This window comes from Nocardia shimofusensis NBRC 100134, assembly GCF_001613125.1.
Lineage (GTDB): Bacteria > Actinomycetota > Actinomycetes > Mycobacteriales > Mycobacteriaceae > Nocardia > Nocardia shimofusensis.
This window is the reverse complement of the sequence record NZ_BDBT01000001.1, coordinates 341043-397852: the sequence shown is the minus strand read 5'-3', so window position 1 is coordinate 397852 and position 56810 is coordinate 341043. Positions and strand designations below refer to the sequence as shown.

The following is a 56810-nucleotide window of genomic DNA, read 5'->3' as shown; positions in this document are numbered from 1 at the left end:
GGTGACCCAGCTGGTGATGGTCGCGATCATGACCATGACCCCCGTCCACATGCTCGCCCATGGACACGGCACGGCCGCGGCCGGTGCGGTGATCGCGATTCATGTCGGTGCCATGTATCTGCCTTCCCCGGTGACGGGTTGGCTGGTCGATCGCCTCGGCCGGTTGCCGGTCGCGGGCGCCTCGGGGGTCACGCTGCTGGCAGCCGGTCTGCTGGCTGCCGCGGCGCCCGCCGACTCGGTGCCGCTGCTCGCGGTGGCGCTGGCGTTGCTCGGGCTGGGGTGGAACCTGGGCTTGGTGGCGGGCACGGCGGTGATCACCGATACGGTGCCGTTGGCCACCCGCGCCAGAACCCAAGGCGCGGTGGATGTTTCCATCGCGATCGCCGGTGCGACCGGCGGAATGGGGTCGGGTTTGATGGTCGCCGCGACGAGCTATCCGATGCTGGCGCTGGCCGGTGGTGTGCTCGCGCTGGTCGTCGTCCCCGCCGCGGCGCTGTCCGGACGCCGAAAGCCCTGAGCGGGCAGGACAGGGCATTCGGCGGCGCCGTCAGGACTGCTTTTCGGCGGTCTCGGCGAACATTTCCAGCACGGTGCTCCAGCCGCCGCCGCGCTCGACGATGGTCTCCTGGATGGCCTTGCCGTCGACGAGGCGGTCGAGGTGGCGGTGTTCGAGGGTGACGGCGGTCTGCTCGGGACCGTCGGCGGTGAAGCGGACTTCGATCTCGCTGGCCCGGGCGGGGGCGGGATCGTATTCCCAGTGCCCGTTGATCTGCCAGGTGACCACCAGCCGGTGCGGAGGTTCCCACACCAGAACCCGGCCCCAATCGCATTCGGTGCCGTCGACGCCGCGCTCGTACCAGCGTCCACCCTCGCGCGGTTCCAGGATCGCCTCGGCCATCTCGGTCTTGCCGATGTGATAGGCGCTGGGCCACCACGCGCCGAAGGATTCGGTGAAGAACGTGAATGCCCGCGCCGGGGTCATCGCGACGGTGGCCTTGCCGTGCAGGACGGGGAGTTGCGGAGTGGTGCTCATGGTCGATTCTCCTGTTCGGTGTCGCCGGCCGCCTTCTCGGCGGCCTTCTGAAAAGCGGTCAGGGCGTCGTCCCAGATCTGCTGGAAGTACGCCTGGATCGCGGCGAGCCCCTCCGGATTGATCCGGTAGATACGCCGCGTGCCCTGTGCGGTGGACACCACGAGCCCACCCTTTTTGAGGATTTGCAGATGCTGCGAGACGGCCTGGCGGGTGATCGGCAGCGATTCGGCGAGCTCACCGACCGACGAGGGCCGTCGGGCCAGGCGTTCGAAGATCGCCTTGCGGTTCGGATCGCCCAGGATCGCCAGATCCACATCTCTGAAAGCATCCACTTGCGTAAGTATGCGCTTTCAGACTCTGTCTCGCAAGGCCTCACGCCGACGAATCGCTGCCCTCGGCATGCGATCACACGACGAGGGCAGGGCGGTGTCCGGTCCGGTCAGGGTGGCTATCGGCCTGCGGGAGGGTGGGTTTCGTACATGCGGATGCCGACAGCGAGCGCGGAGACCGCGCTGACCATCGCTGCGGCCCACACCGCGGCGTGCAGACCGAGCAGGTCGGCGACGATGCCGCCGAGGATCGCGCCGACGGCGTAGCCGAGGTCGCGCCAGACGCGGTAGACCCCGACCGCGCGGCCGCGCCAGAGCGGGTGGGCGACATCACCGATCACCGCGAGCAGGGTCGGATAGACCATCGCCGTTCCGGCACCCAGTGCGATCGCGCCGATCGCCCATCCGGTGAAGCCGTTCGAGGCGGCGATCACGGCCAGGGCGGTGGCCTGGATGGTCATGCCCGCGACGATGAGGTATTTGCGTCCCCACCGGTCCGAGAGCGCCCCCGTGATCAGCTGCCCGGCGCCCCAGACACCGGGGTACAGGGCGAACAGCAGTCCGATCTGGCCGACGCCGAGGTCGGCGGTGGCGAACAACAGGGGGAACAGGCCCCAGGACAGGCCGAAGTTGAGGTTGTTGACCAGTCCGGCATGGCTGGCCGAGGACAGGGCCGGTTCGGTCAGGCTGGTCGCCACGGCGATCTGGCGGTCGCTGAGATCCGCGTGCAAGTGGTCGTGCAGACCGTCGGCGCGGCGGGTGTGCCCGGCGGCTTCCAGATGGGCGTGGCCGCGGGTTTCGCGGACGAAGATGCCCGAGATCGCCAGGGCCAGCGCGGTGTAGGCCAGGCCGAGCAGGAACGGCGCGGGGCGCAGGCCGAAGTGCTCGGCGAGGTAGCCCGCCAGCAGCGAGCTGATCGCCACCGCGCCGTAGCCCGCGGCCTCGTTGAGGCCCATGGCCAGCCCGCGCCGGGTGGGGCCGACGAGGTCGATCTTCATCACGACAGTGGTCGACCAGGTCAGGCCCTGGTTGATGCCGAGCAGCACGTTGGCCGCCACGACCCAGCCCCAGTTCGGCGCGACGATGAGCATCAGTGGCACCGGAACCGCGAACAGCCAGCCCACCAGCAGGACCGGTTTGCGGCCGTAGCGGTCGGAGAAGGTCCCGGCGAAGTAGTTGGCGATCGCCTTGGTGATCCCGAAGGCGGCGACGTAGGTGAAGATGAAGGTGAAGATGAAGGTGTAGCCGGTGAGCCCGAACTCGGACTCCGCCAGCAATGGCAGCACGGTCTGCTGCTGACCGACCATCCCGCCGACCAGGGCGTTGACGGCGACCAGAAGAGCGAACTGCGCGGCATTCTCCCGCAGCCCCAGGACCGGGGTCCGCGCGTTCGCGCGCACGCTCATGATCCGGCCCGCAGATCCTGGCCGAGCGCGGCGGCGTAGTCCGCGGGTGAGCCCTCCAGTACCCGGAGGCCGGTACGGCCGCCGCGTTCCAGGATGCTCGCCGCGGTCATGGCGCGCTCACCGTGTCCGCACATCACCGCCACGGGCCCGGCCGGAACATCGACCAGATGTCGATCGAGAGTGCCCAATTCGATATGGCGGGCGGCGGCAACGTGTCCGGCGGCGTACTCGCCGTGCTGACGGATGTCGAGCACGGTCGGCGCGGGGTGTGCGGCCAAGTGGCCGGCGTCGAGCAGATCCGTGGTTTCGACCGGCCCGTTCCAGGCCGCCATCCCGCCGTCGAGTTCTCCCGCCAGGGTGTCGAAGCCGACTTTCGCCGCCTCCCACACGATGTCGTCGCCATCCTGGCCTGCGTCGCGGACGACGATCAGCGGCCGGTCGGGGTCGGCCAGCCAGCCCAGCCAGGTCGCGAACACCGGACGCAGGGTGATCGCCAGCGCCCCGGAGATGTGCCCGGCCGCGTAGTCGGCAGCCTCGCGCACATCGACGACCTGGGCGCCGTCGGCGATCAGATCGGCCACCCGGTCGCCGGTCAGCGGCGTCAGGTCCGGGGTCGCGCCGAGGACGGCCGGGCCCTTGTGGTTGATCTCGCCCAACCGCAGGAAGTAGTCGGGAAAGGTGCCGAGCGAGGCGAGCAGGGCCTCGACGAAAGCGTCTTCGCCGTCGACCTGCAGCAGCGGGTTGGTGGCACGCTCCTTGCCGATGGTGCTGACCCGCTCGGTGCCGGTGGCCGCCGAGCAGAACGAACCCGCGCCGTGGGTCGGCCAGACCGGGGTGTCGTCAGGCAGTTCCATCAGCCGCCGCAACGAGTGGTACTGCGCCCGCGCGAGCGGGACCGTCTGGTCCGGGCCGACCAGATCGGTGCGGCCCGCGGTGCCCACCATCAGCGATCCGCCGGTGAACACACCTGTGAGGCGGCCGCCGTCCTTCAGGAGGTAGGACAGATGCTCCGGGGAGTGCCCCGGGGTGGTCAGCGCTTCGAGGACGAACCGGCCGATCGTGACGGTCTGCCCGTCGCCGAGCGTGGTGACGTCGAACCCGCGCGGGCCGACCTCGGGCGCGATGACGGTGGCCCCTTCGGTCTCGGACAGTTCCCGCACCCCGGAGATGAAGTCCGCGTGCAGATGGGTCTCCACCGCGTAGGCGATCTGCAGCCCGCGGCGCCGCGCTTCGGCTCGCACCTGGCGCACATCGCGCTCGGGATCGAGAACCAGCGCGCGACCGTCACCGAGATCGAGCAGATACGTGGAGTTACCCAATCCCTCGTCGACGACGGGGACCAGGGTGAAGTCGGTCGGCATCGCAGTACTCCTGGGTCGCGCGGGTGGGCGGGCAAGACGTTGTTCCGCTTTCCGGTTATTCCAATAAACCATGGAATACAGTAGAAGAGTATTCCATGGTTTTATGGAAGACAATGATCGGAGGAATCATGGGTGGTGATCGGCACGCCGCGAAGGCGGCCCTGTACGAGGCATTCGCCGCCAGCGGCAAGGCGCTGGCCAGCGCCAAGCGGCTCGAGCTGCTGGACCTGCTCGCCCAGGGCGAGCGGACCGTGGAATCCCTGGCCTCCGCCGCGGGCCTGAACCTCACGACGGCCTCGGCGCACCTGCAGACACTCAAGCAGGCCGGGTTCGTCGCCACCCGCCGCGAAGGCGTCCGGATCCACTACCGCCTGGCCGGGCAGGACGTGGCCCAGTTGTTCGCGTTGTTGCGCAAGGTTGCCGAAGCCCACCAGCCCGCCGTCGCGCCCGCCCGCGAGCACTATCTCGGCCCGGAGGCCGGGCAGGAGATGACGCGGGAGGAACTGCTCGCCCGCGCGGAATCCGGATCGGTCGTGGTGCTCGACGTGCGGCCCGCACCCGAATACGCCGCGGGCCATATCCCGGCCGCGGTCAACATCCCCGTCGACCAGCTCGCCGACCGGATCACCGAACTGCCCGACGACCACGAGATCGTCGTCTACTGCCGCGGCGAATACTGCGTGCTGGCCTACGACGCCGTGCGGATGCTCACCGACCACGGTCGACACGCGATCCGCCTGCACGACGGCATGCTCGAGTGGCGTCTGGCCGACCTGCCGCTCGCCACCGTCCCGGTCTGACACCGCGACTGCACGCACAGCGGGGTGGTCGGCCTCGACCGGCCGTGCTCAGCCGCTCAGCCGCACGGACCGGGCGTGGTCCGCCCCGGCCGGCCACGCGCGCTCACCCGTCCAGCGCCGCCGCCTTGTCCTCCAGCACCGTGCGTTGCGCCGCATTGCCGCACAGTCGCGCCGCCTCGAGGTATTCCGCTCGCGCTTGTTCGCCGCGTCCGGAGCGGGCGAGCAGTTCGCCGCGCACAGCGGGCACCAGGTGGGAGCCGGGCAGCTCGATACCTTCGATCAGTTCCAGCGCCGCCTCCGGCCCCGACAGCATCGCGACCGCGACCGCCCGGTTGAGCTCGAGGACCGGCCAGGGCGTGGCCCGCACGAGCGCGTCGTAGACGGCGACGATCCGCGCCCAATCGGTCTCCTCGACCGAGGCCGCCCGCGCGTGACAGGCCGCGATGTCGGCCTGCGCGGCATACGGCCCGAGCCCGCGCTGGCTGCTCGCCCGCTCCAGCGCGGCCAGGCCACGGCGGATCGCGGCCCGATCCCAGCGCGTGCGATCCTGGTCCTCCAGCAGCACCGGCCTGCCCTCGCCGTCCAGCCGGGCCGGGAAGCGCGCCGCCGTCAGTTCCATCAGCGCGAGCAGACCGAACACCTCGGGTTCGGGCGCGAGCCGGGACAGCACCCGGCCCAGACGCAGTGCCTCCCCGGCCAATTCGGTGCGCAGCCAGGCCTCGCCGCCCGACGCCGAGGAGCCCTCGGTGAAGATCAGGTAGATCACCTGCAGCACCGAACCCAGCCGCTCCCGCCGCTGCCGGGCATCGGGTACCTCGAACTGCACCCCGGCCGCCGTCAGCGCCTTCTTGGCCCGGGTGATGCGCGCCTGCACGGTGGACACCGGGACGAAGAACGATCGCGCGATCTCCTGGCTGGTGAGACCGCCGACCACCCGCAGCGTCATGGCGATCCGGGCCTCTTTGCCCAGAACGGGATGGCAGGCGACGAACATCAGCGCCAGCACGTCGTCGTCGATGTGCTCGGGATCGAAGAGTTCGTTCTCGACGGATTCGTCCAGATTCCTGGCCAGCTCGGCGTATTTGGCGTCCAGTGCGGCGCGCCGCCGGAAACCGTCGACGGCCCGGCGGCGGCCCACAGTCAGCAGCCACGAAATGGGTTCCCGCGGCACCCCGTCCACCGACCAGGAGACCAGCGCTTCGGCCAGGGCCTCCTGGGCCAGGTCCTCGGCGAGCTCGACGTCGCCGGTGTAGCGGGCGAGCCCGCCGACGATCCGGGCGGACTCGCCGCGCCATACCGCCTCGACAGTGCGGCGGACGGTCCCCGAGGTCACAGCTGGCCGGTCTCCTCGCGCCAGGCGCGCTCCTTGGCGATCCACTCGTTGTCCTGCGGGAACTCGTCGATCGTCGGGATGCGCCGGATCTCGACCTTGCTGCCCGCCTGGTTCGGCGCCCGCTTGGCCCACTCGATCGCCTCCTCCTTGGAGGCGACGTCGAGGATGTAGTAGCCGGTGAACAGTTCCTTGGTCTCGCCGTAGGGGCCGTCGGTGATCACCGGATCGTCGCCGGTGAAGTCGATGACCACGCCCTCGGCGGGATCGTCGAGCCCCTCGGCGGCGAGCAGGACGCCCGCCCGGATCAGTTCGTCGTTGTACCGGCCGACCTTGTCCAGCATCTCCTCGAACGGGGTCTCGGTCATCGCGGCGAGGGCGGCATCGGTCGGCCGCCAGATCAGCATGTACTTGCTCATGGTGTGCTCCTCGTATCGCGGGCCCCTCCGGCCCTCTCACCACAAGGTCGAACGGGGAGGCCGCCGGATCGACACGTCGCCGGAGATTTCTCCGGAGATTTCTCGGAACGCTGTCCGGTCCACCCTAGCCACGCGCCGGGTGCGGAAGGGGCGCGACGGCCGGGCGCGAGGCGTTGTCCGGGTGTTCACCGCGGTGTCGCCTGCGACTCGTCTACGGCGTTTAGCGTGCGCGAACAGCCCTAGTCAGGAGTGATCGTGAAGCCTCTTGCCCTGTTCGTCACCCACGACGGACGTTCGTCCCGGTCTCGGGTGACGTGCGAATACAAGTGCGCCAACGCCTGTTTCCACGAAGTTCCCAACACCTCCGCCAACGCCTACTTCGGCGACATCGTCGCCTCGCTGAACCGGCGCGGACTGCTCAAGGGCAGCGCGGCGGCCGTGCTGGCCGTGGGTGCTGCCAGTGCGCTGGCGGCCTGCGGCGACGACGAATCCGCGGGAGGCGGCGGGGCAGACGGCGAGACCGTCCCCGGCACCGGCTTCACCGCGGTCGCGCCGAACACCGAGGACGCTGTCGTCGTCCCCGAGGGCTACGAGCAGGGCGTCGTCATCCGCTGGGGCGATCCGGTGCTGCCCGACGCCCCGGCGTTCGACTTCGACAACCAGACCGCCGAGGCGCAGAGCAAGCAGTTCGGCTTCAACAACGACTTCGCCGCGCTGCTGCCGATCGAGGGCGAGGTGAACAGGTACCTGCTGGTGGTCAATCACGAGTACACCACCGGTCCGAACATGTTCCGCGGCTACAACCCCGACGCGCCCACCGACGAGCAGATCGCCGTCACGCTGATGGCGCACGGCCTGAGCGTCGTCGAGGTCGAGGGGGAATCCGGCTCCGGGGCGCTGAAGCCGGCGTTCGGCAAGTACAACCGCCGCATCACCGTGAAGAACGAATTCACCCTGGTGGGCCCGGCCGCGGGCAGCGACCTGGTGAAGACCTCCGCCGACCCGGCCGGCACCAAGGTGCTCGGCACGGTCAACAACTGCGCGGGCGGCGTGACCCCGTGGGGCACCGTGCTTTCCGGTGAAGAGAACTTCAACGGCTATTTCGCCAACGCCGACAAGGTGACCGGTGAGCGCCCTGCCGCGGCGCTGAAGCGCTACGGCTTCGCCGAGGGCGCCACCCTCAACAAGTGGGAGCGCGCCGACAAGCGTTTCGACCTGGCGCAGGAACCCAACGAGGCCAACCGGTTCGGCTATGTGGTCGAGGTCGATCCGTGGGATCCGAACTCGGTGCCGGTCAAGCACACCGCGATGGGCAGGCTCAAGCACGAGGGCGCCACCATCCACGTCACCGGCGACGGCACCGTGGTCTCCTACACCGGCGACGACGAGCGCTTCGACTACATGTACAAGTTCGTGTCCTCCCGCAAGATCCAGCCGGGCACCGGCGCCGCGAGCCGCCGCGCCAATATGACCATCCTGGACGCGGGCACCCTCTACGTCGCCCAGCTGACCGGCGACCACGCCGACAAGATCGACGGCTCCGGCGCCGTGCCCTCCGACCAGGGCTTCACCGGCAAGGGCCGGTGGATTCCCCTGCTCGAGACCGGCGCGGACGGCAAAGGCAAGTCGCTGGTCGAGGGCTTCACCGCCGAAGAGGTGGCGGTCTACACCCGGCTGGCGGCGGACAAGGCCGGCGCGACCAAGATGGACCGGCCGGAGGACTTCGAGGCCAACCCGGTGACCGGCAAGGTCTACGTCGCGCTGACCAACAACAGCAAGCGCGGCGAGGAGGGCAAAGCCGCCGCCGACGAAGCCAATCCGCGCAATTTGAACAAGAACGGTCAGGTCCTCGAGATCGACGACGACCACACGGGCACCGAGTTCACCTGGTCGCTGCTGCTGGTCTGCGGTGACCCGGCCGCCGCCGACACCTACTTCGGCGGTTTCGACAAGAGCAAGGTCAGCCCGATCTCCTGCCCGGACAACCTGGCCTTCGACCCGTACGGCAACCTGTGGATCTCCACCGACGGCAACGCGCTGAAGTCCAACGACGGGCTGTTCTCGGTCGTTCTGGACGGCCCGAACCGCGGTGAGACCAAGCAGTTCCTCACCGTGCCCAAGGCGGCCGAGACCTGCGGCCCGATCGTCACCGAGTCACGGGTGATCGTCTGCGTGCAGCATCCGGGCGAGGACGACGACGCGACCGCGGACAACCCGATCTCGCACTGGCCCGAGGGCGGCAGCGCGCAGCCGCGACCCGCGGTCGTGGCGGTGTGGCGTTCCGGCGGCGGCCGGATCGGCGCCTGATCGAGAGTTCGGCTGTCGCGGGCGCTCAGCTGCTGCCGAACAGCCCGCTCATGTTCGCGAACCGCGCGAAGTCACCCTGCGCGCCGCTGTAGATGTTGAGGTCGGTCGGGCCCGCGATGCCCGGCACCGAACCCCGGTCGGTGGTCTGCCAGAACGTCCACGCAGGCCACCCGCCGGGCACTTCCGGCGCCGGGTTGCCCCGGTAGTCGGCGATCCACAGCGGGTACCCGGTGAACTGATTCGTGTCGGCCATCGCGGTGCGCCAGAACGCCGGGTAGGTGTAGATGATCGGTATCCGGCCGGTCAGCGCGCGCACCGTGTTCAGATAGCGGTGCGTCCAGTCGATCAGTGCGTCGGGGGACAAACCGCCGGAGTGTTCCAGGTCGAGCACCGGCGGCAGATCCAACGGACCGTTCTGACCGAGGACCGTCGCCGCGTACATGACCGCCTGGGGTTCGGGCGGCAGTTCCGGGCGGGCGTAGTGATAGGTTCCGCGCGCCACGCCGGCGGCCCGCATGAGCAGCGAGTCCGGCACGAAATAGGGGTTGATGTAGTTCAGGCCCTCGGTCGCCTTCACCATGGCGAACAGGTGGCCCGCGCGGCGGACGGCGAACCAGTCGATGAGCCTGCCGTCGATGTGCTGCCAGGAGGAGACATCGGGTCCGGTGGGGGCCGCCGCCGCTTCGGGAGCGGGGACGGTAGCGGTGAGGATGCCACCCAGGGCGAGCGCGGACAGGACCAGTGCGCGGGTCGATCTCCGGGGAGGGGAGGCCATGCTCGTCGACGATAGCTGTCGGTTAGCTCTGTGGCCAGTGTTGCTGGTGTGTCGTCAGCTGCGAACCTCGATAGTCCATCAACGCGGCCGTCCACCCGCTCAGGCCGCCGGGCACCGGCCAGGCCATCGTCCGCTCGTGACCGTAGGCGAACCGGGCCATCCCCGCGTCCATCCGTTCGGTGGCGGCGCGCCTGGCCTCCTCGTCGCGCAACCCGGCCAGCACCTTGCGCTGGTGATCGACCGCGCCCAGGATCGCGTCGGTCTGTTTGGCTACGCTCCACCCGCGCGCCAGCACGATCGAGGCGGGTTCGCACCCCTCGGCCAGCGCGGCGACCGCCCGATCGTGACCGTCGAGAATCGCCCACCCGTCGAAACCCGAGACCTCCCACAGCAATACCGGCGCGAGCTCCCCGGCGCGGGCCCGCTGCCGCAACGGGGGCATCCACGGGGCGTCCGGATCGGTGAGCGGGCGCAGCGGTATGACGGCGGTGCAACCGCGCCGCCAGTCCAGATAGCCGCCCGGCCAGTCGCGCAGCAGTTCGCCTTTCCAGGTGCCCGGGGCCAGTCGCTCGCGATACTCCAGCAGCCAGCGGCCCGGGTGCAGCGGCGAGTTGTCCGCGCGCGCGAGCAGATCGGCGACATCCGATAGCCACTGTTTGTGCGAGGCCGGTCCGGCCTGCGGCGCGGGTGACAGCGGGGGAAGCGGCGATCGGAAACCGGTGCGGCGGAAGAGCTCCACCCCGGTGCGGGTCGCGTCGATGCGCCCGAGCAGGATGGCCAGGCCCTGCTGGCGCAACAGCATGCGATCCGCTCCGGCGACCTCCATGCGCAGCGGCGGGCGGCGTAGCGGGCCGGTGGCCGAGAGCACGATCGCGTCGTCGAGATCTTGTCGCTTCATCTGGGGTCAGCCGAGCCAGTCCAGAACGGAGGCGGCGGTCCAGGATTGCTGCATGCTGCCCAGCGGTTCGCCGGTGAACGGCTCGTAGTACTCGGCGAAGCTGCCGTCGGCGGCCTGGCGCAGCCCTTCGGCGCGCAGGGTGTGTGCCCGCTCGGCCCAGCCGCGGCGGGCGAACGCCCAGGAGAACAGCCAGCTCATCACCGGCCAGACCGGGCCGCGCCAGTACTCGCGGGACCGGAAGTCGCCCGAGACCGGCGAGGTGGACGGTGGCAACGCGTAGCGCAGATCCGGGTGTCCGCAGAACCTCGGGCCCTCGAACAACCGCAGCAGCGCCCGTTCGGTCGCGCGCGGCAGTCCGCCGCACAGCAGTGGCGCGAAGCCGGCCAGCGTCTCGGTGCTGATCGGGCGTTGCAGGCGCATGTCGTAATCGCGGGCGACGCCGCTGCGCGGGTCGGTGGTCGCGATGACGCCCGCCCGGAACCGCTCGGCCCAGGAGCGCAGGTCGCGCACGTCGGCGTGCGGCTGCCGGTGCTCCTCGCCGATGTCGGCCAGTACCTCGCAGGCCAGCGCGAAGATCGCGGTCACGAACACGTCCTGGACCGCGAAGCTCATGGTGGCGGCGAGTTGGTCGTCGTCGTAGCCGACCAGGCGCATCTGCTCGACCAGCCACAGGTAACGGTCGTATTCGCGGTCGGTGGGCCGTTGGGTGGGGTCGGCGACGACGAGCACGTCGGCGCGTTCGTAGGGCGGCAGGTCGCCGGGGATGACATTCTCGTAGGCACGGTCCCAGCGCGGCGAGTTGTCCATGCCCGATTCCCAGCCGTGATATAGCGTGATCCGGCCGACGCCCGCGGAGTCGCGTGCCTCGGCCAGCCAGCGGTGCCAGCGCACCAGATCCGGCCAGCGCCGGTTCAGGAACTCCTCGGCCACCGCCTTGGTGCTGCGCCCGTGCCTGCGGGAATGGTCCAGGACGCGCTGCACGGCGATCGCGTGCACCGGCGGCTGGGTGATGCCGGAGGTATCCGGGCTCTGGGGGGCGTGCGCGGCCAGCTGTCTGCACTCCCAGCGCGCCGGCCCGGGAAAGTAGCCGTCCTTGCCGTTGGCGAAGACGATGTGCGGGATCATTCCGTTCTTCCACTGCGCCGAGAGCAGGGTGTCCAGCTCGACGACCGCGCGTTCGACGCTCAACGGCGCCAGACCGACCGTTACGAAGGCGGCGTCCCAGCTCCACATGTGCGGATACAGGCGCGGCGCGGCGGTGGTCATGGTGCCCAGGTCGTTGCCACGCAGGAGATAGGCGGCTCGTGCCGCGAGTTGCGTGGGGGTGAACCCTGGATGTGCCATTTCCCTATTCTGGCTTGCCGGGCGCTTACTCGCCCGCTCTGCGGGGTATGTACGCCGTGCGGCGTGTGGGCGTTGTCCTTGCCCCGCTCCGCCCGGCGCCGGTGGTTACCCTGGGGCCCATGACGACCGCAGTCACGAGTCTGCCCAAGCCCGCCGCGTTGATCACCGGAGCCGGCCGCGGTCTCGGCGCCGCCATCGCCCGCGAACTCGCCCCCAGCCACGAGTTGCTGCTCGGCGCGCGCACGGCCGAGTCGCTGGCGCCGATCCTCGCGCAACTGCCGGAAGCGAGCGCCTTGCCGGTGGACCTCACCGATTACGACGCCGTCGCGGCCGCGGTCGAGCCGATCGACCGGCTCGATGTGCTCGTGCACAACGCGGGGGTGGCCGATATCGGCACCATCGCGGAATCGTCGGTGGCGCAATGGCGCAGGACGCTGGAGGCCAATCTCATCGCCGTCGCCGAGCTGACCAGGCTGCTGCTGCCCGCGCTGCGCGCGGCGCAAGGCCATGTGGTGCTGATCAATTCGGGCGCGGGCCTGCGCGCGAGCGGCGGCTGGGGTTCCTACGCGGCGAGCAAGTTCGGGCTGCGCGCTTTCGGCGACGCACTGCGTCTCGAGGAACCGACACTGCGGGTGACCTCGGTGCACCCGGGGCGCATCGACACCGACATGCAGCGCGAGATCGTCGCGCACGAAGGGCGCGAGTACCACCCAGAGGAGTTCCTGCGGCCGGAGACCGTCGCACGGGCGGTTCGTCAAGCCGTGGAGACGCCGCGCGACGGTCATCCCACCGACATCGTGTTGCGGCCTGTCCCCGTCCGCTGAATCCCGGCGGCGGCCCGCTCCCCGGACGGCTGGATCCGCGCCTCCTGCCCGGCCGACGTCCTCGAACAGCGGGCGGCCGAAGTCGGCGGCCGGGTTGACCCGCTCCCACGGCACCGGCGGCGGCCGGCCTCCCGCTCCACGGCGGGAGCCCGGTCGTCGCCTCGAACGGTGAGGTCGAAGATCGGCTTCGATCGTCAGGCGACGATGTTGACCAGCCGCCCCGGCACCACGATCAACTTGCGCGGGGTCTTGCCGGCGAGCATCGCGGCCACCTTCTCGTCGGCCAGCGCCGCCGCCTCGATGGCGGCGCTGTCGGCGTCGGCGGGCACCTGGATACGGCTGCGGACCTTGCCGTTCACCTGGATCGGGTACTCGACCGACTCGTCCACCAGCCACGCCGGATCGGCTGCCGGGAACGGGCCGTGCGCCAGAGACTCGGTGTGCCCCAAACGTTCCCACAGCTCCTCGGCGATGTGCGGTGCGAGCGGGGCGACCATGAGTACCAGTGCCTCGGCGGCCACGCGCGGTGTGCCGTCCGGGTAGTTCTTGGTGAGGTGGTTGGTCAGCTCGATCAGCTTGGCGCCCGCGGTGTTGTCGCGCAGCGCCGCGAAGTCCTCGTCCACGCCCGCGATGGTCCGGTGCAGGTAGCGCATGGTCTCGTCGGCGGGGGCGCCCTCGACGACGCGGGTCGCGCCGGTCTCCTCGTCCACCACCAGCCGCCAGACGCGCTGCAGGAAGCGGTGCGCGCCGACGACATCCTTGGTCGACCAGGGCCGCGAGGTGTCCAGCGGGCCCATCGCCATCTCGTAGAAGCGGAAGGTGTCCGCGCCGAACTGGTCGCACACCTCGTCCGGGGAGATGGCGTTCTTCAGCGACTTGCCGATCTTGCCGTACTCCTGGAACACCTCGATCTCGGTGCCCGACGGGTCGTTGTAGAAGAACTTGCCGTCCCGCTCGACGACCTCGGCGGCGGGCACGTACGCGCCGCGGGAGTCGGTGTAGGCGAAGGCCTGGATGTAGCCCTGGTTGAACAGCCGCCGGTAGGGCTCGCTGCCGCTGACATGACCGAGGTCGAAGAGCACCTTCTGCCAGAACCGCGCGTAGAGCAGGTGCAACACCGCGTGCTCGACGCCGCCGACGTAGAGGTCGACGCCGCCCGGATCGTCCGGGCCGTGCTCGGCGGTACGCGGGCCGAGCCAGTAGTTCTCGTTCTCCTTTGCGCAGAACACGTCGGAATTGGTGGGGTCGGTGTAGCGCAGCTGGTACCAGGAGCTGCCCGCCCAGTTCGGCATGACATTGGTGTCGCGCCGGTAGATGCGCGGGCCGTCGCCCAGATCCAGTTCCACGTTCACCCAGTCGGTGGCCTTGGCCAGCGGCGGGGAGGGCTCGGAGCTCGCGTCGTCCGGGTCGAAGGTGACCGGGGCGAAGTCGTCGATCTCCGGAAGCCGCACGGGCAGCATGGATTCCGGCAGCGCGTGCGGTGCGCCGTCCTCGTCGTAGACGATCGGGAACGGCTCGCCCCAATAGCGCTGGCGGGCGAACAGCCAGTCGCGCAACTTGTACTGCACGGTTCCGGTGCCGTGGCCGTCGGCCTCCAGCCGTCCGATGACGGTCGCCTTGGCCTCTTCGACCGAAAGCCCGTTCAGGTAGCCGGAATTCACCAGCTCGCCTTCACCGTTGTGGGCGGCCACGGTGATGTCGCCGCCGGAGATGACCTCCAGGATCGGCAGGCCGAAGGCGGTGGCGAACTCCCAGTCGCGCTGGTCGTGGCCGGGCACCGCCATGATCGCGCCGGTGCCGTAGCCGCTGAGCACGTAGTCGGCGACGAAAATCGGCACTTGCGCGCCGTTGACCGGGTTGATCGCGTGCGCGCCGAGGAAGACGCCGGTCTTCTCCTTGTTCTCCTGGCGTTCGAGATCGGTCTTGGCCGCGATCGACCTGCGGTACTCGGCCACCGCGTCGGCGGGGGACGCCGCGCCACCGGTCCAGCGGGCGTCCACCTCGGTGGGCCACTCGGCCGCGACCAGCGCGTCGACCAGGTCGTGCTCGGGGGCCAGCACCACGTAGGTGGCGCCGAAGAGGGTGTCGGGGCGGGTGGTGAACACCTCGATCTGCCCGGCGGGGGAGTCGAACCTCACCTGCGCGCCGCGCGAACGCCCGATCCAGTTGCGTTGCATGGACTTGACGTTCTCCGGCCAGTCCAGCAGATCCAGATCGTCGACGAGTCGGTCGGAGTAGGCGGTGATGCGCATCATCCACTGCCACAACCGCTTACGGAACACCGGGAAGTTGCCGCGCTCGCTGCGGCCGTCGGCGGTGACCTCCTCGTTGGACAGCACCGTGCCCAGACCGGGGCACCAGTTGACCACCGAGTCGGTCTGGTAGACGAGGCGGTAGGAGTCGATGATCGCGGCGCGCTCGGCCGGGGTCAGGCTCGCCCAGTCCGCGCCGCCGGGAGCCGGACGCGCGCCGGAGGCGAACTGCCGCTCCAACTCGGCGATGGGCCGGGCGCGGTCGGCCTCGAGGTCGTACCAGGCGTTGTAGATCTGCAGGAAGATCCACTGCGTCCAGCGGTAGTACTCGGGGTCGGTGGTGGCGAAGCTACGGCGGCGGTCGTGGCCGAGGCCGAGGCGATCCAGCTGGCGCTGCATGTTCGCGATATTGGCCTCGGTGGTGTCGCGCGGATGCGCGCCGGTCTGCACCGCGAACTGCTCGGCGGGCAGGCCGAAGGCGTCGTAGCCCAGCGCGTGCAGCACGTTGCGTCCGCGCATGCGGTGGTAGCGGGCGAACACGTCGGTGGCGATATAGCCCAGCGGGTGGCCGACATGCAGGCCGACGCCGGACGGGTACGGGAACATGTCCTGCACGAACAGCTTGTCGGCGGGGGTGTCGCCTGCCAGCGGACCGGTCGGGTTCGGCGCCTGGAACGTCCCGCGCTCCTGCCAGCGCTCTTGCCACCGGCGCTCCACGCGCCCGGCGAGCGCCGCGTTGTACCGATGCTCGGGTACATCGCTTTCGGTTGCACGAGTGTCCTGCACGATCCCGCCTTCTCTTGTGCGCCGTTTCCGGACAGAGGTCGGCTAACAGGGTAGAACGTGCGTCCCACCGGACCGGACGTCGGGCCGTTGCGCCCCTGCGATAGCCTGCACTGGTGTTCGCCGTAGCCTTCGTCTTGTTCCTGCTGGCCATGGTGGCTATCGGGACCGGCATGCTCGGCTTCGTCGGCAAGCTGCCGCGCAACCGCTTCGTCGGAGTGCACACCGAAGCCGCCCTCAGCACCGAGCAGACCTTCCGCATCGCCAACCGCGTCGCCGCCCCCACCTCGGTGGCCGCGGGCGCGCTGCTGTTCGCCGGTGGGCTCATCGTGTTCGCCGCGGGCGAGCCGATCGCCCTGGTGGTCGCTCTGGTGGCCGCGGTGATCGCCGTGTTCACCCTCGGCGCGGGCGCCGACGCGGCCGGTCGCGCCATCGCCGGCCTGGTGCCCGCCGAGGACACCGGCTCCTGCGGCCAGTCCTGCGGCGCGTGCTCGTTGCGCGAGGTCTGCGGCCCCGCGCACTGAGCGGCGGACTCCCCGGCCGAGCACTATCCTCGACCGTAGTCACCGGGGAGGGTGACACCCGTTCGGGGGAGGTCGAATGTTGCAGTTACTCGCGGCGGTCGTGTTCTTTTTCGCGCTCATGCTGGTGTTGACAGGGAATGCCCTGGTGGGAGCCGTGCTCGGGGTCATCGGTGTGGTGTTGCTGTCGGTGGGTTCGCGCGCGGCTGCGGCGCGGCAGGGCAGTAGCGGCGCTCGCCGCCGATCCTGGGATGCGGGAGGTTCGGCGGACGGCCTCGGATCCTTCGGCGGTGGCTCCGACGGCGGTCACGGTAACGGTGGCGGTTCCAGCTGTGGTGGCGGTTCCAGTTGCGGTGGCGGTTCCAGTTGCGGTGGCGGCGGCGGTGGTTGCGGTGGTGGTAGCTGAGCCGGCGGCAGGCGTCCGGGCCCGCGCGGATTCACCGATGGTCGTCGGTACCGGCGACGCTGTGTGAGAGCGGACTGCCCTTCGGATTCAGATACAGCACGAACAGCGTCACCGGTTCGGTGCCGGTGTTGCGCGCGACATGCCGGTTCTCCGGTCCGCTCGGTTCCCGGAAGATCCGGCCGCGCCTATACCGGACGGGTGCGCCGTCGGCATACGGGTGATCGAGCGTGCCGCGGGCGACGAGGACGAACAGCGGTCCATCGTGGTAGTGCCGGCCGCTGCTGCCGCCCGGCTCGATGACGGTGTGCCGGACGATGAGTTCGCGCGAGCCGAGGAGCAGGCGCAGCACTATCCGGCTGGCCGTTCCCGTCGCCGGAGCCGGATTCGGGCGCAACACGCGTTCGTAGCCGGGGAGCATCCCTCCATGAAACCACCGCGCACAACTCTTGCGTGTACGTATACATCTACGTATAGTCGGTTCATGCCCAACAAGACGATCTATGTAGCCGACGACGATCTGCCGCTGTTCAAGCGCGCGCAGGAACTGGTCGGCGGCAACCTCTCCGGTGCGGTGGTGGCGGCGTTGCGTCGTTTCATCGATCTGGAGGAGGGGCGTCTGGAGGGGTACGACGAAGTGATCCTCGGGGTCGGCCGCAACGGCGTCCGGCAGGTCCGCTTCGCGGGCACGTTGCTGGGTGAGTGGCGTGACATGGGGGACGAGCAATTCGAACTCTTCCGTGTCTACCGCAGCCGGAAAGGCAAGTACGTCATGCATGCTCAGATCTCGGCGTGGGCGGACTATCCGACCGGCAAGAGCAGCCTGAAGGACTGGCGCACCTGGCGGCGGGCGTTCGGCGTGGGCGATCCCGACTGGGGTGAATTCGCCATGGGCATTGTGGATTCGGTGGAGGAGTTGAAGGGCAAGCTACCGGACAAGTTCTACGAGCGGATCGTCGATCTCGCGGCGCACCCGAAGATCGAGGATCTCGACATCTGACCGTCGCGCGAAACCGTTCGCGCACAACCGCATACCTGAACCGCAACGCCGAGCCCCGCGGGGGCGGTGGCGATAAAACATGTAGTTATTCGAATCAATCTATGTTTTTTCGAGAGGAAACCCCATGAACAACAACAGGTCCGTGCCCGCCATCTCGGCGCGCGGGCTCGGTAAGAGCTACGGCGACCACGTCGTGCTCGACGGCATCGATATCACCGTCGGACAGGGCGAGATCTACGCGCTGCTCGGCCCCAACGGCGCGGGCAAGACCACCACCGTGCAGATCCTGACCACGCTGCTGCGCCCTGATGCTGGCGAGATCACGGTCTGCGGCCACGACATGACCACGGCCGCCGACCGGATTCGCGAGATGATCGGGGTGACCGGCCAGTTCGCCGCCGTCGACGAGCTGCTCACCGGCCGGGAGAACCTGCGGCTCATGGCCGACCTGTGGCACATGCCGCGGGCTCGGGCCGGGCAACTGATCGACGACCTGCTCGCCCGCTTCGATCTGGTCGAGGCCGCCGACCGGGTCGCGAGCGGCTACTCCGGCGGCATGACCCGCCGGCTCGATCTGGCGATGACCCTGGTCGGCGGCCCACGGGTGCTCTTCCTCGACGAGCCGACCACCGGCCTGGATCCGCGCAGCAGGCGAGCGGTGTGGCAGACCATCGAGAACCTGGTCGCCGACACCGGCGTCACGGTCTTCCTCACCACTCAATACCTGGAGGAAGCCGACCAGCTCGCCGATCGCATCGCCGTGCTCGACGGCGGCCGCATCGTCGCCGAGGGCAGCGCCGCCGAGCTCAAGCGTCTCGTCCCCGGCGGGCACATCCGCCTGGAATTCACCGACCGGGCCGATCTGGACGCCGCGGTGACCGGGCTGGCCGACGCCCGGATCGTCGACGACGGCGACCGGCCCACTCTGGCCGTGCCCAGCGACGGCGGGGTGCGCTCGCTGCGCGCCGTGCTCGACCGGCTCGACGCCGTCGGTGTCGAGGCCGCGGCCCTGGCCGTGCAGACACCCACCCTCGACGACGTCTTCCTCACTCTCACCGGCCGCCCCGCCGCCGACGCCGCCGCGGCGGCAGGCGCCACCACCAAGGAGAACGCACGATGACCACCCTCCCGCACGCCTCGACCGCCCGGTCGCGCACATCGACCGACTCGCTTCGGGAGTCCTGGACCATGCTGCGCCGCAACCTGCTGCAGGCCTGGCGCTATCCCAGCATGATCGTCAGCATCATCGTGATGCCGGTGATCCTGCTGCTGGTCTTCGCCTTCGTGTTCGGCGGCGCGCTCGAGATGGCCTCCGGCGGCGAGTACATCGACTACCTCACACCGGGGATGCTGCTGCTGATCCCGGCATACCTGATGGCCTCGCTGGCGGTCCAGATCGCGACCGACACCACCAAGGGCATCGTCAACCGGTTCCGCACCATGCCCATCGCACCGTCGTCCATGCTGGCCGGCCATGTGGGCGGCACGCTGGTCCTGGGCATTCTCGGCACCGGGGCCATGGCGCTGGTCGGGCTGCTGATCGGCTGGCGGCCGAACGCCAACCCGCTGGAATGGCTGGCGGCCTTCGGCCTGCTCGCCCTGTTCACGCTGGCGCTGTCCTGGATAGCGGTCGGCATGGGCCTGATCTCGCCCAATCCCGAGAGCGCGAGCAATCTGCCGATGCCGTTCATTCTGCTGCCGTTCCTCGGCAGCGGCCTGGTCGCCACCGACACCATGCCGGCCGGGCTGCGCCAGTTCGCCGAGTACCAGCCCTTCACCCCGCTCACCGAAACGATCCGTGGCCTGCTGATGGGCACCGAGATCGGCGGCTCGGCCGTCGCCGCCCTGGCCTGGTGCGCCGGGCTCGGCCTGATCGGATTCGTCTGGTCGGCGCGGGTGTTCACCCGGCAGGACCGGTAACCGCCATCCCCTCCCGGTGAGCGCGGGACCCTCGAGCCCGGGCCGGTGCCGACCGGCCCGGGTCAGTTCCGTTCGACGTCGATCGGATGCGTCGCCAGCAGCGACAGCGGCAGCGGTTGGCGACGCAGGACATCGGCCCACAGATCCGGCCTGGCGGTGGATATCGGGTCGTGCGGCAGGGCGGACAGCACGATCCAGTCGTCGTTGTCGAGCTCGCCCTCGAGCTGGCCGAAAGTCCATCCCGAGTAGCCGGCGAACACCCGAACGCCTTCCACCCGCGGCGCGATGTGCTCGGGATCGGCGGCCAGATCGACCAGCACCACCCGTCCGTCGATGCGGCGCAGCCCGGGCACCCCGGCGGTGGACGCGCCCACCCGCAGAGTTCCCAGGCACAGGGCGGCATCGCGTTTGACCGGGCCGCCGACGTGCAGGGTGGCCGGTTCGGCGGCCAGATCCGCCCAACGCGGCAGCACCTCGCGGACCGCGGTGTCGCTCGGCCGGTTGAGCACCACGCCCAGGCTGCCCGAATCGTTGTGCTCCATGATGTAGACGACCGTGCGCCGGAAGGTGGGTTCGGTCAGGCCGGTGGACGCCAGCAGCAGTGACCCGGCACGGACCACTGGCTCGCCGTCGCGCGAGCCGCGCCGCCGCCGGTCGCCGTGGCCGTCCTGAGTCTTGCTCTCGTCCGGGTCGTCTCCGCGTGCCACTTCGCCATCATCGCAGTTTGTCCGGTGAAGTGCTCGCCCGTCCCGGTACCGATCTAGAGTCGGTGACATGGAGCAACCCGTGGTGAGTCTCGACAACGTCGATGCCGTCTACGACTTCTACCGGGATCATCGTCAGCGCAGGATGACCGCGATGGCCGCGTACGCACTGCTCGCGCGCCGCTTCCAGCCGCGCGTCTCCTATGCGGATCAGGCCAGGGATCAGATCCGCGAGCTGCTGCGTTCGCGGCGGCCCACGATCTTCGCCATCAACCACCTCTCCCAGCACGACCCCTACACCGTCGCCGCGATGACCTGGCGCAGCCCGCTGCGCTCCATCATCGGCCGGGTACGGGTGCTGGCCAAGGACGAACTGTTCGTCGACCCGGACCAACGGCGCAAGGTCGACATGATGGGCGGCATCCCCGTCTTCCGAGGCAAGGACCACGGCATCAGGGCCGTGAACGCGGCCGGTCAGCAGATGATGAACATCTGCGCCGAGCGCTTGGCCCGCGGCGACCATCTGGCGATCTTCCCGGAGGGCACCTGCAACGATGTCGACCCGGCGAAGGTGCAGGCCGTCGGCAGCGGCATCGGGCACATCGCCTTCCGGGCCATGAAGCTGGACGTGCGTCCCGCGCTGGTCAGCATCGGCCTGAGCTACGGGCCACGGCCCGCGGAGGCGATCGAACCCGATCGCGAGGAGGCGAAGTCGGCCAGCTTCTATTTCGCCGTCCCGGTCCTGGAACTGCCCGACAAGCCCGCCGACATCGCCCGGCTGGTGCGCACCGACCTGCAGACCGCCCTCGACGGGGCGATCGCCCATTACTGAACCGCTACTGGGGCAAGCCCATACGGCCCCTGGCCCACTGCGGTACCGAGGCGATGAACTGCGGGTTGATCTCCACGAAGTGACGCACCATCGAACACATCGGCAGGATGCCGAAGCCCTCGCCGCGAGTGCTGCGCAGCGCCGTGCCGATGAGTTCCTTGGCGTAGCCCTGCCGCTCGTACCGCGGGTAGATCTCGGTGTGCACGAACGCGCGTTCGGAAGCGGTGTCCTGGTACTCGGCGTAGCCGGCGATGTCGCCGTCGACGTAGATCTCGAAGCGTTCCAGTGCGGTGTTGATGCGGACCTCGGTCGACATGGTTCGACGCTACTCCGCCGGGGCACGCCATGAGACATCGCAACGCTGCGCCGCCGCGAAATAGTCGTCGCGCCGCGCGGAAACACCTGATCGACTTGTCCTCCCGCGTCCACCCGGCAAGAATGCTCGGTGACCGGGTCGTGCTCAGCCTGCGCGGCGGCGACCCGCGGAGGTGCGAAAGATGATGCGGAAAAAGCTGTTTCGGGCGATGCTCACCCTCGGCGCGGTGAGCCTGGCGGGCGCTTCGGCGCTCGTCGCGCCCCCCGTCCTCGCCGCACCCACCCCGGTGTTCGGGGCGTGTCCCGAAGGGGCGGTGACTCCGGGCAAGGGCGCGCAGTGCGCGGTGGTCGGCGTGCCGATGAACCACGCCGAACCCGACGGCCCGCGTATCGAACTCACCGTCAGCCGGATCGCCGCGCGGGGCGAGCGGCGCGGAGTACTGTTCACCAACCCCGGCGGCCCCGGCGTCGACGCCCTGGACTTCTGGGCGCAGCGGGTGGCGACCATGCCCGCCGACATCGCCGCGCACTACGACCTCTACGCCGTGCAACCGCGCGGCCTGCGCTGGGCCACCCCGCTCTCGTGCGCGGTGGAGACCACCGAGGACGGTCAGGTGGCGGTGAGCGACGACGAACTCAGGGCCGCCTGCGAGGAGGCCCAGCCCGGCTACCTCGACACCATCACCACCGAGAACACCGCCCGCGACCTGGACGCCGTGCGCGCCGCCCTCGGCCTGGACCGCATCGGCTATCTGGGCACCTCCTACGGCACCTACCTCGGCGCGGTCTACGCCACCCTGTTCCCGCGGCGCGTCGAGCGCATGGTGCTCGACTCCAACGTGCACCCCGGCTGGATCTGGACCGAGGAGTTCGCCCAGCAACAGGCGGCGGGCAAGCATCGCCTGGACGCGCTGTTCGGGTGGATCGCCGAGCGCCACGACGAATACGGTCTCGGCGACACCAGCATGCAGGTCTACCGGACCTGGGTGCGGCAGGTGTACACGCAGGGCGGCGGTTGGTACGCCAACCTCACCCCGCCGCCCGCCGGGGTCTCCGACCTGCCCGGCGAACTGCCCGAACCGCTCGCCGAGATCGCTCGCGACGGCTTCAACGGCGGCACCGAGCAATTGGCGAAGGTGCAGAACTTCCTGCGCCTGCTGCTCTCCGGCGGCGCGTCCGCGCAGGTGCCGCTGGTGAGCGCGACCTCGGTGGCCACCTACACCCGCGCGTTCTGGCCCACCTTCGCCGAGGCGATGGCCCGCGCGCAGGCCGATCCCTCCGACGTCGAACGGCTGGTCGCCATCGCGGGCGCCACCGAGACCGACCCGACCGGCCGCTTCGTGTTCTCCGCCATCACCTGCAACGAGAACGCGGTGCCGGGCAGGCCCGAGATGCTCGGCGCCGCGGTGAGCACCCTGGCCTCCGGCGGCAACGCCCTCGACGCTCGCGCCGCCCTGGTGCGCTCGGGCATGAGCTGCGGCTCCTGGCCGCCGGTCACCGAGCCGGTGGCGATCGACGGCTCGGCCCTGACCACCGCCCCGCTGCTGTTGCAGAGCAGGCACGACGCCCTCACCCAGTACGAGGGCGGCCCCGCCCTGGCGCGGGCACTGCACGGCTCGCTCATCACCGTCGAGGGCGGCGATCACGGTACCTTCGGACGCGGCAACCCGGTCGTCGACGAGGCCGTGCTGACCTATCTGCGCACCGGCGAGGTGTCCATCTCCGAGGCTCCCGAAGCGCCGTTGCCCGCGTCGTGACCGCCGCGCCGACGGCATGCCCGACATCGGCGGTGCTCGAGCATTCGATGGCTTGCGCGCCGAAGGTTCCGTGCACAAACGCGATCCGGTCCCCGACAATGGCCGGATGACATCCGCGCCCCGGGTGGTGCTCGCCTCGGACAAGTTCAAGGGCTCGCTCACCGCGCCCGAGGTGGCGGCCGCCCTGGCACGCGGCATCGCTTCGGTGCTGCCGTCCGCCGACCTGCGTTCGGTGCCGGTCGCCGACGGCGGCGAGGGCACCGTGGACGCCTTCGTCGCCGCGGGCTGGGAACGTGTCGGGCTCACCGCCCCCGGCCCGACCGGGCAGCTCTCGGAAACCTCGTATGCGGTGCGCGGGGACACCGCCGTCGTGGAGCTGGCCGCGGTCGCCGGTCTGACGAAACTGCCCGGCGGAGCGAAGGATCCGCTGGGCGCGAGCACGTTCGGCCTCGGCATCGTCATCGGGCACGCGCTCGACGCGGGCGCACGCGAGATCGTCCTCGGCCTCGGCGGCAGCGCCTCCACCGACGGCGGCGCGGGCATGCTCCAGGCCCTCGGCGCCCGGCTGCTCGACGCCTACGGCGACGATGTGCCCCTCGGCGGCGCAGCATTGGCGCGCGCCGCCCGGCTCGACACCGAGGCCGTGCGCGAACGCGTCGGCTCGGCAACCTTCACCCTGGCCTGTGACGTCGACAATCCGCTGCTCGGCCCGCGTGGCGCGGTCGAGGTCTATGGCCCGCAGAAAGGTGCGGACCCCGAACAGCGCGCGATTCTCGAAGCGGCACTGGAGAATTGGGCGACGATCGCGGGACCCGCTTTCGCCGATCTACCCGGCGCGGGTGCGGCGGGCGGCACCGGCTTCGCGGCCCTGGCCGTACTCGGCGCGCGGGTCCGCAGCGGCATCGACATCATCCTGGATCTGCTCGATTTCGCGACGCAGGCGTCCGGCGCCGACCTGGTGGTCACCGGTGAGGGCGCACTGGACGAACAGAGCCTGCACGGCAAGGCCCCGATCGGCGTGTGCGCGGCGGCGGGCGATGTACCCGTCGTCGCCGCGGTCGGCCGCACTCTGTTGTCGCCGGAACGCCTGCGCGAGGCGGGATTCACGGCCTGCTACGCGCTGACCGATCTCGAACCCGACCCCGCCCGCTGCATCGCCGACGCGGCCCGGCTACTCGAAGAACTCGGCGCGCGCATCGCCGTGGATCAGCTGGCCGGCTCGACTGCCGGGAACTCATAGACCGGTCTCGCAGTTCGCCGCGAGGTTGGCCCGCAGAACCTCGCGATGCTTGTCCCCCCACGCCTCCAACGGCCGAAGTGCCTGCGCGAGTTCGGTACCGAGGGCCGTGAGCGAGTATTCGACGCGAGGCGGAATCTCGGGAAAGACCTCCCTGTGCACCACCCCGCTGCCTTCGAGATGACGCAGGTTCTCGGCGAGCACCTTCTCGCTCACACCGTCGAGCAGCCGCCGGATCTCGCCGAAGCGGCGCGGCCCCTCGCCGAGCACCCACATCAGGTGCATCCGCCATTTGCCGCCGACGACATCGATGGCCGTCGACATACCGCACACTTCGTGAGCCATGTCACTGCTGCTGCCCACGGCGGCCTCCTGACCACATCTCGGACCTCGGGGTAAGTACCCTACTCGAACGTACGTTCTTGTCGACTCCACCTGCGTGGACGAGCATCGAATCGGGCCCGCGACACCGAATCCGATCTGATGTGAAGGAAAGTACATGTCCGAGAATTCCACCCGTTCGGTCACCGTCATCGGTCTCGGCCCGATGGGGCAGGCGATGGTCCGTGCCTTCCTCGCGGCGGGCGTCGAGGTGACCGTGTGGAACCGCACCGCCGCCAAGATCGACGCGATGGCCGAGCTGGGCGCACGACGGGCAGCCACCGTCGCCGACGCGCTCGACGCGAACGAAGTGACAGTCCTGAGCCTGACCCACTACGCCGCCATGTACGACGTGCTCGGGCAGGCGCCGGACCGGCTGCCGGGGAAGACGATCGTCAATCTCTCGTCGGACTCGCCTGCGCGGGCCCGTGCGGGCGCGGCCTGGGTTCGCGAGCACGGCGCCCGTTTCATCAACGGAGGCGTGATGTCGGCGGGTGACGTCCTCGACCATCCCGCGTCCTACATCTTCTACAGCGGTCCTCGCGCGGACTTCGACGCGGTCGCCGAGCTGCTTCGCCCGCTGAGCCCGCAGGAGTATCTGGGCGAGGACGACGGGCTGGCCCAGCTCTACTACCAGGGCCTGCTGACGGTATTCCATCCTTGGCTGCTCGCCTTCGAGCAGGCCATCGCCTTGATCGCGAACGCCGGGCACGACATCGATGCGTTCGTGGGGTTCGCGGTGCGGTCGAACGCGGCCTTCCCGCACTTCATGGAGAGTATGTCGGCCGCCGATCAGCAGGGTGGCTGGGCGGACCTGGCGAGCCTGAAGATGATGGAGGCGGGCGCGCGGCACGTCGTCGAAGCGAGCGAGGAGGCCGGGGTCGACGCCACTCTCTCGCGAACGGCGCAGTCCTTCTACCGCAGGGCCGTCGCGGCGAGCGAGGAAGCGGGCAAGGCGGTCTCGGCCTTCGAATTGATGCGCCGCGGCGCGGCGTGAATCGGGAAACGGCGCTGTCGGTACTCAGCGAGTGGCGAGGAATTCGATTGCCGCGGCGTATCCCTGGATTCCCATTCCGGCGATCACCGCGGTGGCGATCGGGGAAATGAACGAGTGGTGCCGGAATTCCTCGCGGGCGTGCACATTGCTGATGTGCACCTCCACGATCGGCACCTCGGGAATCACCAGCGCGTCGCGAAGCGCGACCGACGTATGGGTGAGGCCGCCCGGATTGATCACGATGGCCGATTCCGCCCCACGGGCCTGGTGAATCCGATCGATCAGCGCGCCTTCGTGATTGGACTGGAAAGCGGTGACGGTCCGGTCGAATCGGGCGGCGGTGCGTTCGCAGAGGGCGACGACGTCGTCGAGGGTGGCGGCGCCGTAGACCTCGGGCTGGCGGGTGCCGAGCATGTTCAGGTTCGGTCCGTTGAGCACCAGGATCGGGGCAACCATGTCTGCCATGCCCTCACCCTAACCGCCCGCGGTCACAGCCCCCGTGGTCCTTGGGAGCGCAGGTCCTCGACCGTGCGCATGGCGGTGCGCAGTTCGGCCAGCCACTCCTCGGCGTGTTTGCCCGCCAGTCGCACGGTCCACGCCAGGGCGTCCGAACGCGAGCGGGCGACGCCCGCGTCGACGAGGGTGTCGAGGACTTTGCGTTCGGGTTGCCGGAGGCGGGTCATCACCGGGACGGCGAGTTGGGTGAACATCACCCCTTCGCCGCCGGCGACGACGCCCCAGGCGACCTTGCGCCGGTAGCGGTACTCGGCCTCGTTCGCGATCTGCATCCTGGCCGGCCGGGTGCTCTCCCGGAACCGGGCGATCGCCCCCTCCACCGTGGCGGCGGGAACCTTCTCCTCTGACCCGCCCGCGCCCTCGCCCGAGCCGGTGTCGGGGCGCGGCAGGGGCAGCGTGCCGACGACGACGATCTCGTCGCGGTCGATCTCGATGCGCGGAGCGCCGGTGAACCAGTCGCTCGGCAATCTTCCGGCGAACCAGTCCGGCACGTCGGCGGGGTCGGGCAGGTCGGCCTGTTGCCAGCCGCCCGGACGTCCGAATTCACGTCCTCGATGGTCATGTCGCATCGTGCTCACCCGCTGTTGTCTGTGATAGCCGTTACAGTGATTACAAGATTACGCCGATGCCATATGTCGTGGCGAGGACATCGGCACGGCGGGATTGCGCTCAGCGCGAACGGCTCGACCGCAATGGACTCGAAGGTTGGTTCACGCCCCGGCGCGCCGCCCGGTACGGTAGCGGCGCCGGTTATCGCCTTGTGACCGGATGTCACTCATGTTCACCCGCTCGCGCGCGGGAATTCGGGCACAATCGATATGCTGAGCATGGGTAACGTCCCGGTCACCGGGGCGACGCGGGCGTATTTCATTAAGGTACGGTGGTCTTGTTGCTGAAGTGACAAGAGTGAAGAGTGGGCGATATGGATGTGTGGGGATCCCGCCGCTTTCGCGTCCGGGGCGCTATGGCACTCGCGGGAGTGACGGCTGTGGTGATGGCCTTGACGGGGTGCGGATTCCATACCGAGACGAGTGAACCCGAAGCACTTGTCGACCGCTTCACCGAACTGCTCGACGAGCAGGAGTATCGCAAGGCCGCCGATCTCACTTCCTACCCCAACGCTGCTTCGGCAACGATGTCGCAAATGTTCGAAGGTCTCCAGCCGGGCACCGTCGACTACCAGAAGACGCAATTCATCGGGCTCGACGACGAGTCGGCCATCTTCAGCATGGACGTCGACTGGAACTTCGGCGAGTACGACTCCGGGGAGAAGAAGGAGTGGGGCTACAGCCTGCAGGGCACCGTCCGCAAACTCGCGATCGGCTGGCGCATCTCCTGGGAGCCCCAGCTGGTCATGCCCGAGCTCGCGGGCGGGCGGACCGTGCGACTGGTGCGCACGCTGCCCTCGCCCGCCCCGCGCGTGATCGACATCGTCGGCTCATCGCTGATGCACGAGCAGGTCATCAATCTGGTCAAGCTCGATCCCGCCAAGATGCCCGACCCGGTCGCCTCCACCGATGCGCTCGCCAAGGCCATCGAGCCGGTCGCCCCGCTCATCACCGGCGCCTACCTGAGGGACAAGCTCGCCGCGTCGAAGGGAGAGCCCATCCTCGCGGTCCGGCTGCGCGAGGGCGACTTCGCGATCCTGGAACCACGGATGGCGCCGATCCCCGGCGTGGTCCTCGAGAAGTCGCCGGAGCTGATCTCCTCGGACCGCCGGGTGTGGTCGCCGATGCTCGACGCGATGCGCAATGTGTGGACCGAGAGCCAGGACAGGCACGCGGGCTGGGGCGTGCAGATCTTCGAGCCGGACGGGCGCTTCGTCCGGCAGGTGGCGGGCCATCAGGGTCCGCCGGGACCGGACATCACCTCGACGATGGATCAGCGGCTGCAGCGTGCCGCCGAAGACGCGGTGGTCAGCGTGGGCACGCCGGCCTCGATCGTGGCGATCCAGCCGTCCAACGGCGCGGTGGTCGCGGTCGCGCAGAACAGCTACGCCACCGAACAGGGGCCGGTGGCCTTCACCGGGCTGTATCCGGTGGGCGGGAACGTGGAGTTGTTGCGTGAGGTCGCGGCGCTGGAGAAGAACAAGCCGCCGCGTGATGTCACCGTGCAGGACGCGGCGGAGGCAGCGGGCAGGCTCGGTCTCGGCGTCGACTTCCAGGTGCCCGGCCTCGACGAGGTGACCGGCCGGATCACCGTCGGCGGCCGCGGCGCCGAACAGGCCAGGCAGGGCGGTGGTTCCGATGTCGTGCTGGCCAGCCCGTTCGGGATGGCGATCGCGGCGGCGGCCATCGCGCGCGGGGAGGTGCCCGCGCCGTCGGTCGAGACCGGGAGACCGGGAACCACCGACGCGCAGCTGAGCCCGCTCGGCAATCCCGTCGTCGACCGGCTGCGCACGGTGCTGCGCGAGGAGATGGGCAAACCCCACCTGACCCCGCTGCGGAGCTTCCCGGTGATCGCCTACGCGGCCGAGGCGGACTCGGACGGCTGGCTGATAGCCAATATGGGCGATCTGGCCTTCGCCATCCACATCGCCGACATCGACAGCTCGAACGCGACCGCCCGGATGGCGGCACGGATGCTGCAGTCGCTGGCTCAGCCGGAGACCTGAGCCGCGCACCGGTCGGCAAGCCGGCTCACGCCTACGGTTCGTCTCGGCCCCGCGAGGTCGTCTCGGCCACGCGATCGCGCCGCTCGGCCCTGCGGGGTCGGCTCACCTCGCACCCGGCACGTTGCCGACGAGCATCGACAGCCTGCGATCGCGCTCGGCCCCGCGGGGGTCGTCTCGTCTCTACCGGGAGCGGGTCGCCAGTGCGAAGACCGCGCGCCAGCCGATCAGGAAAACCGCCAGCACGGTGCCCGCGACGATGATGAAACTGAACGCGGTGCCCTGACCGGCGATCACCCGCACGATCATGCCGCCCGCCAGCGTGCCCGCCCAGACGGCGACCCCGGTGGGCCACACCGCCGTGGGCACGAACGCGGCCCGGCCGGACAGCCTGCTCACCAGCACGGCCAGCGCCCACCCCAGCGCCAGTCCGACCGCGAACGGCCACAGCGTCTCCAGCAGCCCGGTGAGCACCGCCTCGTCGTGACTGCGCCGCCCGATGGCGCAGAACACGGCCACCAGAACCAGATCCACCACTACCGCCGTCAGCACTGTTCGCACCCTGGTCAGCGTAGTGCGGCCGAGTCGGCCGGCCCTGTCCGGACCGGGCCGACCTGCGACGACGGCGTTACTCGCGGGTGGTCTGCTCGGCGGACGCGGGCATCTGCGCGGCGCCGGGGGCTGTCTGGTCGGCTGTTGTCAGCGGCTGTGTTGTCAGTGGCTGTTCGTCGTCGCTCCGATGAGCTTCGGTCGGCTCGGGGGCGGTCTGCTCGGCGTCGGATCGGCCGGTAGGCATCCGCTCGCCGTCCGTCCGGATCTCGGATTCGGCGCTCGCCCTCGGCCAGGCCAGTTGCGTACTACGGCTCCTGCCACGCAACTGCACCTCCTCCCCGGTGATCCACAGCGCCGCCTCGGCCTCCTCGGCGAAATACAGCGCGCTGCCCGAGGCGAGCACCCGGCCGGGATGGTCCTTGGCGAGCTCGGTGAGCCGCGAGGCCTCGTTCACCGGGTCGCCGATCACGGTGTATTCGAAACGGTTGGCCGCGCCGATATTGCCCGCGACCGCCAGCCCCGCGGACACGCCGATGCCGATGTCCAGGCCGGCCACCTCGCGCAGGGCCCCGCGCAGATCCCTGGCGGCGGCCAGCGCGGCGGTCGGCGCGTCGGGACGGTCCAGCGGCGCGCCGAAGATGGCCAGCGCCGCGTCGCCGACGAACTTGTTGACGAAGCCGTGGTGGCGATCGATGACGTCGACGACGACCCGGAAGAACTCGTTGAGCAGGCTGACCACCTCGGTGGGCGGGCGCTCGGCGGCGGTCGCGGTGGAACCGACCATGTCTACGAACAGAACCGCCACGAACCGGGTTTCACCGCCGAGTTCGGTGCCGTAGTCGAGGGCGCGCTGGGCGACCTCCTCGCCGACGTGCTGGCCGAACAGTTCCTGCAGTTTCCTGCGCTTGGCCGCTTCCTCCATCATCCGGTTGAAGCCGACCTGCAGCATGCCGATCTCGCTGCCGTCGAACACCTCGACCTGCACCTCGCGGGTGCCTTCCTGGGCGCGGGCGATGGCCTGGCTGAGCTGGCGCACCGGGTCGGAGATGCTCGAAGCGGTCAGCATCGACAGCGCCAGCGCCTGCATGATCACCACCCCGCACAGCAGCAGGATCGAGACGGCCAGCGACTGCGCCGAGAACTTCACGTCCGAGGAGATCTGGGTGACGCACAGCAGCACGATCGCGAAGGTGGGCGCGAAAGTGCCCATTCCCCAGGTCATCGCCATCCTGGTGCCGACGCCGGGGGTGAGGGTGTGGTCGAAAGTGCCCTCGGTGAGCGCCTGGGCGGCGACCGGGCGCAGAATGCGCTCGCCGAGCATGTAGGTGAAACCGAACACGATGGTCGCGGCCATGCACAGGGTGACGATCACCGCGCCCGCCAGCTTGGGCGACTCGGTGATGATCAGCCCGGCCAGCACCGCGCCGCCGAGCAGCCACAGCACCAGATGCAGGATGGCCTGACGCAACGGCGCGTGCAGGGCGGCCATCTGCTCCTGCCTGCTCGGCGGGCCGCCGCGCATCTGCCAGCGCATCACCGGGCGCAACATCAGGGCCGAGGCGCCCAGGCTCAGCAATCCGCCGGTTACGAACACGATGCCGGGGACGAGCAGACCCATGTGGGTGGCGTCGGCCGCCTCACCTTCCGGAACGGGGAGCCCGTATTGCAGGAACGCCCACATCAGCACCGCGCCGAAGGCATTGGCCAACAGCATCGACGTCAGGTACAGCGGCCAGCGCGTATGCATGGTCTGTTTGACCGCTTCCAGAGGCGCTGACACGCTCACCAATCTAGCGTTCCGATCATGTGCGTCTGTTCGCGGCGCTGGAGCGGCCGTTCGGCTCACGACCGTGAGCCACCCTGGCTCCACTACCGGCGAAGACGGATACGACATCACGAAGTGCTGCTGGAGTACTAGTCTTTCCAGCCGCTCGAATCGATGATCTCGTCCCAGGTGGGATAGGACACCTCTGGATGACGTTGGCGAACGATTTCGGTTGCGAGGCTGGAAGGGAACGCTTTACGCGGATCTGCAAGGACCTGATCTTCCATGATCGTGGTCAGAGCGCGGGTGCCACCGAGACGGGGATAGGCGGCGTGGACGAGGTCGGCGTAGCCGGGCGGCAGATCGGTGGGGCCGCCACCGATGTCGATGCCGATGCCTTCCACGGCTATCCAGATCTCTGCGGGACGACGACGACGATAGACGGGTGAGTCGCTGAATCCGGATGTGTGGCCGGCGATGGCGTCCCATACGGTCTCGACCCTGCTGTCGGTGACGCCGTTGCGTTCCAGAAACTCGGCCGCGAAGTCCGCACTGTCCATTTCGAACCGTTGACGGCCGTTGGCCATGTCGCCGAGACTGATGTCGTGAAGTGCGCAGATGAGGTACATGACTTCCTCGTCGTAGTCGGCGCCCGGACGTAGGCCGTGGGCACCGGCGACGGCGCGGGCGAACAGGAAACCGCGAATACTGTGGTTGCGCACAGCCGGACCGACCGCGGTGTCGAGCAGCTCACGGGCCGCCTTCGACACCGGTGAGGCCGGGAAGATCAACGCGTCGGGTTGTGCGGACGCCGGCGTGCGCGGCAGCGCGATAGCGGCTCCGGCCAGTGCGGCGGCACCGAGAGCCGTGCGACGTGGCATTTCCATGGGTTCTCCGATCGGGAAGGAGGGGGAGTCATCGCGAAGATGACCGGGAATTGCCCGAGTGGCCGTGACATCCTTCTGTCGAGCTGAAGGTTGTCCGAACGTCGGGTTCATCGGCGAGGTATGGCGGTGCCGGGTCGTAGTGGATCTCGCGACGCACAGCCCGGGCATGGGCGCGACCGTACAATCGGCCGACGAGCCACAGCGCGCTGTCGATACCGGCCGAAACCCCCTGGCAGCTGAGAATGCTGCCGTCCACGACGTATCGCGCGTCTCGGACGACCGTCACATCGCCGCGTGCTTCGAGGGCGTCTTCGTACTTCCAGTGGGTGGCGACTCGGCGTCCCCGTGCCGGACCCGCGGCGTGCAGTAGGAACGCTCCGGTGCAGACACTCGCGACCCAAGTGGTCTCCGCGGCCGTCCGAGCGATCCACTCGGTGACAACCGTGTTGTGCGGCTCCACTTTCCGTGCGCCGCGACCACCTGGAATCAACAGCACGTCCAGCGGTGGATGGTCGTCGAGCGTGTGGTCCGGCAGCACCCGCAGCCCTTTGCCGAATCGCACCGGGTCGGGCCGTTGAGCGATCGAGACGACGCGGTCGGTGTCGTCGCGCAGGATCGCCGATGTGGTGAATACCTCCCAGGGACCGGCGAAGTCGAGTTCTTCGGCGTTGTCGAAGATGAGAATTCCGTACGTTGTCATGGTTTCGCCTCTTGCTCGATCTCGAAGAAGGCCTGTTCAGCGGAGCAATGCCGCGGCGATCGGTTCGTCGGGTGCGGTGCCGGGGGGTACGGCGAAGAACGCACTGCCGGTGTGCTCGATGAGGGGGTTCAGTCGGTCGTCGTCGGCGAGAGCGCTTTGCGCTCTGAGGAACTGCCCGGGCGGGTCGTTCATGTAGGCGACGAACAGCAGACCCGCGTCGAGCTGGTTGTGGCCTCCGTGGGTGTGTTCCGGCGTGCCGGGAAGGTGCGTGTGCGGGGATTGCGGCTCGGCACCCGGTCCGCCGGCGTTCGCGATCAGCGTGCCGTAGTCGTAGTTGTAACCGCGGCGCAGCATCGGTATGCCGTGGACCACGCGGACGTGGGCACCGGCGGGAATCGAGAATTCGCCGTCTTTGTCGCGGTGCTCGAGATCCACCGGATCGAACTCGGTCGTGCCGCCCAGCGGAGCACCGTCGCTTCGTCGGCGGCCGATGATGCGGTCCTGCTCGGGCAGCGGCAGCAGATCCCACTCCGCGGTCTTCATGCGGATCTTGCGGAAAACCAGGTAGCTGCCGCCCTGGAACCAGGCGGGTTCGTCAGCGGAGCGAACCCAGACCGTTCGATCGACCTCGGCCTCGGTGTGGGGGTTGGCGGTGCCATCTCTGTGCCCGAACATGTTGCGTGGGGTGCTGCCGTCCGCGGGTCGGCCGAGGAAGCCGTGCTGGGTCCAGCGCATACGCGCCAGTCCCGGCATTCGTGCTCGTAAGGCGCGGAAGGTGTTGCTGACGACCTGGGCGTCGTCAGCGCATATCTGCACCAGTACGTCGCCGTCGCACCACGCCGGATTCAAGCGGTCGCCGGCGAACCCGGGTAGTGGGCCGAGGTATCGCGGGCGTTGTGCGCCGAGGCCGAATCGTTCGTCGAAGACCGACGGCCCCAAACCGAAGGTGACGGTCAGGCGGGCCGGAGCCAGTCCCGTCGCGAAGTCGGTGTCTGCGCTGAACCCCGGTGGCGTCCCCGGCCGTTCCGGGAGTGGCGCGCCGGTCGCCAGCGCGGTAGCGATGGCGGTCCATCCGGCAAGGAGTTCACGCAGCATTTCGCGGTCCGGGCGCACGATGTCGACCGACAGGAACATCGCGTGCGATTGCGCGGAAGTCACGATCCCCGATTGGTGCGGCCCGTGGAACGGTTCCAGCTGACTTCCCGAAGTGGTGTCGCCTGTGGTCGCACGGCCCGCGACCACCCCGGCCGCAGCGGCTCCCGCAGTCGCCAAGCCTGCTCCGAACAAGCCGCGGCGGGTGATGCGGAACGCATCGGCGCCCGCGCGTCCGGCAGCGCTCACTGCGAGAAGTAGGGATCGTCGATGACGTATCGCCAGGACCCGTCGCTACCGCGCCGGGCGATCTCGGTAGAGGTCGAGATCACGGGGTCGCCGCTCGGCGCCGCGCCGGTGACGGTGGCGTCGTTGGAGATCAGAGCCAGGTCTCCGACCACGTGCACACGACGGGTCTGCAACTCGATCTTCGCCCCGGAGTCGATCATCGCGCCGAGTGAATCCTGGATGGCCTGCGTGCCCGATTGTGCGCTACCGGGCGTCGGAAAGAGCAGTGCGGCAGGTTCGTACAGCGACATCAACGCCTCGAGGTCGCCGGCGTTGAAGTACTGCGCGAACAACGAGGCCAACTCGGCAGGCCGTGCGGCCGCGGCGCGACGTGACCCGATCCCCACCGGACGATCGTTCCAGCCCGCGTCTTCGACGGCGTCGAACCACGTGGTCGGTGCGTGGGCGGGGAAATAGAGCTGGCAGAGTTGGCCGGGGAAGCTGAACCAGCTGCCCTTGGCCGGGTTGTCACGTACCTGTTCGGCCAGCATTCGACCGAACACGTATCCGAGGTCGTCGCGCGGCCAGACGGCATGCACTCGATCAGCGAAGCCGTCGGGCAGCAGCTCGCGCCTCAGTCCGGCGATATCGGCGCCGGTGCCCATCTGCATCAGTGCCTCGACCGTGCCGAAGCGATGCGCGATGCCGTCGCTGGTGTGCAGCGCGACGGCGTTCCATACGGTCTGTACGCGCTTCTCGTCAACGCCTTCATTCCTGAGGAACTGCGCGGCTGCGTCGGCTCCGTCGACCTCGAAACGCTGGTCGCCGTTCGCGTAGTCCGTTGCCCCCAGATCGTGCAGCAGACAGCTGAGGTAGAGCAGTTCGTCGTCGTAATCCTCGTCGGCTCGCAACCCCTGCGCGGCGGCCAACTCGCGCGCATACAGATACGCGCGTACGCAGTGGTTGTAGACCAGCGGTGCCGACACTTCGGCGACCAGAGTGTCCGCCGCGACGGCGAGCTTCGAGCTGGGCAGCCCGAACTGGGCCGGATCGACTTCTTGTACGGTCATCGTGCTGTGCTTCCTTCCGAAATGTGCGCACTCAGTGTGTGCTCGGAAGTAACGTCGGCCCAGTGGCCGAATAGCCAACTGATACCCAAATCTGGCCAAGCCGTCGGCGGCTCGTCCTGTCGACTATCGACTGGCGTCTCTCTGCGCTTCCCGGCGGTGATGCAGTGGCCGGACGGCACCGCCGACATGGTGAAAGCTGTTGCGGTAGGCCTGCGGAGATGTCTTTGTCAGGCGGGCGAAGTGGTACCGCAGTGTCGTCGCGGCGCCGAAGCCCGCCTCCTCGGCGATGCGGTCGATGGACAGGTCGGTGGTTTCGAGCAACTGCTGCGCACGGTGCACCCGGGCACGCAGCAACCACTGCAACGGCGTGGTTCCGATCTCCGCACGAAAGCGGCGGTTCAGACTGCGCACGCTCATGGCTCCGTGCGTGGCGATCTCGTCGAGGGTGAGTGGGCGGTGCAGGTTCACCTGCATCCAGTCCAGGACCGGTTGCAGGGAGGTGTCCGGGCTCTGCGGGTCGGTGTAGGCGATGAACTGCGCCTGCCCGCCGTCCCGCTGCGGCGGCATCACGATCCGGCGCGCGGTGTCGGCAGCCACCTTGGCGCCGAGATCCCGCCGGACCATGTGAAGGCACAAATCCAACCCCGCCGTCGCTCCGGCCGAGGTGAGCACGCTGCCACTGTCGATGAACAGCACCGAAGCGTCGACCTCGACAAGTGGATACCGGCGGGCCAATTCGGCGGCGAATTCCCAATGTGTCGTCACCCGCTGCCCGTCGAGTAGTCCGGTGGCGGCGAGGGTGAACGCGCCGACGCAGATCGAAGCCATCCGTGCGCCGCGCGCGGCCGCCTCCCGCAGGGCGTCGCGAATGCGGTCGTCGGGTTCGCAGAAGAATCCTGCCCGGCCGGGCACCACGACGGTGTCGGCATCGGCCACGGTGTCGAGGTCCCAATCCGTCTCCAGTCGTACAGCGCCGTGTACGGAGGCGATCGCGCTGGTGCCGCCGATCGTCACGACCCGGATGTCGTAGTGCTTCTCCCCGCTGACCGAATTCGCCGCGCCGAACACGAAGCCCGGGAGCATGACTTCGAATCCGAGCGCGTTGTCGGGGGCCAGAACTGCCACGATCGCCATGTGGCCAGAATTTAACAGATATGGCAAAAATGGACTGGCCGAACCTACTTCCGTTTGTCTGAGCCGCGGTTTCGATCATGGGTATGTTCGCGGCGCCGGGACGGCCGTTAGGCTCACGACCGTGAGCCACCCGGAGGAAAGTGCCCGAGGCGCGGCGGACCCGGGCAGTGTGACCGGCGCGGGCGCATCGGACGGCATCGCGGGCGCACCGGGCGGCGCTCCGACGGCGCGGGAAACTTCCCGTTCGGCCGCCGACTCCGTGCATCCGATCGTGCGGCAGGCCGCGGAGTGGTCGTGGCGGCTGCTGGTCATCTTCGCCGCGATGATCGCGGTGGCGATGCTGGTGCAGCGCCTGTCCACGGTGCTCATCCCGATGGCGATCGCGCTGCTGGCGGCCGCGCTGCTGGCACCGCTGGTGGACTGGATGCAGCGCCTGGGCGTGCCGCGCTGGATCGGAGTGGTGGTCGCGGTGATCGGCTCGCTCGGGTTGGTCGCGGGCACCATGACTTTCGTCGTCGAGCAGTTCGTGGCCGGTGTGCCGCAATTGTCCGACGAGGTGACCGCCAGCATCGAGAAAATCCAGGACTGGCTGATCAACGGCCCGCCGCATCTGAGCGACGACCAGATCCGCGGCGCGGGCGACACTCTGGTCAAGACCATCGAATCCAATCAGGACAGTGTCACCAGCGGCGCGCTGACCACCGCGACCATGATCGGGCAGCTGCTCACCGGCGCCTTCCTGACGCTGTTCATCCTGGTCTTCTTCCTCTACGGCGGCGATCAGATCTGGGAGTTCGTCACCCGGGTCGTGCCGACCCTGCACCGCGAACGGGTGCGCCTGGCCGGTGAACTCGGCTTCGGCACCCTGGTCGGCTTCGTCCGGGCAACCGTCGTGGTCGCCGCGGTGGACGCCATCGGCATCGGCGCCGGGCTGCTGATCCTCGGCGTGCCGATGGCGCTGCCGCTGGCCTCGCTGGTGTTCATCAGCGCGTTCATCCCGCTCATCGGCGCGTTCCTCGCCGGGTCCGTCGCGGTCTTCATCGCGCTGGTCACCGAGGGATTGGTGACCGCGTTGATCGTGCTCGGCATCATCATCGCGGTCATGCAGCTGGAAAGCCATGTGCTGCAACCGTTGCTGCTCGGTCGCGCGGTCAGCGTGCATCCGTTGGCAGTGGTGGTCGCGATCGCGGCGGGTCTGGTGCTGGGTGGAATCGCGGGCGCGTTGCTGGCGGTGCCGTTCGTGGCGGTGATGAACACCGCGATCCGCTCGCTGCTGGCCGAATCGCCGGAGGAGGTCATCCACGATCTGTTGACCGGCGAGCCTCGACTGTACTCGGCGGAACCGGATAAACCGGATGTCTCCGGGGGCGAACGACCGCGATGAGCCCGGACCGGCCGGTCGAGCCCGACGACGCCGCCACGGCCCCGCTGTGGCGGGCGGTGCAGGCGTTCCGGCTGGTCACCCTGCTGTATGCGATCGGTCAGCAGATAGCCTCGGTGCCCTATTACCAGAATCAGCGCCTGAGCTGGGTGTTCATCGCGTTGATGGCGGTCTGGTCCGGTCTTTCGGCGCTGATGCTCTCGCATTGGCGCGCCGACGTGATGCGGTTGCGCTCGGCGGTGGTGGTCGGCGACCACATCGTGGTGATCGGGCTGATCGCGGCGACCAGGCTGGTCGCCGACTACGACTGGTACCACGGCCACCAGACCCTGCCGACGACCATGTGGGCGGCCAATGCCGTCATCTCCGCCGCGATCCTGCGCGGGCCGATGCTCGGTATCGCGTCCGGGCTGCTGATCTCGGCGGTCATCATCACCGTGCGCGAGCAGTGGGGCGCCGACGTGTGGACCGATGCGACCGCGCCGGTACTGGTCTCGGTCGGGCTCGCGCTCGGCCTGGCCGCCGAGACCGCCCGGCGCGCCCAGGACCAGCTGCGCCGCGCCGTACGCCTGACCGCCGCCACCGAGGAGCGTGAGCGCCTCGCCCGCGAAGTGCACGACGGCGTGCTCCAGGTCCTCAGCTACATCAAGCGCCGGGGGAGCGAGATCGGCGGGCCGACAGAGGAACTGGCCGTCCGAGCGGGCGAACAGGAGGTGGCGCTGCGGGTGCTGTTGTCCGAGCAGGGCGGCAGGCACGCCGCCGTTCGCGGTGAGCACGGGGCAGGCGGCGACGGCGAGGTGGATCTGCGCGGTCTGCTCACCGCGCACGCCACGCCGAAGGTGTTCGTGTCGACGCCGGGGGAGCCGGTATCGGTGGGACCGTGGGTGGCCGGGGAGATCGCCGCCGCCGTCGCGACCGCGCTGGCCAATGTCGAACTGCACGCCGGGCCGGACGCGAAAGCCTATGTGCTGCTCGAGGACACCGGCGAGGAGTTGATCGTCAGCGTGCGTGACGACGGGGTCGGCATTGCGCCCGGGCGGCTGGCCGAGGCGGAAGCCGAAGGCCGGATGGGGGTTTCGCGTTCCATCGTCGGGCGGGTCGCCGCGCTGGGCGGCACGGCGGAATTGCTCGCCGGCGTCGGCGAGGGCGAGGGGGCGGAATGGGAATTCCGGGTGCCGCGCGGCTGAGCGGACCGGTGGCACGATGAAACCGGCACCACGATGGAGATACGGCACGGTGCGGCGGAGAGGAGCGGGGCGATGACCGAGGACGCGAGTGCCGGGGCCATCTCGGTGATGGTCGTCGACGATCATCCGATGTGGCGCGACGGGGTCTCCAGGGATCTCGGGGAGGCGGGCTTCCAGGTCACCGCGACTGCCGACGGGGTGGGGGCGGCCACCCGTCGCGCCGCCGCCGTCCGACCCGACGTGGTCTTGATGGACATGCAACTTCCCGACGGCAACGGCGCCCAGGCGACCGCCGAGGTGCTGCGGGTCTCCCCGGGCAGCCGGGTGCTGGTGCTGTCGGCTTCGGCCGAACGCGACGACGTGCTCGACGCCATCAAGGCGGGCGCGTCCGGGTATCTGGTCAAGAGCGCGTCGGCGGCCGAGCTGGTCGCGGCGGTGCGGGCCACGGCCGCTGGTCAGCCGGTGTTCACCCCCGGCCTGGCCGGGCTGGTGCTCGGCGAGTACCGCAGGATGGCCAGTACGCCCGCGCAACCCGACGAACCGCACCGGCCCGCCCTCACCGAACGCGAGACCGAAGTGTTGCGCATGGTCGCCAAGGGCCTGTCGGCCAAGCAGATCGCCGCCCGGCTCGGGCTCAGCCATCGGACCGTGGAGAACCACGTGCAGGCCACCCTGCGCAAACTCCAGCTGGCGAACCGGGTCGAGCTGACCCGTTACGCCATCGAGCAGGGTCTCGAGTAGGAGTTCAGGATCAGGGTTCGCCCTGATGCCGGGGTGGGTGCGACGTCGGTAACCTCGAATCATGGGCGTCCCCGAACCGGAATCCCACCGTAGGCACGACACGGTGGGTGATCGTGACCTGCGCGTCTCGGATGCCGAACGCGAACACGTCGGCCAGCTGTTGCAGCGTGCGGTCGGTCTCGGCATGCTCTCGCTCGGCGAGTTCACCGAGCGCATGGATACCGCGCTGGCGGCGAAGACGCGCGGCGAGCTCAATGCCGTGCTGATCGACCTGCCCGGTGTCCGATTGGTCGGCGACCCCGCTTTCCACGGCCATGCCTTCGGCGCGGGTGCTGCCTACCGCCGACCTCCTGCCGGGCAGCAGGCGTCCGGAAACGATTCTTCGTCGAATGTGATCCGCGCCCGGATATCCGAGGTTTCCCGGCGGGGCCGGTGGAATGTGCCGCCGACTCTGCACCTGAACAATTGGGCCGCTTCGGTGACGCTCGATTTCACCGAGGCGGTGATGTCGACGCAAGTGGTCGAAATCTTCGTGGACGATTTCTGCTCGTCGCTGAATCTGGTGGTGCCCGCGGAAGCGACGGTGAATCTCGACGGGCTCGAACTCATCGCCGCCAGTGTCGCCAACAAGGTGCGCACCGGTCCGCCGCTGGGCCCCCTGCACGTGGTGGTGCGCGGACGGGTCAGGTTCGGATCGGTGACTGCCAAACGGCCGCTGATGGACCACTGGCGCGCGTTGCTCGGCCGCTGAGATCTCGAGGCCTCCACCCGGGGCTGTGGTGGGACCCCGGGTGGAGATCGCCCGGCCCGCACGTTCGTGGCGGTGCCGGAGATATCCGGCGTGACCTTCCCCGACGAACGGTCTTTCGCCACTGCCGTGCGTCGAGCAGGAACACCGAAGATTTACCGGCAGAAGAAGATCTACAGGCAGAAGGCGACGTCGATCGGCAGGCCCGGAATCGGGATGCACACCTCCACCGAACCCGCGACGGCGGTGGCGGTGGCAGGGGCCGTGGGGGCCGCGGCGGTGGCGGTGCCCGCGCTCAGCGCGCCCGCGGTCAGGACGAGGGCGGCGAGGGCGGCGGGACGGGTGAACTTCGAAGTCATGCTTGATCCTCTGGTCGGTCGAACTGCTTTCCCCAACTGGGGGCAGGCACCATCAGACCATGCGTTGTTACCGATGGGTAGCGCTCGGTGGCGTCCCTAGGGATGAGACAAAAAGCCCCCGCGGGATTTGTGTCTTTCCACTTTTCGCGGGTCTCAGGTATTGACACCGAGACGGCGGGCAAAGGCGCGCAAAGGCATACGGCGATCGTTGTCGAGCAATTCGGAAACGATATGCCGTGGCAGCGACTGGTATTTCATCCAATCCGCGCCGCCGACACGTTCGGCGTCGAGCAGCGCGCCGAGCGCCCGGCCGTACTGACCGGTTCTGGTCCAGGCCACCGCGGTGTCGGCGAGGTGCCTGGCTCGCGACGCCTGCGGCAGACCACCGTTGACCGGCATCTGCGCGGCGGCGGTGAGCGCCTCGGGATAGCGCTCGGCGGAGACGTTCACGTCCACCGTCTGCATGACCACCTGCGAAGGGCCGAAATAGGTTTCGTAGTCCTGCCGGTCGACGCCGAGGCGCAGCGCCACCTCGCCCGCCGTCTCCAGCAGCGCCAGCGCGTCCGGCACGTTCTGGGCTCGCCCGGCCGCGGTGGCGCCCTGCAGGACCAGTGAGCCGTAGGCGGACAGATGCGCGGGCGCCACCTCGCCGTCCGGCTCGAGCTCGCTCGCCGCGCGCAGTGCCACGCCACGGGATTCGCCGTAGCGGCCCTGCACCAGCAGCTGCCAGGCCACCGAACCGCGAATGGTGGCCAGCAGCAACGGATCCTCGCCCCGTTCGGCGGCGGCCAACGCCAGGCGGATCGACAGGAACGCCGGATCGGTCTGCCCGAGATGCACCAAGGTGCAGCCGGTCACCCAGTACATCCGGGCGAGCAGTTCGTTGGCCGGGGCCACCGAGCCGTTGCGGGCGGCGTGCACGGTGGCGCGCAGCTGGGTGAGGCCGGTCGGCAGGATCGTGGTCAGCAGTCCGTAGTGGCCGGACCAGTACGCGCCCCAGGCGTAGTCGACGGCGCGGCGGCCGTCCTCCAGCGATACCGCGGCCTCCTCGGGCGCGCTGCCGAGCAGGTCGTCGACAGGAGTCAGGGCGTGGCGGATGGCCACGATGCCGGCATCCGGGTTTCCCGACGGAATGCCGTGGCGATTGCCGATCAGATCGGCGATGTCGACATCGAGGGCACGCGCGATCTTCTGCAGGCTGGCGATCGAGGCGGTCTGCCTGCCGCCCTGCTCGAGCTTGCGCACGAGATCGACGCTCACGCCGGCCTGATCGGCCAGCTGGCGTTGGGTGAGCGCCTTACCACGAAAGCGTCTGATGCGTACGCCGATCGATGAATCGTCCATGACCTCGAGCCCTTGTGTTACATCCACGTTTCAGGATACCGACGGTAGGGCCTGCATCGGTCACGAAGTGGGACATTACGTACGACTCTCCGGACACTGTTTGGAATACCGTTGTCTTTCCGCAACTTTGAGAATCCAATGTTGGGAAGGCAGGGGCGGCACATGATCACGATGCCGAGCGCTACCGCAACGCAGGCATTGCCAGTAATTCTCGCGCGCCGACCGCGCGCACGCGCCGGAATCGGGAACGGGCGACTACAGCCCCCGTCCCCGGTCCGTCTCTCGTTCACCACCACCGTCTGAGGAGCCCCCGCGCGATGTTCGAAAGCTGCCATTCGTCCCAGGAAGCGGCGCTGCTGCTGCAAGACCAGTACGGGCTGCCCGTGCAACTGCTCGGCGGCCGCCCCGTCGTCACCACCGGCAGTGTCCTGGGAGCCCTCGTCATGCCGCCCGATCTCGGCCACGACGTGCTCGAAGCACTGAACTGTTCCTACCCCGTCCCCGTGATCGCCGATCCCGGTGAACGGACCTGGACGTTCCTGGTCACCCCGCCCAGCCCGAATGCGCCGGTCGACGTGCGGGTCCGCCACCGGCTGGCCGAGCACCACGTCACCGTCGTTCCCGGCGGCCGTCACATCCTGTTGCCCACCACCGATTCCGATCGCGGCTGGCACTGGGCCGCCGAGCCCACTCCGGGCGCGCTGACCATGCCCGCCCGCTCCGCGGTGATCGACGCGGTACGCCGGGTGACCAGCCTGCCGGCCACGTCGCGCTGATCCTGCGCGGTCCCGCGCCGATCGGTGCGGGCGAGGCCGTGCGCGTGATGCGTGTGCGGTAGGCATCGGAACCGATTCGCGTAGATGTCCAGCGGCCGGGCGAGTGTTTCTACTCATGTCTGGCCCTTCCGCGCAGTCGACCATGGGTACATGACTGGTTCGATCGACCCGGCGCTGGTCTCCCGGCTCTCCGGTGAGTTCACGGCGCTGGGAACGCAGATGGGCGCTCTCGGGCGCGACCTGGATCTCCTGCACCGGCAGGTGCTTGCTTCCTTCGAGTCGGGGGCGGCAGGCGCATGGGGTCCGCCCGCACCGGCTCCGCCGACGCGGACTTCCGGGGCCTCCGGGGCTTCCGCGCCCTCCGAGGACGAATCCGCCGATGCCGGAGCCGTTTCGTCGACCGGGGCCGTGCCGGATGCCGCGTTCGCTCGAGGCGCGCCGGCCATATCGTCCTGGGCTGTACCGAGCGGCACCGAGTTCGGTTCCCCGGCCGGAGGCGCCCCGAGTACATCGGCTGGAAACGTCGGGGGCGTCGACGAAGTCGGTTCACCGGCCGGTCCGGGGACTCCCCGCGGCTTCGCTGGTCCGGGTACCGGGCCGATGCCGCCGGGTGGACCGGGTGGACCGGGTGGACCGGGTGGACCGGGTGTTCGGGGGATGCCTCCTGCGCCCGGTTGGCCGGGCGCGTGGGGTGCGCCGAATGTGCCGCGTCCGGGGTATGGGCCCGGGTACGGCCCCATGCCGCGGCCGTGGGGTGCGGGGCCTGGTGCGCCGCGGCCGGGTGTCGCGCGGCCGGGTGTCGCGCGGCCTGCGGGTCCCGGCCGGGCCGTCGCGCAGGCGACTCCGTGGTGGCAGCGGGACGGGATGATCAGCCGGATTCTGGCGGTGGCCGGAGTCGGGGTGACCTTGATCGGTGTCGTCATGTTGCTGGTGCTGGCGGCTCAGGCGGGGTTCTTCGGCCCGCTGCCGAGGGTCGTCGCGGGTGCGGCATTCTCGGCGGCCCTGGTCGTCGCGGGTATCCGGGTCGCGGGCCGGACCGGCGGACGGGTCGGCGGGATCGCGTTGGCGGCCACCGGAATAGCGGGCGGGTACCTGGATGTCATCGCGGTGACCGCCATCTACGACTGGTTGCATCCGGTGCCGGGGTTCGGGGTGGCGCTGGCGGTGGCGGCCGGTGGTGTGGCGTTGGCGATGCGGTGGAACTCCCAGCCGCTGGCGGTTCTGGTGGTGGCGGGCGCCGCGCTGTCGGCCCCGTTCGTGACGACCGAGACGGTGCTGCTGACCTTCCTGATCGTGTTGCAGCTGAGCTGCCTTCCGGTGCATCGGGTGCGGGACTGGCCGTATCTGCACGTCGTCCGGACGTTGCCGGTGGTGGTCGCGGCGATCGTGCTCATCGCGGTGGCCGCGATCGACACCCCGCACGAGCACGTCGGCACACTGATGGCCGCGGCGGTCGCGATCGCGGTGGTCGGACTGGCGGGCGCCCTGCTGGTGACACGGGTCCGGTCGGCCGACCTCACCGCGAGCCTCGCACTCGCGGCGGCGGCCACGCCGTTGCTGGTGGCCGCCCCCGCTCTGCTCGAGCGACGGACCGCGGTCTACGTCGCGCTCGGTTACGCGACGGTTCTGCTGGCGGTGTCGGCGGCGCACCTGATGCCGAGACTGCGTGCGGCGACCGGGATCTCGGGACACACCGCGCTCGTCACGGCCGTCGTGGGCGCGCTCGCCTTGCTGGAAGCGTGTGTGGGCGGGACGGATTCGCGGACGCTGCCGATCGCGCTGTTCCTGGTGGCGCTCGGGTTCACCGGGGTCGCCGGACAGCAGCGTTCACGCGTCGCGGCCGGCCTCGGCGCCACGTTCGGCGTCCTCGGCGGCCTGACCTTCCTGGCCGAGGCCGGACCGGAAACCCTCGCCTCCCGGCAGATCGCGCAGGACGCCCTCGGTACCGGTACCGCGGTGGCGGCGATCGCCGGACTCGCCGTGCTCGCGGTGACGGTGTGGAGCCTGCGCCGCATCGGCACGGCGGACGCCACGGCCCCCGACACGGGTGAATCGGCCGTGTGGGTCGTGGCGAGCGTGGCGGCGCTGTACCTGGTGACCGCCGCGTCCGTCGCGATCGGCGTCGCCGCCGGCGGCGGAGACGGGTTCGTCGTCGGCCACAGCGCGGCCACCATCCTGTGGATGGCGAGCGCCACCGGCGCCCTGTTCTACGGACTGCGCAACCTCTCGGCGTCATCCGGCGCGATCGCCAAGGTGGCGCTCGGCTCCGGCCTGCTGCTGACCGCGGCGGCCATCGCCAAACTGTTCCTCTTCGACCTGGCCACCCTCGACGGATTCGTCCGGGTGATCGCTTTCCTCGCCGTCGGCGTCCTGCTGCTGCTCACCGGCACTCGCTACGCCCGCGCTTTCGCCGAGGCGGGAGAACGCGCGGACCGATCACAACCCGTCCCCCCGGCCGGCGGCACCGAAGACAGCGACTCCCCGGCCACCGGCGGGGCCGAGGAGAGCGGTCGGTGGCCTTCAGGCCACGGCGGGCCCGGCGGTCCGGGAACCGAAGGAGCCGGTGCCGGGGACAGCGACTCCCCGGACTCGAGCGTCGGCAGAGCTGGTGAGCCCGGCCCGGCGAGTGAGCCCGGCCCGGCGGGGGATCAGTCCTCGTCGTCCTGACGGCGCAGCAGTTCGTCGACGCTCACCGACTGGTCGTCACCGCTGTGGTGGCGGCCTTCGTCGGGACCGGGCTGCGGGCGGTGACTCTCGTCGGCACCGGGCTGCGGGCGGCGGCGCGAGGAACGCAGTTCGGCCATCCAGTTCTCGATGCTGGTCCGGTTGTCGCCGGACGGCTCACCCGGATCCGATGCGCCGCGCGGAGATTCGCCGGGTGCGCCGGAGCCCGGCGGGACCGGGGTGTTCGAATTGCCGCCGGGTCCGTTCGGGGCTGAACCGAGTCCCACCGGTGTAGCAGCAGGTCCGTTCGGCGTCGCGGCGGGTCCGTTCGGGACCGAATCGAGTCCGCCCGGTGTGGCAGCAGGTCCGTTCGGCGTCGCGCCGGGGTTGGTCGAGACCGTGCGAGGGCTGGTCGAGGCCGGTCCGGGCCCGTTCGGAACCGGGTGGGACCCGTAGGGAATCGGACGCGGGCTGCCAGGGGGCCCGCCAGGGCCTGCCGGGGCAGCGCCCGGACCATTCGGGTCGGCACCGGGGTCGCTCGGGCCCGAGCCGGGGCCGAGCGGGACCGAACCAGGACCACCGGCGATCGGGCCGGGGCCGCTCCGGAACAGGCCGGGGCCGTTCGGGGTGGCGCTGGGTCCGTTCGGGGTTATGACGGGTCCGTTCGGAGTCTGGCCCGGACGGTTCGGGCCGAGAGCGCCCGGCGGCACGGGTCCGTTCGATGGCCTGCCCGGCACAGGGGACGTGCCGTTCTGCGTGGCCCCCGTGGGTGCGGCGGGCGGAACGGGACGCGGTCCACCGGCGTGCGGCCGGGTCGGCTCGCCCATCGAGACATCGGCGGGCGGGCGAGGCCGTACCGGCGGTCGCGGCGGATTCGGAGCGCTCTTCGCCTGGCCGGGGCTCATCTGCGGCGGCAGCGACAGGCTGCTCGCTCCGGCCGGCGGCTGTCCGGCAGGCGACTGCCCGGCAGGTCGCTGCCCCACGGCCGGCCGGCCGGTGGGGGGCTGACCGGTAAAAGCCTGCCCCACCGACGGCTGACCGGCGGGGGACTGACCGGCAGGGGACTGACCGGATGGCTGATCGGCGGACGTCCCGGCCCGTGGCCGCGTCGGATCGGGCGCGGCAGGCATCGGACCGCGTGGCGCGGAGGGACGACCGGCGTCGGCGCGGCCCGGCGCTTCGGCCCGTTCCGGAGTATCGGTCTGCGCCGAGGAGACATCGTCGATGCGCTGAGTCGGCGCCTCGGCCTCGATCTCCGCGACGGTGCGCACCCGGCGAGGCGATTTGCGCTGCTTGTCCTCCGGCAGGGCGGGCATGAGCATGGTGACCGGATCGGTGATCGGGGTGGTCTTGATCAGGTCGACCACCTCACCGCCGCCGGGACGCTCGTCGTCGAGGATGGGTTCGCCGAGGCCGAGCTTCTCCTGGATGCGCTTCATCCAGGCCGGCGCCCACCAGCAGTCGTCGCCGAGCAACTTCATGGTCGCGGGGACCAGCAGCATGCGCAGGATGGTCGCGTCGATGAACAGCGCCGCGATCAGGCCGTAGGCGATGTACTGCATCATCACCAGGTCGGAGAAGGCGAACGCGCCGACGACCACGAGCAGGATGAGCGCGGCGGCGGTGATGATGCGGCCGGTGTGCGCGGTGCCCGCGCGTACCGCCTCGGTGGTCGAGGCGCCTTGATTGCGTGCCTCGACCATGCGGGATATCAGGAAGACCTCGTAGTCGGTCGACAGACCGTAGATCACCGCGATGATCAGCACGAGGACCGGCGACATGATCGGCTGCGGGGTGAAGTTCAGTACCCCCGCGCCGTGACCGTCGATGAAGATCCAGGTCAGAATGCCCAAAGTGGACCCGAGGCCCAGCGCGCTCATCAGCGCGGCTTTGATCGGCAGCACCAGCGAACCGAAGGTGAGGAACATCAGCACCGTGGTGACGAACAGAACCAGCGCGATCATCAGCGGCATACGGTTCAGCAGCGCGTCGACGCTGTCCTTGGTGATGGTCGGCTGTCCGCCGACGTAGAGCTCGACGTTGTCGGGCACCTCCATCGACCGCAGGAAATCGATCGTCGGGTCGGCGTTCTCCGAGTCCGCGAGCGTGGCGCTGGTCCGGTACACGTCGGGCTCGGTGGTCGAGCGGCTGGGAACGCCGAAACCGCCGATCAGCCCGGGCGCCTCGCCCGCCTGCTTCCACACCTTGCCGACGGCGGAGCTGTCCTCGGAGACCATGACCAGCTGCACCGGGTCGGTCTTCTTCAGCGGGAAGACATCGTAGAAGTTCTCCAGCGCGACCCGGACCTTGTTGTCCGGCGGCAGGTAGCGCTCGTTGATGCCGCCGAAGGCCAGGTTCTTCACCGGGATGATCAGCAGCAACAGCAGGATGGTGATCGGCACCGCGATCTTGAGCGGATGCTGCATCACCCACTGGGTGGTCCGGCCCCAGAAGCCGTTCTCGACCTCTTCGGCGGTCTTGGTCTGCCGGAAACGCTTCAGGCCGAGCATGTCCACGCGCCGACCGAGCACGCCGAGCATGGCGGGCAGGATCGTGATCGCGGTGAGGGCGGCCAGGGTGACCGTCGCGATGGTGCCGTAGGCCACCGATTTCAGGAAGCCCTGCGGGAACAGCAGCATGCCGCCGAGGCTGGCCACGATCATGGTCGCGGAGAACACCACGGTGCGCCCGGCGGTCATCACCGTGCGACGGACCGCGGCGCGGGGTTCGTAGCCTTCGGCGAGTTCTTCGCGGAATCGGCTGACGATGAACAGGCCGTAGTCGATGGCCAGGCCGAGACCGATCATCGAGACGACCGCGCCGACGAAGGAGTTCACCTCGGTGACCTTCGTGAGCGCCATGATGATGCCGTTGGCGCCGAGCACGGTCAGGCCGCCGACGACCAGCGGCAGCCCGGCGGCGATCAGGCCGCCGAAGACGAAGAACAACAGGACACCGACGGCGGGAATGGCCATCAGCTCCATGCGCTTCTGGTCGCTGGCCATGGTGTCGTTGAGTGTGCCCGAGACCGCTTGCAGGCCGGTGACCTGCACATCGACGCCGTCGATACCGAAGACGTCCTTCACCTCGCGGTAGTTGCGCACCATGTCGGTGTCGTTGTCGCCGACGATGGCGATCGAGGCGAAGGTGTACTTCTTGTCCTGCGACCCGAAGGTGAGCGGTACGCCCGGACCGGTATCGGTCGGCCAGTACGCGCCGTTGACCTTGGCGATCTGCTCCGGGTGCTCCCGCGGCAGCCGGTTGAGGCTGTCGACGACCTTGTCCCGGAACTCCGGGTCGTCGATCGTCTTTCCCTCGGGTGCGGTGTACAGCAGGATCACGTCGCTGGTGTGATCGCGGCCGAATGCCGAGTCGGCGATGCGCGCGGCCTGCGCCGACTCGGAGTTCGGATCGTCCCATCCGCTGGAGCTCAGATGGTCTTCCAAGCCGAAGCCGTAACCACCCAGTCCCAGCATCGCCGCGGTGACGATGCCGATGACGGCGAAGCGGAAACGGTAGACCAGATCGCCCCAGCGTGTGAACACTAAGCGACTCCTTGACCGGGGCGAGAGGTGAGCAGTGCCGACAGCGGCCGGAACGGCTGCAGCCAGGCACCCTCGTCGGGCAGCGAATCGAGGCTAACCCGTGGGAGCGGTTCGCGGAACACGCCCGGGATGTCCTCGAGATCGATGAACTCGAGAGTATCGGATGTGACCGCCCAGCTCGCATGCTCACGGAAGCCGAGCACCTGCGCGGGAACCCCGCGCGCGGCGAGACGTTCGAGCGGTTCACGGAAAGCCTGGCCGTCGGCCGAGGCGACCATGATTCCGGCCAGTCCCGCACCGCGACTGCGCATCTCGATGTGCGCGAGCATGTCGGCGTCGACGTCGGAGTCCTCGTCGATCTTGGGCTTGGCGAACACCGCGTAGCCGACGTTGCGCAGCGCCTCCACCCAGGGGCGCACCACATCGGCGGTGCCGGGGGCGATGTTGGTGAACACCGTCGCCTCCGGCTCGATGCGGCCGCCGCCGCCCGCGGACAGTTCGGCGGTCCGAGCCAGCAGCCAGCGCCCGAGCGCGTCGAAGCGGGGCCGGTAGGCGGCGGTCGGGCGGCCGCCGAGGATGGCGCCCAAGCCCATGTCGAGGTTGGGCGCGTCCCAGATCAGCAGCACCCGGCGCACGTCCGGCGCGGCGCCGCCCGCACTGTCGGCTCCGGTTCCCTGCACCTCCCCCGCAACACCCCCGGCCGAGTCGGCCATCGCACTGACGCTCATCATTCGATCTTGCCCCAGATGAACTCGGTGATGGCGCTGCCCGCCCTGTGTGCCTTGCCCTCGAATTTGGTGACCGGGCGTTCGTAACCGATCGGACAGTGCCGGGCGAGCAGCTCGGCGCTGCCGCCGGTGGTCTCGTTCAGGCCGGTCAACAGGGGTTCGCCCGCCCCGACCTCGGCGATGTGCTCGGCGTAATCGGCGTGGTCGGTCGCGACGTGCAACACACCGCCGGGCCGCAGCCTGCTCGCGATGAGCGAGAGCGTGGCCGGCTGCAGCAGCCTGCGCTTGTGGTGGCGGGCCTTGGGCCACGGGTCGGGGAAGAACACACGCACGCCGGTCAGCGACTCGGCAGCAATCATGTGCTCGAGTACGTCGACGGCGTCGCCGCGCAGCAGCCGGATATTGCCGATGTCGTCGCGCTCGATCCGCTGGACCAGCTGGGCCAGGCCGGGCTGGTACACCTCGATGCCGATCAGGTCGACGTCCGGTTCGGCCTGGGCCATCGCGGCGGTGGCGGTGCCGGTTCCGCAGCCGATCTCGATCACCAGCGGAGCCTTGCGGCCAAACCAGGCTTCGGTGTCGAGCGGCTCGTCACCGACCTCGCGGCCGATCTTCGGCCACATCCGATCCCAGGCGCCCTGCTGATTCGGCGTCAGGGCGCCGCGCCGTGACCGGAAGCTGGTCACGCGCGGGTAGAGCCGGGAGCCGGTGGTGGATCGTCTGCCTGCTTCGAGCGGGGCCGATGCTGTGGACGGCCTGCCCGGAACCGACTCGACAGTGTGGTTGGCGGCGTCGTTCACGACGTCCATTGTCCAGCATCGACGCATGGGCTCGGCAACCGAACCCCGACCGCACGGTCTCACCGGCGCGGCGGGCGCCGGAACTAGACTGCTCGTATGAGTTCTCCCACGGTGTTCGTCACCGGTGCCGCCGCCGGGATCGGCCGGGCCACGGCCCTGCACTTCGCCTCGCGCGGTTACCTGGTGGGTGCATTCGACATCGATGAGATCGGCCTGGGCAGATTGGCCGGCGAGATCGAGACGGCGGGTGGCAAGGTGCACACCGGCGTGCTCGATGTCACCGACGACGCGCAATGGCAGCAGCGGCTGGCCGAGTTCCATCAGGCGCACGGCCGGCTGGACATCCTGATCAACAACGCCGGAATCCTGCGCTCGGGCCCGTTCGAGGCCATCGACCTGCGCGAGCACCACGCCATGGTGGCGGTGAACGTCGACGGCGTGATCTCCGGCGCGCACCACGCCTTCCCGTACCTGCGCGAGACCACCGGCGCGCAGCTGGTGAACATGTGCTCGGCCTCGGCGCTCTACGGTCAGCCCGAGTTGGCCACCTACGGGGCGACCAAATCGGCGGTCAAGAGCCTGACCGAGGCGCTGGATCTGGAGTGGGCGCGCCACGACATCCGCGTGATCGCCATCTGGCCGCTGTTCGTGGCGACCGCGATGGTCGACGGCCTGGACACCGGCAGCGCCCGGTCGCTGGGCGTGCGCCTGACCGCCGAGGATGTCGCGAAGGGCGTCTGGAGCGCCACCCGCCGCCGGGGCAGGCTGCCGCGAGTGCATTACGAGATCGGCGCGCAGGCCAAGGTGCTGGCCCTGTCGGCGAAGTTCGCGCCCAGCTGGGCGGCGCGCGCGGTGAACAAGTACGTCACCGGTTCCTGACCGGCACCCATCCCCTGAAACGGTCGCGTCTGACAGAATTCGCACGGTCGAAGGGGGTTGATACCGATGCAGGTACGCGCTGGTCTCAGCGGGCGCACACAGGAACCGGCCGCACCACGCGACCACGCCGGACTGGATCGGCTGCTGGCCGATCTGCATGCGCTCGGCGGAGCTGACATCGCGATCGGGCAGCACGCCGACCGCGCCGCCGATCTCTGGCGCACCCCGCCGCGCATCCAGGTGACCGGCCGCGCGCACACCGGCCGCACCACCGTGTTGCACGCCCTGGCGCTGATGTCGGCGGTGGAGACCGAGCCGATCGACGAACCGGGCGCACCCGATCCCGAACTCGACGCCGATCTCGTCGTCTACGTGCTGGCGGGTGCGCCGCAACCGGCCGACCGCCGGGTGCTGGCCGCGCTGCCGCCGCAGCACACCGTGGTGGTGTTGAACAAGGCCGACGCCATCGGCTCGTCCTGGGCCGACGCGGTCGCCGCCGCCGAACAGTACGGCCGCGAACTGCGCAGGCCCACCCTGCCGGTGGTCGCCTCGCTCGCGACCAGGACCAGGGCGGGCGCGGTCACCGACGAAGATCTGACCGTGCTGCGCACGCTGGCCGCCGACACCGATCCCGCGCTGACCCTCTCGCCCGATCTCTTCGTCGCCGCCGCGGCCGGGGAGCATGCCCGCGAACGCGAGGACCTGTTGCGCCGCTGGGACCTGCACGGCGTCGCCTGCGCGCTGGCCGCGCTGCGTCACGACCCGGCCCTCACCGGCCCCGCCCTGCTGCAGGTGATGCACGCCGCCAGCGGTATCGACGCGCTGCACCGCCTGCTGCACCGCCGCTACGAACAGGCCGCGGCCCTGCGCGGCGGCGACCTGCTCGACCGTCTGTCCAGGCTTGCCGCGCGCTCGGTACCCGAAGCAGGTGGCCGCGCCCGCGACCTCATCGAGGACTATCTCGCCGGCGACGAAGCCGTCTGGCTCGGCCTGTGCGCGGGCCTGGCGCACCCCTCGGTCGCGCACCTGGCCGCGGGCTATCCGGCCGTCACCCCGGCCGACGCCGACGACGCGCTGTCCCGGGCGGCCCGCTGGCGCGCCGTCGTCGCCGGCGACCTGCCACCCGCCGCCCGCCGCGCCGCCCTGCGCGTGCACAACGGCTACATCCGGCTATGGGGGCGGATGAGCAGTGCCGGATTCTGATCCCGCCGGCCCCTCCGGTTCCGCCGAGGCCGCCGGTCCGCCCGTGGCCGACCTGGAACAGGTGGTCGCACGATGGAATCCGCAGGGCATGGCGCTGCTACGGGCGCTGCGCACGCCAGGGGGCGCCGCCGCCGACGAGGTCGCGCTGGTGGCCCCGGACGATGCCAACACCACGTTGTTGCGCGCGGAGCTGGCGCGCCTGACCCCACGGGTCACGCTGACCGATGTGCTCGCCGATCTCGCCGCTGTCGAGACCACTCTCGGTGCGACGGCCGCACCGCCCGCGGTGGCGCTGGTCCTGCTGGACGCGGGCAGTGTGCTCGGCGCCGATGCCGTGCGGCTGATCACCAGGCTGCGCGCGGCCGGGACCACCGTCCTGCTCGCCATGAACAACATTCACGCCCACGCCGACTGGCGGGAGGCACGCGACCGTGATCTGGCGGTGCTCGCCGCCCACGGCTTCGCCGATCTGGATGTCCTGCCGGTCTCGGCCCGGCTGGCCGCCGCCGCCAGGTCCGCAGACACCGCGCTGCTGGACCGCTCGGGCCTGGGCGCTCTGCACGCGGCGCTGATCGCCGCGACGGCGGGCGGCGGCGCGTCCGAGGAACGGGCGCGCGCGACCGTGCTCACCCGGGTGCTCACCGACACCCGCGCTCGGGTCGCCGAGCAGATGGAGTCGCTGCGGACCAATGCGGACGCCACCCGTTGGCGGGCCGAGCGAGCCGCGCTGCTGGCCGCCAGGGACGGTGGCCGCGCCGCCGCCATGTCGACGCTGCGTGGCCGGTTGCATCTGGCTCGCGTCGACCTGATCACCGAGACCGGCGCTCAGGTCCGCACGCTGCACGCCGCGGCCCGCACCGAGATCGACCGGCTGCCGCGCGCCGAGCTCGGCGATTACCCGTTGCGATTGCAGCAGGCGGTCACCGACCTGACCTCGGTCGTCGATCGCGCCGTCGACCGCAGGATCGGCGAGATCGGCAGGCGCATCGACGCGGCGGTCACGACGGCCGACGCGGCAGGCACCGGGCCCACGACAGCCGATGTCGGCGGACCTGACGCCGAACCGCTTCGGGCGCACCGGACCGAGGTGCTCGGGCCGGGCACCGAGGTGCTCGACGCGCACGCGCACCCGTCCACAGGGCGCGGAACCGACCCCGCGCCGCGCGTCGGTCCCGACCCCGAACCCCGGCACGCGGGGGTGGAAGACCACTTGATGGTGGCGTTCGGCGCGTCGGCGGGAGCCGGCCTGGGCAGGCTGCTGGTGTCGCCGTTGTCCTTGGTGCCCGCGCTGGAGATGGCAAGCGTTCCGGTAACCCTCGCACTGGGCGGTCTGGCGGCCTGGTGGGTGGTGCGCGCACGCAGGCAGGTCGCCGACCGCGCGCACCTGCGGCAGTGGGTGGCCGAGGCGCTGGTGACGGTGAAGGCGCAACTGGAGCAGCGGGTGGCGACCGCGCTGGTGGAGACCGAAACCGCGCTCACCGAACGGGTGATGCGGATCTGTGCCGAACACATCGTCGACAACGACCGCAGGGTCTCGGAATTGGAGGCGCGGATTCGGCGCGCGGCCGCCGAACGCCCCGGTCAATTGGCCGCATGTGAACGAGACATCGCGGTACTCGAGCAATACCTGGCAACCGCTCGCTGATACCGGGACCGGCTGCGCGCCGATGTCTCGAATCGGTTGGCCCGGAGCATCGTGGCTGTTGAATAGGTCACTGAATGGGTACATATTCCACAACCCGGCTCTGTTCCAGCCGTCACGCCACGTTAACCTCTAATCAGGAACCTGGGCGTCCGCTGCGTCCCGAAGTACGCGGTCCAGCCGGGGCCGCGTGGTCATGGTGGTCGTAGCGGGTGCCGTGAGCCGCCCATCTCAGGAGAGTTTTCATGACCTCAGCGACCATTCCTGGTCTTCGTGGATCCGACGGCCAGGCGCCGACCGAGCACAGCGAACTTCTCGCCTGGGTACAGGAAGTGGCGGAACTCACCCAGCCGGCGCAGGTGGTATGGGCGGATGGTTCCGATGCCGAATGGGAGCGGCTCACCGAGCAGTTGGTCGCGGCGGGCACCTTCAAGCGCCTCGACGAGAAGAAGAAGCCGAATTCCTTCTTAGCGTTGTCCGATCCGTCGGACGTGGCCCGGGTGGAATCGCGCACCTTCATCTGCTCCAAGAGCGAGGCGGACGCGGGCCCGACCAACAACTGGGTCGATCCCGCCGAGATGCGCGCGACCATGACCGAGCTGTACCGGGGCAGCATGAAGGGCCGCACCCTCTACGTGGTGCCGTTCTGCATGGGCCCGCTCGACGCCGAGGATCCCAAGCTGGGCGTGGAGATCACCGACTCCGAGTACGTGGTGGTCTCCATGCGCGTGATGACCCGCATGGGCCGGGCCGCGCTGGACAAGCTGGGCGCCGACCGCCCGTTCGTGAAGGCGCTGCACTCGGTGGGCGCCCCGCTGGCGGAGGGCCAGGCCGACGTGCCGTGGCCGTGCAACGACACCAAGTACATCACCCACTTCCCCGAGGACCGCGAGATCTGGAGCTACGGCTCCGGCTACGGCGGCAACGCGCTGCTGGGCAAGAAGTGCTACTCGCTGCGCATCGCCTCGGCGATGGCCCACGACGAGGGCTGGCTGGCCGAGCACATGCTGATCCTCAAGCTGATCTCGCCCGAGGACAAGGCCTACTACGTCGCCGCCGCGTTCCCGAGCGCCTGTGGCAAGACCAACCTGGCGATGATCCAGCCGACGGTCCCGGGCTGGCGCGCGGAGACCCTGGGCGATGACATCGCCTGGATGCGATTCGGCAAGGACGGCCGTCTCTACGCGGTGAACCCGGAGTTCGGCTTCTTCGGTGTGGCGCCGGGCACCAACCACAGCTCGAACCCGAACGCGATGGCGACCATGGAGGCGGGCAACACCGTCTACACCAACGTCGCGCTGACCGACGACAACGACGTGTGGTGGGAAGGCCTGGAGGGCGAGCCCGACCACCTCACCGACTGGAAGGGCAACGACTGGTACCTCCGCGAGACGGAGACGCTGGCCGCGCACCCGAACTCCCGCTACTGCACCCCGATGTCGCAGTGCCCGATCCTGGCCCCCGAGTGGGACGACCCGCAGGGTGTGCCGATCTCGGCGATCCTTTTCGGCGGCCGCCGCAAGACCACCGTCCCGCTGGTGACCGAGTCCTTCGACTGGCAGCACGGCGTGTTCATGGGCGCGACGCTGTCCTCGGAGCAGACCGCCGCCGCCGAGGGCAAGGTCGGCACCGTGCGTCGCGACCCGATGGCGATGCTGCCGTTCCTGGGTTACCACGTGGGCGACTACCTGGATCACTGGATTCAGCTCGGCAAGAACGCCGACGCGAACAAGATGCCGAAGATCTTCTACGTCAACTGGTTCCGCCGTGGCGAGGACGGCCGCTTCCTGTGGCCCGGCTTCGGTGAGAACTCCCGCGTGCTGGAGTGGATCGTCGGCCGCATCGAAGGCACCGCCGCCGCCGAGGAGACTCCGATCGGCAACGTGCCGCGCGCGGCGCATCTGGACCTGGACGGCCTCGACGTGGACGCCGGCGACGTGGACGCCGCGCTCGCGGTGGAGGTCGAGGAGTGGCGCAAGGAACTCCCGCTGATCGAGGAGTGGTTCGAGTTCGTCGGTGACAGGCTGCCCAGCGGCGTCCGCGACGAATTCGAGGCGCTGAAGCAGCGTCTGGGCTGAGCGGCGGGTTCGCCGTAACACCCGAGGCCCCGGAGCGTGTGCGCTCCGGGGCCTTTCCTCGTATTCGCGCACAGTACTCGCGCGATTTCGTGACCATTCACCGGTTTGAATGCGGTGCGTGCGGGGAATCCGCCGGACGATGGTCGAGCGTGTCGCGGTATGCGGGCCGGTGAATTTGCGCCGGACGCTTCTTCCGTGTGGCGACCTGTAATTCCGGAATCGGTTGTCTCGTCATGTGATCGAATGTCCCGG

51 protein-coding genes (1 of these 51 only partly in view) are annotated in these 56810 nt (G+C 69.5%); 23 read left to right on the top strand and 28 right to left on the bottom strand.

Going from position 1 to position 56810, the window contains the following annotated elements; translation table 11 throughout:
• A protein-coding gene (locus NS3_RS01850; RefSeq protein ID WP_067852791.1) for an MFS transporter crosses the window boundary here: on the top strand, positions 1-517 show its 3' end. The gene continues 755 nt to the left of window position 1, outside the view; only the last 517 of its 1272 coding nucleotides appear in the window; its start codon lies off the left edge, out of view; the stop codon is at positions 515-517.
• A gap of 30 nt (positions 518-547) precedes the next feature.
• On the opposite strand, the gene NS3_RS01845 is transcribed toward NS3_RS01850, so the two are convergent.
• From NS3_RS01845 to NS3_RS01830, 4 genes are all read right to left on the bottom strand, one after another.
• Positions 548-1033: an SRPBCC family protein gene (locus NS3_RS01845; RefSeq protein WP_067852595.1), complete on the bottom strand. Its 486-nt coding sequence runs from the start codon at positions 1031-1033 to the stop codon at positions 548-550.
• Positions 1030-1347, bottom strand: coding sequence for an ArsR/SmtB family transcription factor (locus tag NS3_RS01840; RefSeq protein WP_245649409.1), 318 nt, complete (start codon positions 1345-1347; stop codon positions 1030-1032). Before NS3_RS01840 ends, NS3_RS01845 begins: the two co-directional genes overlap by 4 nt.
• A gap of 134 nt (positions 1348-1481) precedes the next feature.
• The gene (locus NS3_RS01835; RefSeq protein WP_067852591.1) at positions 1482-2768 is read right to left on the bottom strand and encodes an MFS transporter; all 1287 of its coding nucleotides are present in this window, start codon (positions 2766-2768) and stop codon (positions 1482-1484) included.
• Complete coding sequence (locus NS3_RS01830) at positions 2765-4129, bottom strand: MBL fold metallo-hydrolase (protein ID WP_067852589.1); 1365 nt, start codon at positions 4127-4129, stop codon at positions 2765-2767. Before NS3_RS01830 ends, NS3_RS01835 begins: the two co-directional genes overlap by 4 nt.
• Positions 4130-4242: 113 nt before the next feature.
• Between NS3_RS01830 and NS3_RS01825 the strand changes: the two genes are divergently transcribed.
• Positions 4243-4929 (top strand): ArsR/SmtB family transcription factor, encoded by a 687-nt coding sequence (locus NS3_RS01825; RefSeq protein WP_245649408.1) that lies wholly within the window; start codon positions 4243-4245, stop codon positions 4927-4929.
• Between the two features lie 103 nt (positions 4930-5032).
• Here NS3_RS01825 and NS3_RS01820 read toward each other — a convergent pair whose 3' ends face one another.
• Together NS3_RS01820 and NS3_RS01815 are read right to left on the bottom strand one after the other, a co-directional pair.
• Positions 5033-6286 (bottom strand): RNA polymerase sigma factor, encoded by a 1254-nt coding sequence (locus NS3_RS01820; RefSeq protein ID WP_373865270.1) that lies wholly within the window; start codon positions 6284-6286, stop codon positions 5033-5035.
• Positions 6259-6678, bottom strand: coding sequence for a YciI family protein (locus NS3_RS01815; RefSeq protein ID WP_067852583.1), 420 nt, complete (start codon positions 6676-6678; stop codon positions 6259-6261). Before NS3_RS01815 ends, NS3_RS01820 begins: the two co-directional genes overlap by 28 nt.
• Positions 6679-6927: 249 nt before the next feature.
• On the opposite strand from NS3_RS01815, the gene NS3_RS01810 reads away from it, so the two are divergent.
• On the top strand, positions 6928-8985 hold the full coding sequence (locus NS3_RS01810; RefSeq protein WP_067852581.1) for a PhoX family protein: 2058 nt from the start codon (positions 6928-6930) through the stop codon (positions 8983-8985).
• Positions 8986-9010: 25 nt separating this feature from the next.
• Here the strand turns inward: NS3_RS01810 and NS3_RS01805 are convergent, their stop codons facing one another.
• Genes NS3_RS01805 through ggh form a run of 3 tightly spaced genes read right to left on the bottom strand, consistent with a single transcriptional unit; the run spans position 9011 to position 12002 of the window.
• Positions 9011-9760, bottom strand: a complete 750-nt coding sequence (locus NS3_RS01805; RefSeq protein ID WP_067852579.1) for a glycoside hydrolase family 25 protein — start codon at positions 9758-9760, stop codon at positions 9011-9013.
• A gap of 22 nt (positions 9761-9782) precedes the next feature.
• The gene (locus NS3_RS01800) at positions 9783-10658 is read right to left on the bottom strand and encodes a hypothetical protein (protein WP_067852577.1); all 876 of its coding nucleotides are present in this window, start codon (positions 10656-10658) and stop codon (positions 9783-9785) included.
• A gap of 6 nt (positions 10659-10664) precedes the next feature.
• A complete protein-coding gene (gene ggh, locus NS3_RS01795) occupies positions 10665-12002 on the bottom strand; it encodes a glucosylglycerate hydrolase (RefSeq protein WP_067852575.1) in 1338 nt (445 codons plus the stop codon).
• Positions 12003-12121: 119 nt separating this feature from the next.
• Here ggh and NS3_RS01790 point away from each other — a divergent pair, with 119 nt between their 5' ends.
• On the top strand, positions 12122-12826 hold the full coding sequence (locus NS3_RS01790; protein WP_067852573.1) for an SDR family oxidoreductase: 705 nt from the start codon (positions 12122-12124) through the stop codon (positions 12824-12826).
• A 194-nt stretch (positions 12827-13020) separates the two neighbouring features.
• Here NS3_RS01790 and leuS read toward each other — a convergent pair whose 3' ends face one another.
• Positions 13021-15864 (bottom strand): leucine--tRNA ligase, encoded by a 2844-nt coding sequence (leuS, locus tag NS3_RS01785; RefSeq protein ID WP_067852571.1) that lies wholly within the window; start codon positions 15862-15864, stop codon positions 13021-13023.
• Between the two features lie 113 nt (positions 15865-15977).
• Between leuS and NS3_RS01780 the strand changes: the two genes are divergently transcribed.
• Complete coding sequence (locus NS3_RS01780; protein ID WP_245649406.1) at positions 15978-16385, top strand: SdpI family protein; 408 nt, start codon at positions 15978-15980, stop codon at positions 16383-16385.
• A gap of 434 nt (positions 16386-16819) precedes the next feature.
• Here the strand turns inward: NS3_RS01780 and NS3_RS01775 are convergent, their stop codons facing one another.
• A complete protein-coding gene (locus NS3_RS01775; RefSeq protein ID WP_067852569.1) occupies positions 16820-17206 on the bottom strand; it encodes a cupin domain-containing protein in 387 nt (128 codons plus the stop codon).
• 63 nt (positions 17207-17269) lie between these two features.
• On the opposite strand from NS3_RS01775, the gene NS3_RS01770 reads away from it, so the two are divergent.
• The 3 genes from NS3_RS01770 to NS3_RS01760 all read left to right on the top strand — a co-directional run bounded on the left by NS3_RS01770 (position 17270) and on the right by NS3_RS01760 (position 19705).
• A complete protein-coding gene (locus NS3_RS01770) occupies positions 17270-17785 on the top strand; it encodes an EXLDI protein (protein WP_067852567.1) in 516 nt (171 codons plus the stop codon).
• A 124-nt stretch (positions 17786-17909) separates the two neighbouring features.
• A complete protein-coding gene (locus tag NS3_RS01765) occupies positions 17910-18905 on the top strand; it encodes an ATP-binding cassette domain-containing protein (RefSeq protein ID WP_067852565.1) in 996 nt (331 codons plus the stop codon).
• Positions 18902-19705 carry an ABC transporter permease gene (locus NS3_RS01760; RefSeq protein ID WP_067852563.1) on the top strand — a complete coding sequence of 268 codons (804 nt, stop codon included), beginning with the start codon at positions 18902-18904 and terminating at the stop codon, positions 19703-19705. Before NS3_RS01765 ends, NS3_RS01760 begins: the two co-directional genes overlap by 4 nt.
• A 62-nt stretch (positions 19706-19767) precedes the next feature.
• Here the strand turns inward: NS3_RS01760 and NS3_RS01755 are convergent, their stop codons facing one another.
• Positions 19768-20412: a YqgE/AlgH family protein gene (locus NS3_RS01755; RefSeq protein WP_281204587.1), complete on the bottom strand. Its 645-nt coding sequence runs from the start codon at positions 20410-20412 to the stop codon at positions 19768-19770.
• A 67-nt stretch (positions 20413-20479) separates the two neighbouring features.
• Between NS3_RS01755 and NS3_RS01750 the strand changes: the two genes are divergently transcribed.
• Positions 20480-21241 carry a lysophospholipid acyltransferase family protein gene (locus NS3_RS01750; RefSeq protein WP_067852561.1) on the top strand — a complete coding sequence of 254 codons (762 nt, stop codon included), beginning with the start codon at positions 20480-20482 and terminating at the stop codon, positions 21239-21241.
• Positions 21242-21245: 4 nt separating this feature from the next.
• Here the strand turns inward: NS3_RS01750 and NS3_RS01745 are convergent, their stop codons facing one another.
• A complete protein-coding gene (locus NS3_RS01745; RefSeq protein WP_067852559.1) occupies positions 21246-21557 on the bottom strand; it encodes a GNAT family N-acetyltransferase in 312 nt (103 codons plus the stop codon).
• 181 nt (positions 21558-21738) lie between these two features.
• Here NS3_RS01745 and NS3_RS01740 point away from each other — a divergent pair, with 181 nt between their 5' ends.
• Together NS3_RS01740 and NS3_RS01735 are read left to right on the top strand one after the other, a co-directional pair.
• The gene (locus NS3_RS01740; RefSeq protein WP_067852557.1) at positions 21739-23313 is read left to right on the top strand and encodes an alpha/beta hydrolase; all 1575 of its coding nucleotides are present in this window, start codon (positions 21739-21741) and stop codon (positions 23311-23313) included.
• Positions 23314-23419: 106 nt separating this feature from the next.
• The gene (locus NS3_RS01735) at positions 23420-24553 is read left to right on the top strand and encodes a glycerate kinase (RefSeq protein WP_067852785.1); all 1134 of its coding nucleotides are present in this window, start codon (positions 23420-23422) and stop codon (positions 24551-24553) included.
• Here the strand turns inward: NS3_RS01735 and NS3_RS01730 are convergent.
• Positions 24548-24895: a winged helix-turn-helix transcriptional regulator gene (locus tag NS3_RS01730; RefSeq protein WP_444980673.1), complete on the bottom strand. Its 348-nt coding sequence runs from the start codon at positions 24893-24895 to the stop codon at positions 24548-24550. The two genes, NS3_RS01735 and NS3_RS01730, sit on opposite strands and share 6 nt — an antisense overlap.
• 154 nt (positions 24896-25049) lie before the next feature.
• Between NS3_RS01730 and NS3_RS01725 the strand changes: the two genes are divergently transcribed.
• Complete coding sequence (locus tag NS3_RS01725; RefSeq protein ID WP_067852552.1) at positions 25050-25928, top strand: NAD(P)-dependent oxidoreductase; 879 nt, start codon at positions 25050-25052, stop codon at positions 25926-25928.
• A 24-nt stretch (positions 25929-25952) separates the two neighbouring features.
• On the opposite strand, the gene aroQ is transcribed toward NS3_RS01725, so the two are convergent.
• Entirely contained in the window at positions 25953-26384 is a 432-nt protein-coding gene (gene aroQ / locus NS3_RS01720) for a type II 3-dehydroquinate dehydratase (RefSeq protein WP_373865268.1), read from the bottom strand.
• Positions 26385-26416: 32 nt separating this feature from the next.
• Positions 26417-27013, bottom strand: coding sequence for an ATP-binding transcription factor AbmR (gene abmR / locus NS3_RS01715; RefSeq protein ID WP_067852783.1), 597 nt, complete (start codon positions 27011-27013; stop codon positions 26417-26419).
• 395 nt (positions 27014-27408) lie between these two features.
• Between abmR and NS3_RS01710 the strand changes: the two genes are divergently transcribed.
• Positions 27409-29058, top strand: a complete 1650-nt coding sequence (locus NS3_RS01710; protein ID WP_067852548.1) for an NTF2-like N-terminal transpeptidase domain-containing protein — start codon at positions 27409-27411, stop codon at positions 29056-29058.
• 180 nt (positions 29059-29238) lie between these two features.
• Here the strand turns inward: NS3_RS01710 and NS3_RS01705 are convergent, their stop codons facing one another.
• From NS3_RS01705 to NS3_RS01675, 7 genes are all read right to left on the bottom strand, one after another.
• Complete coding sequence (locus tag NS3_RS01705; RefSeq protein WP_067852546.1) at positions 29239-29616, bottom strand: DUF3054 domain-containing protein; 378 nt, start codon at positions 29614-29616, stop codon at positions 29239-29241.
• Between the two features lie 67 nt (positions 29617-29683).
• Positions 29684-31354: an adenylate/guanylate cyclase domain-containing protein gene (locus NS3_RS01700; protein WP_245649433.1), complete on the bottom strand. Its 1671-nt coding sequence runs from the start codon at positions 31352-31354 to the stop codon at positions 29684-29686.
• Between the two features lie 167 nt (positions 31355-31521).
• Entirely contained in the window at positions 31522-32370 is an 849-nt protein-coding gene (locus tag NS3_RS01695; RefSeq protein ID WP_245649404.1) for an HD domain-containing protein, read from the bottom strand.
• Positions 32288-32959 carry a DJ-1/PfpI family protein gene (locus NS3_RS01690; RefSeq protein ID WP_067852542.1) on the bottom strand — a complete coding sequence of 224 codons (672 nt, stop codon included), beginning with the start codon at positions 32957-32959 and terminating at the stop codon, positions 32288-32290. Before NS3_RS01690 ends, NS3_RS01695 begins: the two co-directional genes overlap by 83 nt.
• A 36-nt stretch (positions 32960-32995) precedes the next feature.
• Positions 32996-34300: a Dyp-type peroxidase gene (locus NS3_RS01685; RefSeq protein WP_067852540.1), complete on the bottom strand. Its 1305-nt coding sequence runs from the start codon at positions 34298-34300 to the stop codon at positions 32996-32998.
• A complete protein-coding gene (locus tag NS3_RS01680) occupies positions 34297-35349 on the bottom strand; it encodes an HD domain-containing protein (RefSeq protein ID WP_084494945.1) in 1053 nt (350 codons plus the stop codon). The genes NS3_RS01685 and NS3_RS01680 overlap by 4 nt, the downstream gene beginning before the upstream one ends.
• Before the next feature lie 123 nt (positions 35350-35472).
• Positions 35473-36483: a GlxA family transcriptional regulator gene (locus NS3_RS01675; protein WP_084494944.1), complete on the bottom strand. Its 1011-nt coding sequence runs from the start codon at positions 36481-36483 to the stop codon at positions 35473-35475.
• Between the two features lie 259 nt (positions 36484-36742).
• Between NS3_RS01675 and NS3_RS01670 the strand changes: the two genes are divergently transcribed.
• From NS3_RS01670 to NS3_RS01655, 4 genes are all read left to right on the top strand, one after another.
• Positions 36743-37867, top strand: a complete 1125-nt coding sequence (locus NS3_RS01670; RefSeq protein ID WP_084494971.1) for an AI-2E family transporter — start codon at positions 36743-36745, stop codon at positions 37865-37867.
• Positions 37864-39051 (top strand): MacS family sensor histidine kinase, encoded by a 1188-nt coding sequence (gene macS / locus NS3_RS01665; RefSeq protein WP_067852538.1) that lies wholly within the window; start codon positions 37864-37866, stop codon positions 39049-39051. The genes NS3_RS01670 and macS overlap by 4 nt, the downstream gene beginning before the upstream one ends.
• A gap of 72 nt (positions 39052-39123) precedes the next feature.
• On the top strand, positions 39124-39792 hold the full coding sequence (locus NS3_RS01660) for a response regulator (protein ID WP_067852536.1): 669 nt from the start codon (positions 39124-39126) through the stop codon (positions 39790-39792).
• A 103-nt stretch (positions 39793-39895) separates the two neighbouring features.
• Entirely contained in the window at positions 39896-40543 is a 648-nt protein-coding gene (locus tag NS3_RS01655) for a DUF1707 SHOCT-like domain-containing protein (protein ID WP_157101125.1), read from the top strand.
• A 170-nt stretch (positions 40544-40713) separates the two neighbouring features.
• Here NS3_RS01655 and NS3_RS01650 read toward each other — a convergent pair whose 3' ends face one another.
• Together NS3_RS01650 and NS3_RS01645 are read right to left on the bottom strand one after the other, a co-directional pair.
• Positions 40714-40899, bottom strand: coding sequence for a hypothetical protein (locus NS3_RS01650; RefSeq protein ID WP_067852532.1), 186 nt, complete (start codon positions 40897-40899; stop codon positions 40714-40716).
• Positions 40900-41052: 153 nt separating this feature from the next.
• Positions 41053-42243: a helix-turn-helix domain-containing protein gene (locus tag NS3_RS01645; protein WP_067852530.1), complete on the bottom strand. Its 1191-nt coding sequence runs from the start codon at positions 42241-42243 to the stop codon at positions 41053-41055.
• A 317-nt stretch (positions 42244-42560) separates the two neighbouring features.
• Between NS3_RS01645 and NS3_RS01640 the strand changes: the two genes are divergently transcribed.
• Entirely contained in the window at positions 42561-43019 is a 459-nt protein-coding gene (locus tag NS3_RS01640; RefSeq protein WP_067852528.1) for a hypothetical protein, read from the top strand.
• 864 nt (positions 43020-43883) lie between these two features.
• Positions 43884-45686, top strand: a complete 1803-nt coding sequence (locus NS3_RS01635) for a DUF2339 domain-containing protein (RefSeq protein ID WP_157101107.1) — start codon at positions 43884-43886, stop codon at positions 45684-45686.
• Here the strand turns inward: NS3_RS01635 and NS3_RS01630 are convergent.
• Genes NS3_RS01630 through trmB form a run of 3 tightly spaced genes read right to left on the bottom strand, consistent with a single transcriptional unit; the run spans position 45668 to position 50765 of the window.
• A complete protein-coding gene (locus NS3_RS01630; protein ID WP_067852526.1) occupies positions 45668-49228 on the bottom strand; it encodes an MMPL family transporter in 3561 nt (1186 codons plus the stop codon). The two genes, NS3_RS01635 and NS3_RS01630, sit on opposite strands and share 19 nt — an antisense overlap.
• Positions 49228-49956, bottom strand: coding sequence for an NYN domain-containing protein (locus tag NS3_RS01625; protein ID WP_067852524.1), 729 nt, complete (start codon positions 49954-49956; stop codon positions 49228-49230). The genes NS3_RS01630 and NS3_RS01625 overlap by 1 nt, the downstream gene beginning before the upstream one ends.
• The gene (gene trmB / locus NS3_RS01620; RefSeq protein ID WP_067852522.1) at positions 49956-50765 is read right to left on the bottom strand and encodes a tRNA (guanosine(46)-N7)-methyltransferase TrmB; all 810 of its coding nucleotides are present in this window, start codon (positions 50763-50765) and stop codon (positions 49956-49958) included. Before trmB ends, NS3_RS01625 begins: the two co-directional genes overlap by 1 nt.
• An 87-nt stretch (positions 50766-50852) precedes the next feature.
• Between trmB and NS3_RS01615 the strand changes: the two genes are divergently transcribed.
• From NS3_RS01615 to NS3_RS01600, 4 genes are all read left to right on the top strand, one after another.
• Positions 50853-51635, top strand: a complete 783-nt coding sequence (locus NS3_RS01615; RefSeq protein WP_067852520.1) for an SDR family oxidoreductase — start codon at positions 50853-50855, stop codon at positions 51633-51635.
• 66 nt (positions 51636-51701) lie between these two features.
• A complete protein-coding gene (locus NS3_RS01610) occupies positions 51702-52838 on the top strand; it encodes a hypothetical protein (RefSeq protein ID WP_067852518.1) in 1137 nt (378 codons plus the stop codon).
• Positions 52825-54483, top strand: coding sequence for a coiled-coil domain-containing protein (locus NS3_RS01605; RefSeq protein ID WP_067852516.1), 1659 nt, complete (start codon positions 52825-52827; stop codon positions 54481-54483). Before NS3_RS01610 ends, NS3_RS01605 begins: the two co-directional genes overlap by 14 nt.
• A gap of 242 nt (positions 54484-54725) precedes the next feature.
• A complete protein-coding gene (locus tag NS3_RS01600) occupies positions 54726-56558 on the top strand; it encodes a phosphoenolpyruvate carboxykinase (GTP) (protein WP_067852514.1) in 1833 nt (610 codons plus the stop codon).
• Positions 56559-56810 lie beyond the last annotated feature (252 nt).

What these genes read in the sequence shown, in the direction of transcription:
- NS3_RS01805 (WP_067852579.1), bottom strand. Translation starts at nt 9,760, where the DNA reads ATGGCCTCCCCTCCCCGGAGATCGACCCGCGCACTGGTCCTGTCCGCG.
- NS3_RS01760 (WP_067852563.1), top strand. Translation starts at nt 18,902, where the DNA reads ATGACCACCCTCCCGCACGCCTCGACCGCCCGGTCGCGCACATCGACC.
- NS3_RS01745 (WP_067852559.1), bottom strand. Translation starts at nt 21,557, where the DNA reads ATGTCGACCGAGGTCCGCATCAACACCGCACTGGAACGCTTCGAGATC.
- NS3_RS01695 (WP_245649404.1), bottom strand. Translation starts at nt 32,370, where the DNA reads ATGAACCCGACGTTCGGACAACCTTCAGCTCGACAGAAGGATGTCACG.
- NS3_RS01635 (WP_157101107.1), top strand. Translation starts at nt 43,884, where the DNA reads ATGATCAGCCGGATTCTGGCGGTGGCCGGAGTCGGGGTGACCTTGATC.
- NS3_RS01730 (WP_444980673.1), bottom strand. Translation starts at nt 24,895, where the DNA reads ATGGCTCACGAAGTGTGCGGTATGTCGACGGCCATCGATGTCGTCGGC.
- NS3_RS01765 (WP_067852565.1), top strand. Translation starts at nt 17,910, where the DNA reads ATGAACAACAACAGGTCCGTGCCCGCCATCTCGGCGCGCGGGCTCGGT.
- NS3_RS01825 (WP_245649408.1), top strand. Translation starts at nt 4,243, where the DNA reads ATGATCGGAGGAATCATGGGTGGTGATCGGCACGCCGCGAAGGCGGCC.
- NS3_RS01740 (WP_067852557.1), top strand. Translation starts at nt 21,739, where the DNA reads ATGATGCGGAAAAAGCTGTTTCGGGCGATGCTCACCCTCGGCGCGGTG.
- abmR (WP_067852783.1), bottom strand. Translation starts at nt 27,013, where the DNA reads ATGCGACATGACCATCGAGGACGTGAATTCGGACGTCCGGGCGGCTGG.
- NS3_RS01600 (WP_067852514.1), top strand. Translation starts at nt 54,726, where the DNA reads ATGACCTCAGCGACCATTCCTGGTCTTCGTGGATCCGACGGCCAGGCG.
- ggh (WP_067852575.1), bottom strand. Translation starts at nt 12,002, where the DNA reads ATGGCACATCCAGGGTTCACCCCCACGCAACTCGCGGCACGAGCCGCC.
- NS3_RS01815 (WP_067852583.1), bottom strand. Translation starts at nt 6,678, where the DNA reads ATGAGCAAGTACATGCTGATCTGGCGGCCGACCGATGCCGCCCTCGCC.
- NS3_RS01830 (WP_067852589.1), bottom strand. Translation starts at nt 4,129, where the DNA reads ATGCCGACCGACTTCACCCTGGTCCCCGTCGTCGACGAGGGATTGGGT.
- trmB (WP_067852522.1), bottom strand. Translation starts at nt 50,765, where the DNA reads ATGGACGTCGTGAACGACGCCGCCAACCACACTGTCGAGTCGGTTCCG.
- NS3_RS01750 (WP_067852561.1), top strand. Translation starts at nt 20,480, where the DNA reads ATGGAGCAACCCGTGGTGAGTCTCGACAACGTCGATGCCGTCTACGAC.
- NS3_RS01835 (WP_067852591.1), bottom strand. Translation starts at nt 2,768, where the DNA reads ATGAGCGTGCGCGCGAACGCGCGGACCCCGGTCCTGGGGCTGCGGGAG.
- NS3_RS01725 (WP_067852552.1), top strand. Translation starts at nt 25,050, where the DNA reads ATGTCCGAGAATTCCACCCGTTCGGTCACCGTCATCGGTCTCGGCCCG.
- NS3_RS01650 (WP_067852532.1), bottom strand. Translation starts at nt 40,899, where the DNA reads ATGACTTCGAAGTTCACCCGTCCCGCCGCCCTCGCCGCCCTCGTCCTG.
- NS3_RS01700 (WP_245649433.1), bottom strand. Translation starts at nt 31,354, where the DNA reads ATGCATACGCGCTGGCCGCTGTACCTGACGTCGATGCTGTTGGCCAAT.
- NS3_RS01640 (WP_067852528.1), top strand. Translation starts at nt 42,561, where the DNA reads ATGTTCGAAAGCTGCCATTCGTCCCAGGAAGCGGCGCTGCTGCTGCAA.
- NS3_RS01770 (WP_067852567.1), top strand. Translation starts at nt 17,270, where the DNA reads ATGCCCAACAAGACGATCTATGTAGCCGACGACGATCTGCCGCTGTTC.
- macS (WP_067852538.1), top strand. Translation starts at nt 37,864, where the DNA reads ATGAGCCCGGACCGGCCGGTCGAGCCCGACGACGCCGCCACGGCCCCG.
- NS3_RS01610 (WP_067852518.1), top strand. Translation starts at nt 51,702, where the DNA reads ATGCAGGTACGCGCTGGTCTCAGCGGGCGCACACAGGAACCGGCCGCA.
- aroQ (WP_373865268.1), bottom strand. Translation starts at nt 26,384, where the DNA reads ATGGTTGCCCCGATCCTGGTGCTCAACGGACCGAACCTGAACATGCTC.
- NS3_RS01775 (WP_067852569.1), bottom strand. Translation starts at nt 17,206, where the DNA reads ATGCTCCCCGGCTACGAACGCGTGTTGCGCCCGAATCCGGCTCCGGCG.
- NS3_RS01675 (WP_084494944.1), bottom strand. Translation starts at nt 36,483, where the DNA reads ATGGCGATCGTGGCAGTTCTGGCCCCCGACAACGCGCTCGGATTCGAA.
- NS3_RS01710 (WP_067852548.1), top strand. Translation starts at nt 27,409, where the DNA reads ATGGCACTCGCGGGAGTGACGGCTGTGGTGATGGCCTTGACGGGGTGC.
- NS3_RS01680 (WP_084494945.1), bottom strand. Translation starts at nt 35,349, where the DNA reads ATGACCGTACAAGAAGTCGATCCGGCCCAGTTCGGGCTGCCCAGCTCG.
- NS3_RS01845 (WP_067852595.1), bottom strand. Translation starts at nt 1,033, where the DNA reads ATGAGCACCACTCCGCAACTCCCCGTCCTGCACGGCAAGGCCACCGTC.
- NS3_RS01645 (WP_067852530.1), bottom strand. Translation starts at nt 42,243, where the DNA reads ATGGACGATTCATCGATCGGCGTACGCATCAGACGCTTTCGTGGTAAG.
- NS3_RS01800 (WP_067852577.1), bottom strand. Translation starts at nt 10,658, where the DNA reads ATGAAGCGACAAGATCTCGACGACGCGATCGTGCTCTCGGCCACCGGC.
- NS3_RS01615 (WP_067852520.1), top strand. Translation starts at nt 50,853, where the DNA reads ATGAGTTCTCCCACGGTGTTCGTCACCGGTGCCGCCGCCGGGATCGGC.
- NS3_RS01625 (WP_067852524.1), bottom strand. Translation starts at nt 49,956, where the DNA reads ATGAGCGTCAGTGCGATGGCCGACTCGGCCGGGGGTGTTGCGGGGGAG.
- NS3_RS01660 (WP_067852536.1), top strand. Translation starts at nt 39,124, where the DNA reads ATGACCGAGGACGCGAGTGCCGGGGCCATCTCGGTGATGGTCGTCGAC.
- NS3_RS01690 (WP_067852542.1), bottom strand. Translation starts at nt 32,959, where the DNA reads ATGACAACGTACGGAATTCTCATCTTCGACAACGCCGAAGAACTCGAC.
- NS3_RS01735 (WP_067852785.1), top strand. Translation starts at nt 23,420, where the DNA reads ATGACATCCGCGCCCCGGGTGGTGCTCGCCTCGGACAAGTTCAAGGGC.
- NS3_RS01790 (WP_067852573.1), top strand. Translation starts at nt 12,122, where the DNA reads ATGACGACCGCAGTCACGAGTCTGCCCAAGCCCGCCGCGTTGATCACC.